This window comes from Microcoleus sp. B4-C1, from assembly GCF_036705285.1.
In the GTDB taxonomy this organism is placed as follows: domain Bacteria; phylum Cyanobacteriota; class Cyanobacteriia; order Cyanobacteriales; family Microcoleaceae; genus Microcoleus.
Window position 1 is genome coordinate 1 of the sequence record NZ_JAUBUC010000044.1, and the last position, 56,148, is coordinate 56,148.

The following is a 56,148-nucleotide window of genomic DNA, read 5'->3' on the forward strand; positions in this document are numbered from 1 at the left end:
GCCCGTCCGTTTTGGACGGGCGTCCCGCCCATCCCACAATAACAATTAAAATTGTAAGTTATTTAATTCGCGATCCTTAGCACTACCCCAACAAATTTATCTGAATCATTTAGGATTGCTATATGTGTTGTTAGTGTTTTATAAGTTTATTGACGCGGTAAATCCCCTGCTGAAGCTCGGCTTTTTAGTTACGGGGACTTTGTTAGGTTGTTGGGCGATTATTTACCTGTTGCAGAAAGTTTTGCCCAAAAATTACAGCCAGTACATTTTGGGAATTTAATCAAATTTTTTGTTTCAGCGGATGTCTTCATAAAACTGCTTGAGATACCGGGGAGAAACGCCAAAACCCCACAAAAGACCAATCGCAAGATAGATGGCAATAGCTTTAAATTCGCCCCAACTCGCAACTCGTCGATCGCTACTTTCCACTACCCGATTGACTAACTTAAGTCTCCCGCGTCGCACTAACTTCAAACACAAATCCGCTTCCTCCATAATTGGCAGCGCAGCATCGAAACCCTCGCATTCCCAAAAATCGGTACGGCGACAAAAAATAACTTGGTCGCCAAACAGCAGGCGCAATCCTTGGAAAAATAAATGAGGTCGAAATAACAGCGGCGCGTAATAAGTTTTGAGGTAATTGTGGAGGGAAAAACCCCATTTTGTTTGCTGCGAACCAGCCATCAGGGAGATAAACCCGCCACCGGAAATTTCGGCATCGGACAATGTTTTCTGGATGACTGCTACAATGTCGTCGGGAACTAAAGTATCGGCGTGCAGAAAGCACAGAATTTCACCGGTGGCGACTTGAGCACCTAAGTTCATTTGCAGGGAACGTCCGGCTATACTGCTAGAAATAACGCGGATGCCGGCGGAAAGTGCGATCGCCGTTGTGTCGTCTTGACTGCCGCCGTCTACCACCAACACTTCCCAAGCGGGAGGATTAAGGATGCTGAGTTGGCAGAGGGTGCGTTCCAGACAAGTCGCTTCGTTGAGGGCTGGGATGATAATAGAAACGCGATCCATCTGGTTGAAATTTATGCCAAAGCTATTATAATAAAAAACTGTGGCGATTCACAACCAACGATAAAATAGAACTTACGCGCGCGGATTCAGAAACCTGGTGTCGGCCTGCGAACTCGTCAATCGATTTTCGATTTTCGATTTTAGATTTTCGATTGACTTGCGCGAGATAAATGCGGGGGCTTGAGGATTTTCTATTTTCGATTGTGGATTGATTCCACGGGTAAATCACGTGGCGGGTACCACCTTTGAAATTCTTGGTCACGAAACATCCGATTTTCTACAGAAATTGGTTTTTTTGGCGTCAGTCCTATAAAATCACGCAAAAGTGCAATCGCCATCTATATTTTCCACTAATCAGGAATGAAAAAATCGTGCAGAAAACAGAAGTAAAAAATGATTTAGAATTTTACGACGAAAATGCTGATAATTGGTGGGACGAAAAATCTAAAATCTATGCTCTTTACCACCTAAATAAACCCAGATTTGAGTTTTTTGACAGACTCGCGACTAATTGGCAAGGGCTGAAAACCTTAGATGTCGGGTGCGGGGGCGGCTTTTCTTGCGAGTTTATGGCCGAGAGAGGTGCTATTGTTTCTGGAATAGATCGATCGGAGAAATGTATTGTAGCCGCTCAAAATCACGCAGTTACCAGCGGTTTTGAGATTGACTACAGGCAAGGTTTTGCCGAAAATATGCCCTACGATGACAATACCTTTGATGTGGTAATTTGCGTGGATGTTTTAGAACACGTTGCTGATTACAAACAAGTTGTGTCTGAGGTTCACAGAATTCTGAAGCCTGGAGGATTGTTCTTTTTTGATACCATCAATCGAACTTTTTCCTCGCAAGTGGTGATGATTGGCCTGATGGAAAATATTTTGCAAGAAATTAGGCGGGGGGTTCACGATTGGGAAAAGTTTATTACCCCGGAGGAACTGTCTGCGGTAATGCGAGATACGGGTTTTGGGAATATTGAAATTAAAGGTTTTGATATGTTTGGAGAAATGGGTTCTGTTTTAGCCCAGATGCACGGTTTTTGGGGGAATTTTACACGCGGAAAGCAGTTGTTTCCTTCCGGGGCAGTTTTCAAACAAGCGGCTCAACTTTTAACAGTTAATTTCGCTAACTATATTGATTACAAAAAGTCTGGGTTGTTTAAAATCCAAATCAATGAGGATACGTCGATTATGTATGTTGGCGTTGGGGCGAAGAATTAGTCAGTTAATTGTTGACTGTTGTCATTAGGGGCGGGTTTTAGACTGGTTTTTGCGATCGACAAATCCGGCTATAACCCGCCTCTATTGCATTTTTTAGGGTACGCACGCAGCGGTACACCTTATCCTGTTGAGTGCAATACACATATTCCGTGGGGACACGGCACGACGCCGTATCCTTACTGTATTGCGGGCAATTGAGAATTGCTATATTGGCGATCGCACTACAAACCTAATTTTAAGAACTAACTGCAAATAATTACCAACTATTTTTTAAGTTAAGCGCTTACGCCGTGCTGTCTGAGCGTCCCAAAATACCGCCCAGTCTTAGTTTGGGGCTGCTCGCGTTGAGCGGACACCTGGCTTTACAGCATTATGTAACAAATCTTAATGTTTTACTCTTGACAATTTCTATAAATTGCATGGTAGCTTATTGAATATTAATTGCAATAAGTGCCGGAAGTTAACAGTACCTGGAGGTCAATCACCGTGACAGCAGCAATAGTTTCCGCATCCGCCGATCGAATCAGCGACGGACAACCCGCCGACAGCCAAAAACTGATGAGTTTGGGTAAAAATTCCGAAATACCTGACCTCGATAACTCCAAAGATGTAACCCTCGCCGTCTTAGAAGGAGGGGGAACTCTCACGGTGTGCGATCGAACAGTCACTTTAAAACCCGGAGTATTTGTGTTTGTACCCGCAGGCATCCCGCGCAGTCTAAAAGTACAAACGACGCTGAATCTGTTACTAATTGACTGCGAAGCAGACCCAGATATGAGCGAGTCAGCTTGGTTGATGAATTTTCAAATTTAACCCAATGAAAAAACAGTGTCCTTGCTGTCTTGACTCCCTGATTTCTCAGGTTTGCCACAATCGCGTCTACTGTTTTTGCATGAATTGCAGGCAGGAAATGCCAAATCCTGACTCAAAAAAAAGAAATCTCAAACCCTGTCAACTTCTACCTTCGGAGTAACAATGTCGAAATCAATTGGTCTTTTCTACGGAACTACAACTGGCAAAACTGAGTCTGTGGCTGAAATGATTCGGGATGAATTTGGTGGCGATATCGTGACTTTGCACGAGATAGGCAGCATTGAAAATGATGATTTTGCTGAATACGAATGTCTGATTATCGCTTGTCCGACTTGGAATATCGGCGAACTGCAAAGCGACTGGGAAGGCTTTTTCCCAGAACTTGATGATATTGATTTTAGCGGCAAAAAGGTGGCTTATTTGGGAACTGGCGACCAAGAGGGCTACCCGGATAATTTTATGGATGCAATGGGGGTTTTGGCTGAGAAAATCACGGAACAGGGCGGCGAAACTGTTGGTTATTGGCCGGTAGACGGCTATGATTTTAATGAATCTAAAGCGGTAGTTAATGGCAAATTTTTGGGTCTTGCGATCGATGAAGACAACCAATCCGATCTGACGGAAGCACGGGTAAAATCTTGGGTATCTCAACTCAAGACAGAATTTGGGATCTAGGATTAATGGTGGGCAGGTTTTGCAATTACTCGTTACCAGGATCTGCCTCCAATTTTACTCCGCGATGCAAAGCCTTTGGAGATCGGTTCCCAAGAAGAGTCTGGGAACCAGTTAAAATTATTAATAGCTCCATTTTCTAACTTAAAAGTGATGAGATATACTTCAGATGATGTGCTATGGCTAAGTGCCAGTCCGAGTTTGCAATTATTCGATATTTCTCTCATTAACTACTTAAATCAGTCAGTACCAATACAAATATGGGAATACGAACAAACGGAAGATGAAGCTTGCTCTTTAGATGTCGCCGTTGATCTACTACATCACTATTTGAAAGCGCGGAATAGCCCAATTCATCTAATCGGTCACAGTACCAGCGGACTAATTGGTTTAATGTATGCCCGCCGCTATCCTCACAAAGTCAGCTCTTTGGGACTTTTAGCTGTCGGCTTGCCATCTGCTATTAATTGGCAAGCTCATTACTATACACATCTTTCAGCTTTTTCCTGGAGCCGCAAACAAATTTTAACTCAAATGGTTGGCGATATGTTGGGAGAACAAAATCAGTATATTAATCAAAAATTTGTATCATATTTTGAAGAAGATTTAGCACTTTCGCCTTCGCCTCACTCGTTATTTAGTACGACTAATTTATCCGATGGGGGTGTAGAAGTACCTTTGTTGTTATGCAGTAGCAAGACGGACTTTGTAGTATCTCCTATTGTCATGCGCCCCTGGCTTAAGTTTCTGAAAAAGGGCGATCGACTTTGGGAATGTAAAGATGGTAGACATTTTTTTCATCACTTCTATCCAGAACAAGTTGGGGAAGAAATACTAAACTTTTGGCTATCTCTACACAGCCGCCAACCGATTTTAGATTTGAGGTTCTAGATTCGCGCCACTATTGAGATAAATAACTAACAAGTTTTGGGGTGCTAAAAGCAGTCTCCTCGCCAGCCTGCCAAAATTTACTACAGATTCAACTCTTTATATATCAAGACTTTGCAGCAGTAGCAGCTCCCTGTAATGAAAATTTACGGTTAATGTATTATGATATATTAATGAGTCTTATTCTTAATAATTATGAAAAATATAAGGAGTGCGATCGAGGGCGACAACAGCTCAATCAAGAGCCCGCCGTACTTTCGAGTACCGCTGAGCCTCAAAATTATCGTGCCGTTTCTAAGCGTATCCGTCACTCTATTGTTATTAGTCATACACACAGTCAAAATCGGATTTGCCAACACTCTCGAAAAAGGAGTGCGCGATCAAGTTGAAAACCAAGCATTGTTAGCCGTGCGAGACTTCAAAAGTCGATCGACTCAATTGACAATGCAAGCCAAACTACTATCAGAAGAAGCCGAACTTATTCGCGCTATAGAAAAGAAAAACACAGACATCTTGCGTCAAGATATATTATCTCTAAAAACCACATTTAAACTAGATTTAGTCAAAGTAGTAAACGGGCGGGGCGAAATGGTAGCAGAGTTGCGAGAAGATTCGCTCATACATAAGAAGTTAATCAATAGCGCAGCGATAAATTCAGCACTTAAAGGCTTAGAAAAGTCAAATTTTGTCAGCATTGATGGCAAACCGCAAGCATTGCTAGTAGGATTTGCACCGATTAGAAGCAAGAATAGGATAATTGGTGCTGTACTCGTAGGTGACTTAGTGACAGACGAACAATTGCATAAAATCAACATTGACACTAAGAGTAAAAACTACTTCGCAATCTTTAAATCAGGAGAATTAATTGCTACTGATTTTCCCCAAATTCGCTCTAAATCTTGGAAAAAACCTACACCACAGACATCGACTACTAAAATAGATATTGAGCGCCTGTCTTACATAATGAAAACGGTAGAAATCTCCGAAATAGGCGATAGCATAGCTCTAGGTGTGTTTAGCCCAATGGCGACAGTGCAGCAAACGCAATTAACTTTATCTCAACGGCTAGATAGTTTCTTTTGGGCAGGGGTAATTCTAGCCACGATTGTTGGTGCTGTAGTTAGCCGAATCATCGGAAAACCAATTCTAGATTTAACTCAAAATGTGAATTGGATGGCAAGCAATGAATACTTTTCTGGTAGAGTACCCATTCCTTCCTCTGATGAGGTAGGTCAACTTGCGGAAGCTTTCAACTGTATGATAGAACAAGTAGAAAATCGCGATCGTACACTCAACCTACAATTGCACCAACTGCAACAAACGCTTCACGATTTAAAAAATGCCCAATCTCAACTAATTCAAGCCGAAAAAATGTCCAGTTTGGGGTTGATGATGGCTGGTATTGCTCACGAAATTAACAACCCAGTTAACTTTATTTATGGCAACCTTTCTCACGCTAACCAATATACTCAAGACTTGCTCAAGCTTGTAGGACTTTACCAGCAGGAATTTCCGAATGCAAGCGCGCCGATTCAAGACTGCATCGAGGAAATTGAACTCGACTTTTTATCAGAAGATTTGTCGAAGTTACTATCTTCGATGAAAATGGGTACTGAGCGAATTCAGCAAATTGTTTTGTCCCTGCGAAACTTCTCTAGGTTAGATGAAGCTGAAATGAAACCAGTCGATATCCATGAAGGAATTGACAGCACTCTATTAATTTTAAATAGCAAAATCAAAACAGCGATTAAAGTAATTAAAAATTATGGGAAATTGCCCTTGGTAGAGTGCTATCCGTCGCAGTTAAACCAGGTATTCATGAATATCATAGCCAATGCTGCTGATGCACTGTTGAGCAATCCAAATATGCGAAACAATGAGATTGAAATCCTCACAGAAATAGCAGGAGTAAATCAAGTGGTGGTGAAGATTAGAGATAACGGTAATGGGATTGACCCGGATGCAATTAATAGGCTATTTGACCCATTTTTTACCACTAAACCTGTGGGTAAAGGAACTGGTTTAGGGCTGTCAATTTCCTACCAGATAATCGAGAAGCATCAAGGGAAAATAGAAGTGAATTCGGAAATAGGGCAGGGAGCAGAGTTTGTGATTTATTTGCCGATTAAAGCCCGCACCCAAGAAGCCGCTTGTTTGTGCCAGAGTTAAGACAGTTGCTTGAATTGAATATCAGTTAGCTATTTGATTAGAGGAGACGGCATTGCCGTATCCCTACCGCAAAATAATCATGAACTCGCGAGGAGGAAACGGCAGTGCCGTTTCCCTACCCCGATTAATTGTAGGGAAACGGCAGTGCCATTTCCTGATTTCTGAAGTCCTTACTACGAAATTAATATCACTTAATGGCAAGTTGCAGAAACTGGCTCTTTTTTAACTGGTTCCCAGGCTCTGCCTGGGAATCAATATCTAGAGGCTCTGCCTCACTATCCTAGCAGGAAAATTGGAGGCAGAGCCTCCGGAGATGCGTTACTAGGCAGAGCCTAGTAACGAGTAATACCGTGATTAATTGTAGGGAGACGGCACTGCCATCTCCTGATTTGTTAATGGCAAGTTGCAGAAACTGGCTCTTTTGCTGACACCGACTCGCCAGGATTTAGCCATACATAAATCTCCGTTGCATCGTCGGCGCAACTGCCACACCCGCCGCATTTTTTGGCTTCTGCCATTTTGCTAATTCTGCCTTTGCGAATTAGGCGATTTAACATTCCGCGCAAAGCATCACCATCCATGCGAAAGTGGATTTTTAGATCCGCGATAGAGGCTCTTTTGTTGTCAGCAATAAATTTTTGGATTTCGCTTAAAATCATGGCTTTTCTCCTTTGTTTGATTCTTAAACGTAGTTAACAGTTAACAGTCAACAGTCAACAGTCAACTAACTACTGATTGCTGCGCGTCGCTTGGGGCGTATTGCACCGATCATTTTTAATCCCGCAAGTGTCAGCGCCATAGCTATTACCAGTCTCACTACCCAAATAACAGAAGATTCTAGATGCTCTGCATATGTCGCGACTTGATAATATAGGACTGCAATCCAGTAACCTAAACCAGTAGTCCATAAGCCTGCGAATACAGTCCATCCCAAGTTAGTTTCGCGGTAAAGCGCAGCCGTTGCGGAGACGCAGGGAAAGTACAGCAATACAAAAAGCAAATAAGCAAAAGCTGCTTGATTGGAACCGAACCGCTGGGACATTTGTCCGTAGGTGCTACCAGAGATACCTTGGTCTTCTTCCGCTTGTTTTTGGTCGGTAATATTAGCAGAATTTAAGCCGAGGGGATCGAAAAGTTGACCGGGAAGTTTCGTAAGATTCTCTGGTATGCTAAAAAATGCTTGGCCGATATTTCCCCAGAAACTAAATTCTTCTTCTTTCTCCGGTTCTCCACTTGCTGCTTTTTGTTCGTCTGCTAGTTGGGTGTACAAGGAATCTAAGGTTCCAACCATTACTTCTTTGGCAAATATTCCTGTTAGCAAACCGACGGTGGCGGGCCAGTTTTCTTGGGTGATTCCCATTGGTGTAAATACAGGTGTTGCCGCGTGGCCGACTGCACTAAGAATTGAGTCTTTGCTGTTGTCTTTGCCGAAGGAACCGTCGGTGCCAACTGAGCTCATGAATCCTAGTATAACCACCATGATCACGATCGCAATTCCGGCCTTTGTGATAAAAGCTTTCAGTCTGTCCCAAGTCCGCAGTAACACTCCTTTGAGCTTGGGAATGTGGTAGGGCGGCAATTCCATAACAAAAGGCGCGGCTTCTCCTTGGAGGATGGTATTCTTGAGGATTAGTCCGGTGAGAACAGCGGCTAGAATTCCGATTAGGTAAAGTCCTAGTACCATGTTTTGACCGCCGACTTGGAAGAATGCGCCGCAAAATAGGGCGTAAACTGCTAATCTGGCACTACAAGACATGAATGGATTCATCATAATCGTCATTGTGCGATCGCGCTTATTTTCCAATGTCCGCGTCGCCATAATTCCGGGGATATTGCAGCCGAAACCGACTATCATCGGCACAAAGGATTTACCGGGAAGCCCGATAAATCGCATCAATCTGTCCATCACGAAGGCAGCCCGCGCCATGTAGCCGGAGTCTTCTAAAACAGACAAACACAAGAACATCATCCCAATTTGGGGGATAAATGTAGATGTGGTTTGAATGCCACCACCAGCACCTTTTGCGAGAAGTCCAATCAACCATCCTGGTGCGCTGATACTTTCTAAAAGTTTAGCGAAACCATCTACAAAAATTGTCCCCAAGGCTATGTCAAAAAAGTCGATAAACACTGCACCAACGTTAATCGAAATGGTGAACATTAGGTACATTACCGCTAAGAATACGGGAATGCCTAAGAAACGGTTGAGAACAATTTGGTCAATTTTGTCAGAAACGTTGGTTTTGACTTCTCTAGAACATTCGGTGACGCCTTGGGTTAGGTTGCGGATGAAGGTGTAACGGCTGTCGGCGATGATAATATCGAGGTCGTCATCGAGGGTTTCATGGACTCGGCGGCGGTGCGGAACGACGATTTTTTCGAGTTCTGTACTGGCGACTTCCGGGGCGACTTCATCCTGATATTCTAACAGCTTCAGGGCTGTCCAGCGGGCATCTACGGTGCGATTTGGGCTGTGTTTTTCGATGTGCGGGATGAGTTGGACGATCGCATCTTCGATCGCAGCCGGATAAGCGACATAGGCAGATGGTACGATCGGCTGAGACAGCGCCCGATTAATCGCATCACGCAACAGAGGTACTCCGTCATTTGAAGAAGCACTCATCGGCACTACCGTACAGCCGAGGCGTTCTGCAAGTTTATTGACCTTGATTTTGAAATCCCGTTCTTTGGCAACATCCATCATGTTCAGCGCCAAAATTGTCGGTACGCGCATCTCCAAAATTTGGGTAGTGAGATACAAATTGCGCTCTAAATTAGAAGCATCAACAATATTAATAATTACGTCAGCTTCCCCAGATAGCAAATAATCTCGCGCTACCAATTCATCGAGTCCGGTGTCTCCATCTTCCGCATCAAGAGAATAAACTCCCGGTAAGTCAACAATCGTAATTGCTAAACCATCGTGAGTGTATTTTCCCTCTTTGCGTTCGACAGTTACTCCAGGCCAATTACCTACTCGCTGGCTGGCACCAGTCAGGGCATTAAATAAGGTAGTTTTGCCACAGTTAGGATTGCCTACCAATCCAATAATTTGCTTAGCCATTATTTAACCTCTTCTACAAATAGAGTTTTAGCTTCATCTTTGCGTAAACTGAGTTTGAAACCCCGCACGAGGATTTCGATGGGATCTCCCAAAGGTGCGTAGCGGGTGATAGTAAATTCAGTTCCCGGTGTCAGCCCCATTGCCAACAATTTGCCCTTATAGGCGCGGGCTGTTTTCTCATAGCCAATGACGCGGCAGATTGCGCCGACAGCCAAATCCCCTAGTTGTGTTTTCTCGTTCATCAGTTGTTTGAATGCAGTCTAAATTGGTAAAAATTCAAGGAAATTTCAGAATCTGTGAACATCTCTCTTTTCTCTGACTCTGCGCCCTCTGCGCCCTCTGCGGTTAATAAAAAAAATCTTTTTACCAATGAAATAGGATTGCTGTAGATACAATTTTTTTATGGCAATTTTGAATTCCTACAAATAATTTTCTGTGCCATCCCTGCCCCCAAACCGATGCGGTTGTCTCCAATTGCCACGATGACGGAACCGCCAGAGGTGCTGACGATTTGAACTTCAATAGTGGGGACTAATCCCATACCAATCAGACGGCGTACCGTGCCTTCTGAACCTTTGAGTTTGACAATCTGCAGTGTCTCGCCGATGCTTGCCATTGCTAGGGGGAATGATTTACCACCCGCCACCGCAGGCTGAGTTTCGGTGCTGCCAGACTCGCTTCCAGAGACTTCTGGTGTCTCGCCGTAAAAGGTGAAACCCGCGAACTGTCTGGGGTTTGACTCTTGCTTCTGTTCGCTGTATTCTTGGTTTTGTTTCATGGTTCTTCTCACAGTTGATCGGTTTTAGCAGCAAGTTTTTTGGCGTTACTTCCTGAAAATAATTGAGATTAATTCTCAATAAATTTTACACCGCAGTGCACGCATCGCCAAACTTGGGTTGTCAGGCTACTTGTTTTCTGGGAATATTGCGGATACAGTTGTTCCCCGCGATCGGAAATTTGATGGTTTTTTTGCGATCTAGAGTTGAAATCTCTCTTAGGTTAGATGCCAATTTGCGGTTAAATTGCGTGATGGTCAAACTAACTGCTCTTAAGCATCTTATCTGAAAAATTGTTTATTAGCAACAATTCTCAAATATATTAACCAGAAACAGAATCAGCCATTGGTGGGACGGCGCGATACTAAATATCGATCGAATTTTAATGACTCGCCCCAACTCCTAAAATAGCGATCGAGCAAGCATATAGCAATCCTCGCATCATTTGTAAAAATATATAGGGGTAGTGCTACCCCTACTCCCCGTGCCTACCCCAGCCTGCATCGGGGCAACCACGGGGGGTTTGCCCCTACAAGAATTACACGAATCATTTAGGATTGCTATATATACTTAAATGTTAGGGCGGACAGAGTGGCATCGCCCCTACCGATTCACAATTTATCAAGAATTATGCCAGCAAGTTTTCTGCCAAAGTCGATCGCACAACTCACAGAATCTACCTCAATTGCCTTAGCCCAAAGCATTCAACGAGAGGCAATTACAACTCCCCTATCTTCTGGGCCAATTGCCACAACTTACGTGCGCCAAGGCAGCGGCAACACACCGATTTTGCTACTTCACGGCTTCGACAGTTCCTTGTTTGAATTCCGCCGCCTGTTGCCGCTGCTAGCTGCCGAAAATGAAACTTGGGCGGTTGATTTGTTGGGTTTTGGCTTTACAGAAAGATCGGCCGGTTTGGCATTCAGCGCGAGGGCAATTGAAAGTCACCTTTACTATTTTTGGAAAACGCTAATTTCGCAGCCTGTAATCTTAGTCGGTGCTTCAATGGGAGGTGCAGCAGCAATTGATTTCACTCTCAATTATCCCGAAGCTGTAAAACAATTAGTGTTAATAGATAGCGCCGGTTTCGCCATCAGTTCTAATAAGGGAAAGTTTTTAATTCCTCCTTTAGGATATCTGGCCACTTCATTTTTACGCAATCCCAAAATTCGCCAGCGAATTAGCGTCAATGCTTATTTCGATAAAAATTTGGCTTCTGTTGACGCTCAAACTTGTGCTGCTTTACACTTGGAAATGCCCAACTGGAATCAAGCTTTAATTGCGTTTACCAAAAGCGGCGGTTACGGTGGTTTTGGGGGAAAATTATCGCAAATTCAGCAGCAGACGCTGATTTTGTGGGGAAAACAAGACCGGATTTTGGGGACGGCGGATGCGGAAAAGTTTGCAAGGGCGATCGCAAATTCTCAACTAATTTGGATACCCGACTGCGGGCACGTTCCCCACTTAGAAAAGCCACAGATTACCGCGCAGCATATTTTAGAATTCATCACCAAAAGCGGACTCACGCAAAAAAATTAAACCTAGGGTGCGCTGCGGCGCACCTTACATATATGTTTTCGCTGGCACATTTGGTATAGTTTGAGGTCAAATAGACAGGTTTCAAACTTTCGGCAAATACTTTTGTACTATCGTCCATCCTGTGAGCAACACAGTCACAAATCCCCCAAACAAGGCCAAATTAGTGCCGATATGGAGGGGGCGCGCCCAAGGATGTTTAGGGCCAATTTGCAGCCCGCTGCCAACAGAAACCAACACCAAAGCCACAACAGCTAACCCCGCCGGTAAATGAGCCGAGTGACCCAAATTGCCGTAGTATCCTAGGGTGCCGACTACACCAATTCCCAGCAGTAAAATTACCAAAGTCGCCATCCCCGCACCAGTGGCTAAATGAAAGGGACGCAGCCATTTTGGGCGCGGTTTTTTGGTACTCCTAGCGGCAAACATCCACGTTCCAGTAACGGCCAGCAACAGGTAAGCCAACAGGGAAACACCCATTGACCAAGCCGCTATTTTCCACAACCACAAGAAAGAAGGCAGATTCATCGGTTGCATCCCTAATTAGGATTTTCCACAAAAGGTTTCTTTCCGATTTTACCTGGACTTGAAAGCAAAAATGAATTATTTTGAGATCAAGTGCGATGTGCGATCGGACTATCCACAGATTGCATCAGTCTTACCTTGAAGTCAAACCCACTTTCTCCGATACTCAGCTTAATTTACGCTCGATATTGGTGGATCACCTTTTTAGGAGCCACCTTTCCATTCTAGCTGGCTGGTTTTGCTCTCCATGAAAGGCATTTTATAAAACCCTAGTTTTTGTTCTAAGATTAACCGGAAAAAAGGCAGACCTTCAATCAAATATCTTTTCCACAACCTTCTCGGTTCACTTAACAGTCTGTACGCCCATTCTATGCCGACTTCGCTCATCCATTTTGGAGCTCTGGCTTTGCAACCAGCTTCAAAATCAATGGTTGCACCTACGGCTAAGAAAATTTTGACGTGTGTTAATTTGCTCCTGTATTTAACCAGCCACTTCTCTTGCTTTGGCGCTCCCACTCCGATAGCCAGAACTGTCGCTCCTGATTTATTGATCGCATCAATTATTGTTTCACATTCTTCCTCATTTTTTTCAAATCCAAAAGAAGGAGAAAGTGCTTCAACTACTATTTCTCTACCAATTTTTTGGTTAATTTTTTCCTGGGCTTTCCTAGCAATACCTTCAGCCGCTCCTAGCAAAAATATTTTAATCTTCTCGTTATCTTTGTGATACATATAAAATGCAGGGAACAAATCCGAACCAGAAATCTTTTCTTTGAGAGGAGTACCCAAAAACTTGGAGGCATACATCAATATTTGACTGTCGCAGACTCTGTAAGTAGATGTATTGTAAGCTTCATAGAAGTCGCGGTCATACTGCAACTTAATCAAGTGGTCTACATTTGGTGTAAATACGACACCACCTTCGCCGTCGAGTTTTTCAAACAACTCTGTGATTGACAAGTTATCTATCGAGACATTCAATAAATTAACTGTTTTCATTTATTATGCCCTTCCCGGTTTATATTAAACTACAACTCAAACTATTATAGCCCACAATACAGTTGCGTGTTGTAACTAGGCGCTTCAGTGAACATAGTCTTCTCAGTATATCCTCCTATGCCCTACCTGTCTAGTCAGGATTTTTAAAGATTATGTAAAGAATCAGCTCGTTTTAGAAAAAGTGTATAAAGCCAATTTTTAAGTTTATAAGTCGCAAGACAGTTTCAAGTAAAAAGCCATCCAGTGCTAATACTTGTTGAAGCATTGCAAATGAATGTAAAAAAAAGAGTTTATGAGATTAAGAGTTTAACCTAGTGACAAATATCTGGCAACTTCCGAACGGGATTTCATCCAAAAGTGGTAGATTTTTGAGTTTTTGGTCTCTAGGGAAGGCAATATAGTCTCCAGCTTGAAGTGAAGTGGCGATCGCATTCCTGAAAATCATCCTGATTTTTGGTGAACCAGCGAATGTCTTCTTGGTGGCGAACTGGTTTTCTTGGCCTTAAGACTTTCTGGAGCTTTTAAGACGAGACCCGATATTCCTCCAGCAATCATCGCAAAAATCGGGTTAGTCATAGCATTCAAAACACAGTCAAACACGTACATAGTTAAGGCTACTCCCAGGACGGCAGCGGGCGCTACTTTGGGATTTGACCAGGTTCTGGCGGGATACTTGAACAGGGTAAAGACGATAACAGGAAGTAACAAAGAAGAAAATAAACTAGCTAAACCGACTGCACCGTTGACGCCAAATGCAATAATCCATAAGCTGTCGGTGACCGAGATATCTTTACCCGACTCGTCGTAAACGCGGTTTCCGCCGGAATCTCCCCAGCCAAAAAGAAATCTTTGCCGCGCTTTTTCCCCCAAAATCTCTTCCATGTCAAATCTAAACTTTAGAGAGGCGGAGCGTTCTTCGCCAAATATTGGAGTGATGAAGTCCATCACGTCTTTGCTCGAAAATTGACCCGATGCAGCGACGTACAGATAAAACACTATATATCCAATTATGAATAGCAGGGGCAAAGATGTGCGAAACCACTTTGCAGAGAATAATACGAGTAAACCCATTGCAAATAAACTGTAGGCGCCAGTAGAACGGCATAGGAAAAAAGCGATAGTTAATATAATTGCTAAAGTCTTGATGTTACGACCCTGAAACTTTTTGAGCGCCCCAGTTTGCCAAAGCCAAAGTGCGATTAAGGCGGCTGTCATCATCCATAGACCCACCATCAAACCGTGCTGCATAAATACTACCGGTCTCCACCCCCCCAGGCGCCTTGCTTGACCCCAGTCCTCAAAGGCATTGACGCCGTAAATCATTAGGTGCAGAATTGGGCCCCTAACCCCTTCAATTAAAGTAAAAGGAATGTAGGCCAACCCACCTGCAAAAATCCCGATCGCCAATTGTCGCAGCCCTTCTAGATTACCCACATATAAGCGTCCTAAAAAATAAGGCAAACCCCAAGTAACGATTTGGTTGATAGTCGGAGAAATTGGGCTGCCGCCATTACTAACTTGTGAAACAATTGGACACAAACAGTAAATTACTATTGGCACGTCCAGCCAACCGGGCTTAAAAGATGTCAGGCGCGCAGGATCGTAGATAAGAGTCCCCAACAAAATGCCGTAGCAAGCAGCAGAGATTTTGGTATAGGGTGGCAATGAGGGGATGGGATAAGAAGCTTGCGGCAAAAACAGCCACCCTACCACAAAACTTATAATTACTGCACGCTGAGCCGGAAACCTCACAAACAGGTAACAAACGACTGGAATAAAGCCGAACAGAGCAAGTGGGATTAATGCAACCATAGGTATTTTTTGGCAGTAAAATTTTAGAAAGACAACTCAAATGGCCCGCTCAAAATTCTTGATTAAACGATCGCCCAACCCCAATCTTTTCAATCAACCTCAATTTTACGTCTTGTTGGTTAATTGTGCCTGACGTTCCAAACCAGTGTACAGTGCCGCATCGAGGAGATTAGTTGCATCGTCCATAACAGCAAGTTCGCACTTACCAGCCTATTTTTGCCTTTTCTGCGGGGTGGGGATCTCTGCAGGAGGCGATCGTCACTTGATAGTCTAGCCGATCTTACTTTGTCATCAGGGACAAGTCCCAATTACACATGGGCAGATGTTTGATGACTAGACAAGTTTAACCTGTAACGGAGCCAGCCTTAAAACCTCCGTCGCACTCTAGTTCAGATTTTGGCAGATCAATTTATAACGACTATTCCCTCGTCGCTGCAGTCAGAATTCGTGTGGAGACTGCTGCGTAGAAAACAGGACACGGGCGATTTATTTTACTTGTGTCAGAAGCACCCCACCAAACGATATTGACTTTCTGCCCAGAAATCCGGCGCCGAAAACGCCCGTAGCGCCGAATTTCAAATTGCAGCAATTAGCAAACCGGAATTTTTTCATAGTTTGCTGCATAGGGAGAAAACGGAACTATCTTCACGGCGCGCTGTTTAGATTTGTCTACAGCAACTTTCAATGCCGCTTCAAAATGATCCGTGGCATCTTCCCACGTATAGTTGTTCACCTTGGCATAGGCGACTTCGGACATGGCTTGCCACTTGGAATTTGGCATCTGACAGATAGACTCTATGGCTTTTGCCATTTCTTCGGGATCTTCTGGTCTTACAAGTATGCCAGTACCGCCGCTCAAAATTTCAGGAGCAGCACCTGCTGGGGTACTGATGACGGGAGTGCGGCACGCCATCGCTTCGATAATAGGCAAGCCGAAGCCTTCTGAGCGGCTCGCCAGCAGCCATGCATCGCATTTGCTGTAATAGTCTTTGATTTTTTCTTGGTCGGGTTGAATTACATACTCGGCATTTGCCGGTAGGGGCAATTCCGAGGATGGGGCCCCTGTACCGAAGGCAACCAGACGCAGGTTGGGGATCTTTTCGGCCGCTAGGGAAAAAGCTTTGAGGGCGATGTCGGTTCCTTTCCAGTAGATTGTAGAGTACATTAGGCCAACTGTAGGAACCGATTGTTTGTTGCGAGGACAGGCGTAAAATTGCTTGGTGTCCACGGTAGGAGGAGCTAAGGAAACTTGGCGATCGCCATATTTAGTCCGAGCTAGGTCAACTAACCACTCAGAGATCGTAATTTTGTGCATGGGCAGCATCCAGGTTGCTTCTACTCTTCCTTGAGGTAGATAGTCAAAAATTTCGTGGTGCTGGATAAAATAAGCTTTTGCTCCTTTGCTAGGAGAGAGTTTGGCTACCCACTCGGCGGTTTCCCACCAGGTGGCCACTACTACGTCAGCGTCAGGTACATCTTTGTCTTCTACGGGGCGGTAGCGATCTGTAATTTTGTGTTCTACACCTAAGTTATCGAAAAATGAGGGTTCGTTTTCAGGTGTGGAAATCCAACCGCGTCCCCGCAACAGCGACTTGACTTGCTGGCGCATACTCGGTTGGGCGTGGGGTACAGAGATGACGAAGACGGAGTGTCCTCGCTTTCTCAAAAGTTCTGCGAAAATAGAGATTACTCGTATTCCACCAGTTAGAGACAGAGTAGGAAGAACAAAGGTGATTTTCATTTTTAAGTCCCGCTGAAGACTTTTACTCGCTTTCGGCGCTGCTAGCAGCGCTGATGTTAGAGCCCAAAAGGAAAGAGGGGCGGGTGAATATTAATTACCGCTTTCCTGGTGTTTACATAGAATCCAACCGATCGACTGTTCGCAACACCCCAATATCTATCTGCCACAACTTGAATGTCGTTGCATTGATCATAAGGATTGATGTTAGCCAGAAACAGTTCCCATCGGGATAATTTGCAGATCAGCGAAAGTTCATCCCGAAGATAGATACCTCATCAAATAGAAGCTTGTTTCGCGACAAACACCAAGCTCTATAACACCCTCTGTTCAAGATAACATCATTTTATCCAACAGATAGGAATGTACGGTAAACCGAATATCAGCAAACTTTTAATGTGAGGGATAAAGGTAGCATCTGCAACAATATTCAGTAGATTGACATCGCCTTTGGCAAAATTTTATACTGGATTCAAGAGGGGACTTCTTACCTTGAGAATGTTGATTGATCCATTAAAATAACAGATATAAATACCATCAGTGGCTGTAATTTTTTGGTAAATGTGCTGTAGGTATTGCTTGACACAATATCCTATTTGGTCAAGATTCAGAGATGGTGGTTTTCTCATAAACCTGCAGGGGCGCGATCGCGCGAATCATCGTCGTGGAGCCGCGAATGAGGGGATAAAGCCAATTTTTAAAGCGATCCCCCTCGCCCTCAGTTTTCGTGTGTTCATAAAAAAACCTAGTTGATGCGTCCACTGTTTTAAAAAATAGGTTTCCCAATCGTGCTACAGAACATAGAGTTTCACCGATATAAATTTAATTAGCGGCATGAGTTTTAAATTTGTTAATAAAAGGCTATCGCCTGAAAAAGTTCCCACAAGAGACTGCCAGTGGGGGGCAGAGTATATGTAGCGTTCCTGCCCAATTCCAGTCTAAGTAATTACCGTAACAAAAATTCAGCAGCAAATTATCAAATGACCCTATAAAGATCAAAGGAATACTCAAGGTTGATCGGTCAATATCGTGCAAACTTTGACTCCTAAGCAGTAGCAGCAGCTTCGTGGTATGTATCAAACGATTTCGCCTACAAAAAATTTGATGTTATGAAATCATAATTTTTCCTAAGTTGGCAATTCCCGATGACAATCGGTGTGATCTTGGGGGCCGGGCCGCCGATGCTGGTAGCGATAGGTTGGCCTGTTTTTATGCAGCTAAAATTATGCGATCGCCAGCAAAACCAAACCTAGAATTAAAAGCAGATGCCTGAACGGAAAGCATCTTCCGGTGGGAAGATATGAACTTCGATTATTGCACAGCATCAATCAATAGCCGAGTTCGGATATTCCGGCTGCTGAAGAATGGATTAGTTTCACAGTCAGCGATACTGGAATTGGAATCAAGCCAGAGCAAATTGAGAGAGTATTTCAAGCTTTTACGCAAGCGGACGATTATACTCCTCGCAGGTACGGCGGTACGGGTTTGGGACGGGCAATCGCCCAGAAATTCTGTGTGATGATGGGGGGAGATATTAGTCGGGAGAACGAGTTGGGAAAAGGGTCAATGTTTACTGTATAATTGCCGACGATTGTAGCTGAAAAAGCAGCTAGTTAAAAAGGATTTGCCAACCAATAATTGCCAGGGCTAAATCTGCGATCGCGTGGCTGATATAACTCGACCAAAGCGAACGGTAAGTCAGATAAGAATGCGACCAAATTATCCCGGCGGTGAAGACAGCTAAGGAACCTAAGATCACAGCCTGCCAGTCGCTGTAAGCTGCGATTACAAAAATGTGGTGGAGTGTGAAAAATAGCGAACTCAGAAATATTGCTTTTGTACCCGGTATGATAATCTGGCACTTGTTGCAGACAAACCACCGCCAAGTAAATTCTTCAATCAGCGAGTTAACTAGCACAAAATATGCTTCGACAATCAAGTAAATAGTAGGGCTGCTAATACCTAACTGGTACGATTTTTCTTTAGCAACTACAGGATCGATCCACTGCTGACCAAAAAGGCTATAGATACCCAGAATTACCGCAAACATGAATATTCCCCAAATAGATCCAGCCAGCAATTCTTGGGGCTTGGGCAGGGATAAACTGAGCTTTTTGCGATCGACAAAAACAGACCACGCGATCGGAAAAACCAGCAACCAAACTTGACAAAAGACTGACAGTGTTTGTCCCCAGCTTCCAGGGGCAATATACAAGGCTGCTATGATACCGATACTAGCGGCAGGGACAAGCAGTGTTAAAGCCAATAGTGCTGAGTTGCGATCGCCCATGTCCAACATTTTGCACGATTCCTTAAAAAATTGGATTGAGATCAAAGGAAAAAGCTTGGTGGCGGCGGACAGATTATACCACTTTCAAGAAACAATGCAACTGTAGGTCAGTGTTCCAAACCCTTATGCAGTCAGTCATTCTCACGTTTTTAATCTAAAAGGTATGAGTTGTGTGCAGTTTATAAAATTTGCGTTTATTTCTTGAAACTAAAAATTGGTAAAATGGCGATCGCACGGACGATCCTACTAACCCGGAATTACTCTAAATCTACTCAGTTGTCTGGTTTCTGAAATCCGAGCGATCGTTCTATTTCAGGCTCAGCACCATTTTGCAGCCAATCAAGGGGTTTTTCTGCTATTTGGGCCGGGTTTACCCATATAATATCTTTAAGCCGATCGACATCTACTGCTACTTTAGCAAAACATTGTCTCACTTTGTTATCAAGTGAAATTACTGTGCGATCTGTAGCGATCGCAGCTTCCACCAAACGCAAATCTTTAACCATTACTTCCCGCTCTTTATCGCTCTCGGCTATTGCTTCAACTTGACACCACAAATCATTATCTACCGCGATATCGCAGATACATAGTTTCTTCTTTGCCACCATCCGGCGCAGCCATATACGAGCAGATTTTGATTGATGTTTGTGCCACTCATCTCTAATATCTGGAGTCATCACAACTCGGTGAGAAAGATCCAAGACAGCTTCGAGAAAATCCCGACAGTAAACCGATATGGGATAGGTTGCATCTTCTCCACCAGCAGCACGCGCAACAGAAGCATCTATTACCAGGCGTTTAGAAACTTTATCTGCCATGTTAACGCTTCCACAAAACAGCTTCTGCTGCATCCAAATAGCGGTTTTCTAGATGCAAAGAAACATCGCCCAAATCTTCAGGCCAATCTCCAAAAGCTCCCGTCTCGTCTAAATCGGCACTGCTGACTTCTGTAACACCATCGTCGCGCCGTTTAAACCAGTGAAGTTTTACTAAATCCGGTAATATTTTACCCTCGGCAACTAACGATTGAACTGCTAAAAGCAGCAATTCGCTGTGAGTTTCTAGAACAACTCGCACACCTCTATTTGCAGAATCCACTAAGATTTGTGCTAAAGCAACTTGAGCGCGAGGATGCAAGTGAATTTCTGGCTGTTCTAGATAAACTAATTGTCCTGGTTCTGCTACAAGCAAAGCAACTAAAACAGGCAAGGTTTGCGATACTCCCAAGCCAACATCAGCAATACTAACAGTATCGCTTGCACTCCCGCTGCGGGATAAACGACCTACTCGCAGTTCAATTTGTACGTCATTAATCTGTCTGGCTTCAACTTTCCAGTTAAGTCCTAATAACTCTAAAGCTTGACCCAATTTTATCAGTCGATCGTCTTTTGTTTCTTGCCAGTAATTAACTATACTAGCAACATAATTTTCAAAAAAGCCTGGAAATTCACTGCCAACTCCTGCGGTATTGTAGGTGCGTTCTGGATTGCCTCTCAACCCGGGAACGTGGACGATGCGGCGAATATGCTTGGGGAAATTCATTGGCAAATAAGATGACTTCAACTGACTGTAGCAAAGTTGCAAATCTAGAAAACATCGGACATTAATCACACTCCATAGCGGTTCTACCTGGTCGAGCCTATCTAACAATACATTGTAAAATCTAGCCAGTGTTTCAGGAAGAATTTTTACCAATTCTTGATTCTGCATTCCGGGAAAAATAGTAAAAATTTTACCATCGTAAGCAGGAATACAGTAAGTCGCTTTAACAACTTTAATTCCGTGCTTTGGCTGCTTTCTAAATAAGTTGATCAAAAAATGATCGTGATCTATATTCAGCCTGACAGAAAACTCATCCCTGTAGTTTTCGGGAGACAGTTTAGACAATACCTGTTCGGCTGATGTAAACTTAACATTAGGCCCGTCAAGTTTTAAACCACCGGGGTCGTAAGGGGCTTCTAGCGTTTGCTTCATCAGCAAGAGTGGCTGCATGATGCTAGACTTACCAGAACTGTTGGCACCGGCTAGAATTGTCAGCGATCGCACTTCAATCTGGCACTCTTCGTAAATAGACTTGTAGCCGCATACTGCAATTTCAGTAATTCCCTGTACAGGCTCTTCGTTCTCGGTTTCAAAGAAAGTGGATTGAGTCATGATATTATGGTTGTATTTGCGGCTATAAATACCATAATATAATCTAATCCCTAGTAGCTGTGTATTTTGGCTGAATGACGATCGCAATTGATTTTGGAACTAGCAACACCGTCGTCGCTCGCTGGAATCAAGCCCTCCAGCAGCCCGAAACTTTAAAATTACCGGGATTGTCGGCAATCTCGGCTCAAAATCCGCCCCTAATTCCGAGTTTACTCTACGTTGAGGACGCTGCTGCAAATAAAGTAATACTCGGTCAGCAAGTCCGCGACAAAGGCCTGGATTTGAGTGGAGATTCTCGGTTTTTTCGCAATTTTAAGCGGGGAATTGGCACTTCAGTTCAGGGTTTTGTGCCGGAACTTGACGGGCAACTTATTACTTTTGAACAAGTAGGTGAGTGGTATTTGAGCCAAATTGTAAACTCAATTCGCGAACTGCCTTTGCCGATCGACTCTTTGATTTTTACAGTGCCTGTAGATAGTTTTGAAGCTTACCGTCATTGGTTGGGCAAAGTGTCTCAATCTCTGCAAGTAGAACAGGTGCGGATGTTGGACGAACCTACGGCGGCTGCTTTGGGTTACGGTTTAGCCGATCGCGAAAATCTGTTAGTCATTGATTTCGGTGGCGGAACTCTCGATCTTTCTTTGGTGCGTTTGGACGCTTCCTCCAACAAAAAGCCCCTCGGTTTTATTCTTAAGTGGGGCGAAAAGCTATTAGCTGAATCTTCAGCGCAAAAAACAAAAGTTGCCCGGGTTTTGGCTAAAGCCGGACAAAATTTAGGCGGTTCTGATATTGATAATTGGCTGGTTGACTATTTTGTTCAAACAAAAGGGCTGGCAAAATCTCCGATTACAACGAGATTGGCAGAACGGTTAAAGATTCAGTTATCTTTAGTAAATCAGGCAGTTGAGGTTTATTTTGATGATGAAAATTTTGAGAGTTACGAATTAGAATTAGATCGAACTCGTTTTGAATCTATCCTCGGTGAACATCAGTTTTTTGACAAACTCGACGAGTGCATGAATCAAGTATTGCAGCAAGCGCGGCGCCAAGGCTTAGAAATTGGCGACATCGACGCAGTTTTGCTAGTTGGCGGTACTGTACAAATTCCCGCTGTTCAGCGTTGGGTGCAGCAATATTTCGAGCCGACAAAAATTCGCTGCGACAAACCATTTGAGGCGATCGCCCAAGGTGCTCTGCAACTTAGTCAAGGCATAGAAATCAAAGATTTTCTCTATCACAGTTACGGAATTCGCTACTGGAACCGCCGCGACAATTGCCACAGTTGGCACAGTTTAATTAAATCGGGCCAGTCTTATCCGATGAGCGAACCAGTAGAATTAGTCTTGGGGGCTTCTTTAGAAAGTCAGCCAAGTATAGAATTAATTATCGGCGAATTGGGAGCGGAAACTGGCGGCACGGAGATATATTTTGATGGCGACAGACTAATTACTCGCCAACTCGCGGGCCAAACATCGGTACAGCCCCTAAATGATAAAGAAGGAGCACGCAGCATCGCGCAATTGACGCCGCCTGGGTATCCGGGGAGCGATCGCATAAAAATCTTCTTCCGCGTTGACGAACAGCGCTTTTTGCGAATTACCGTGGAAGATTTGCTGACAAATGAAACTTTGTTGGAGGATAAACCAGTGGTGCAGCTAAGTTAAGCATTCCTGAACGCATAGGAGCTCAGAAACCGGGTTTTTTACGAAAATCCTTCGTTGCAGCCCGCAGATTAAGTGAAAAACCCGGTTTCTTTGATGGAGTGTGTCCAGGACTAAAATTATTAAAAGCAGATGAACTACAAACTAGAATTTCCACTCTCTCCAGAACTAGAAAACTATCGCGACAGAATCGAAGCTACCATTAAACCTTACATCGAAATTCAAACCCAGAATAACGATGGGGTTAATTGGTGGCAGAGTAAATTTGGGGGATTGCCCTATTTACCTAAAGGCTTTGAATATCCCAAAACTTGTGACGGTAAATATTTATTTTTGCTAGCGCAACTCAACTTTGATGAAATACCGCCTTTAGATGGTTTTCCCGATCGGGGCATCTTACAGTTCTATATAGCCGACGATGACGTGTATGGTTTAGATTTCGGCAATTACGCCAATGTAGATAATTCCGCAGTCGAACAAAAATTCAAAATAATCTATTTTCCTCAGCCAGACTTCCGAGTTGAAAACATCATTACCAATTATGATTTTTTGCCGGAACCAGAATATTTTCCTGTTCAGGGCTGTTACGGCTTGCAATTTACTAAAAAATATGCGCCGATTAGTACCAGTGACTACCAATTTACAGAAATTTTAGGATCGGAAATTGAAGAGTTATTTATGAACTCTGAAATAGAGGATGAGTACCTAGAAATATCACAACCCGTTGGTCATAAAATAGGTGGTTATCCTGATTTTACACAAGAGGACGTAAGAAAATATAGTAGTAACTCCGAGCCAAAACAAAAGCTAGACATTCTTCTATTGCAAATGGATACCGATTGCAATGAGACAGTAGATATCATGTGGGGAGACACTGGTGTAGGTAACTTTTTTATTGATGAATCAGCACTCAGAGAATTAGATTTTAGTAAGGTTTTATATAATTGGGATTGTGCTTGAAGGCAGTAATGAAGTAAGCAAGCTACAAAAACCAGAACTGATGAACTCCGATCGAAGAAACGGGGTTTTTGACCGAATCTACGGCTGTAACGCAGTATTTCGCAAAAAAACCCGGTTTCTGACCACCGGTGCATAAGTTCTAATAATGTTCGACTATGCCCGATGCCCGATGCCCGATGCCCGATGCCCCATGCCCTAAACCTGAGATTTGTGCACCACCACGGGTGTTCCCACCGAGGCCCATTCAAATAGCCATTTAGCGTGATTGACAGCTACATTTGTGCAGCCATGAGTAACAGGATTGCCAAACAAATTGTGCCAGTAAGCGCCGTGAATTGCCATGCCTCCGTCGTAATACATTGTATAGGGAACATCCGGCACATCGTAGTCATCCCCAGTCATTCTAGTAACGCGGTGTTTGGTTTGAACGGCAAAGGTTCCCGTGCGGGTGGGAGTCGATGGTTTGCCACTGGAAATAATCACCGCGTAAACGGGTGTATTTCCTTCCCAAGCTATTAACCTTTGTCTGGACAAATCTATTTCAATCCAGCGTTCGCTGGATTGCTGCAACAGCATAATTTTATTGGCAATTATGTTGTGCTGTTCGCTGGCAAATGCGGTCATTGAACCGCCGCAGAATGCAGCAACTGTTAGGGCGCAGCCGGCACAGAAAGTTCCAGCGCGGCGGAAGTAAATTGAGTTGATAATGCTGTTCATTTCTCACACCTCGTACTATTTTAGATTTTAGATTTTAGATTTTAGATTGGCTTGTCCTATTTTAGATTGTAGATTTGAAATGTTGGATTTGGAAACGGGACTTAACAAGTTGTTAAGTTTTGGGTAAGATTTCGGGCAATTTGGACGATCGCCCGCCAATCGCGATTTTCCACTAAGTGTTTAGGAAATAAGTCTCCGGCTAAACCAACGGCGATCGCCCCGGCGTCAATAAATACTTTCGCATTTTCCAGCGTCACCCCGCCAGTGGGAATTAAAGGAATGTTTCCCAGGGGGCCTTGCAGGCTTTTCAGGTAAGCCGCGCCTCCCAAAGCCGATATCGGAAACACTTTAACGCAGGTAGCGCCTGCTTGCCACGCGGTTAGAATTTCCGTGGGAGAAAAAGCACCCGGGACGATCGGCACTCCGGCATCAACTGCTGTTTTAATCATAGTTAAATCGGTGTGCGGCGTAAATAGAAATTGAGCGCCGCAGTCGATTGCTTGTTGCAACTGTTCTAAGTTTAATAAAGTGCCGGTGCCAATACTAAAAGTAGGGAATTCCGAGCGGAGTTCGGCAATTAATTCAGCGGCTTTGTGGGTGTTCCAAGTAATTTCAATAAACTGGATTCCTCCGGCTGCTACCGATGATGCCATCTGCCGAGCGAGTTCTTTTTCGGAGGAACGGATGACTGCGATCGCGCGGTGTTTTTTTAGTAGTGTCAACCAAGATTGATGATTCATACAATTTTAGATTTTAGATTTTAGATTTTAGATTTTGGCGTGCTCAGTCGAAGGATTTTAAATTGGGACGATCCCAAATTGGAAACTCATATCATTCTGACTTGCCTCTAATTTTAATACAGGTTGCTAACTTCGATATATGGCAATTTACAATATGTGCGGCGTTCAATTTTTAACTTACAATCTAGGCAACAAAACCGCTGCAATTGTTGACCTCAAAAATCACAGAGATTTTTGAGCTGACGTGCTGGCTGAATGCGGCGAACCGACAGATTTTCAGTTTTTATATCAATTCCTGTTGTATCGGAATGATGAAACCACAGAGGACACAGAGGATACAGAGAAAGGGAAGAGAGAGATGAATAATACGGATTTGATATTAGTTGAGTCTCAAGGCTAAAAAGTCGTGGTGCTGCTTGACTTCCAGTACCCAGACGATATCTGGGAGGATGTTGAGGACTGTCGGATTATTGAATCTAGAAAAGATGAAAGAAGATTTCCCTGGGAATAATTTAAGCGCTAGCTGCTGGAAAAAGGTATGCTGAATGTCTGATATCATGTCCGATCGATTGACCATAATATCCCGGCCGGGCGGGTTTTTGAGATTGTCAATTATTGGCCGATATTATTGGTGAACCCGCCCCTACCTGATTTCGGGCGAAGCGACCGGACATAATATCATTCTTTAGATTTAATCTAAAATCCAAAATTTAAAATCTAAAATCGATCGATCGCACTCATAAAAAAATCGGGGCGATTCCAGACAATCCCAGAATCACCCCAATTATTGATTTCAAACTTTAGATTAAATCTAAAATCTAAAATCTAAAATCTAAAATCTATTAGGCGATCGTCGCCATTTTCACATCGCTATTAGCTAACAAATTTTGCAATTCATCAGCATCCACAGTTTCCTTTTCAACTAGCATATCTGCCAAAGCATTAAGGACATGGCGGTTGCCGACGAGTACATCTTTAGCGCGACGGTAAGCTTGTTCTACCAACAAACGCACTTCATCGTCGATCGTCGCTGCGGTTTCTTCAGAGAAATCCCGTTCAGCCATGATATCGCGACCCATGAACATATTGCCTTGTTGGCGACCGAGAGCTACAGGGCCTAGCCGATCGCTCATTCCGAAGCGAGTCACCATTTGCCGCGCTACTCTTGCCACTTGCTGCAAGTCGTTCGACGCGCCAGTCGTTACTTCTTCCTCGCCGAAGACAATTTCTTCAGCAATGCGGCCGCCCAAAGCTACCGCCATTTGATTTTGCAAGTAAGACCGAGAATACAAGCCAGAATCCATCCGATCTTCGCTGGGTGTGAACCAAGTCAAACCGCCAGCGCGGCCGCGGGGAATAATGCTAATTTTCTGCACGGGGTCATAGTCGGGCATCAGCGCGCCGACTAAAGCGTGACCGGCTTCGTGGTAAGCTACCAAAGTTTTGCGCTTTTCGCTCATCACGCGGTCTTTCTTTTCCGGGCCTGCGAGCACGCGGTCGATCGCATCGTTGACTTCATCCATCGAGACTTCGGTCAAGTTGCGGCGGGCGGCTAAAATTGCTGCTTCGTTGAGTAGGTTGGACAAATCCGCACCGGTGAAACCGGGTGTCCGGCGGGCGATTTTTTCCAAGTCCACGTCTTTGGACAAAGTTTTGCCACGGGCGTGAACGTTGAGAATTTCTAGGCGGCCTCCGAAGTCGGGGCGATCGACTACAACTTGGCGATCGAAGCGACCCGGACGCAGCAGCGCCGCATCGAGTACATCGGGGCGGTTTGTGGCAGCAATCAAAATGATGCCAGTATTGCCCTCAAAGCCGTCCATTTCGGTCAGCAACTGGTTCAGGGTTTGTTCCCGTTCGTCGTTACCACCGCCCAAACCAGCGCCCCGCTGGCGACCTACGGCGTCAATTTCATCGATGAATACGATACAAGGAGCGTTCGATTTAGCTTGTTCAAACAAGTCGCGGACGCGGGAAGCACCGACACCCACGAACATTTCCACAAATTCTGAACCGGAAATCGAGAAGAAGGGAACGCCTGCTTCTCCAGCCACTGCTTTTGCGAGCAGGGTTTTGCCTGTTCCGGGAGGGCCCACTAGCAGCACGCCTTTAGGAATTTTTGCTCCGACTGCGGTGAAGCGGTCTGCATTTTTCAGGAAGTCCACGACTTCTGCGAGCTCTAGCTTGGCTTGTTCGATGCCAGCCACGTCGCCGAAAGTCACCTGAGTTTGTGGCTCCATTTGGACTCTAGCTTTGGATTTGCCGAAGTTCATGGCTTGGTTGCCGGGCCCGTTTTGCGCGCGCCGTACCAGGAAAAACAGTCCGACCAAAAGCAGAATCGGGAAGAAGAGGCTGCTGAGGGCTTTTACCCAGAAGCCTTCGTCGCTTTGGGGCAGAACAGAAATATCTACGTTATTTTTGGTCAGGATGTTGATCAGTTCTGGGTCGTTCGGCAGGTTAACGAGTACCTTGTTGCCGTCCTGGGCTGTGACCAGGGCTTTGCTGCGATCGGAACTGATATTTATTTTGTCTACTCTCTTGCCTTCGACTTCCTGAATGAATTGACTGTACTTCCAAACTTCCCTACTTGGGGGCTGTTTGTCAAAAAATGCCGTTGCTAAGGCAATGACTACAATAGCCAGCAGTGCGTACAGGCCAGCGTTTCTCCAGCGTTTATTCACCGAGGTCGATCCTCCTAATTTTTAGTCCCTGTGATTTGGGATTTTTTATTTATGTTCATCAATCTTAACGTAATTGTAACTTGTTTTTGTGTGGTGAGGATTCCCGGCCATGCTGCGGCGGTCTCAGGTGAGGTCGTGGGAACGGAACAGCCCTGCAGGGCGTCAGGAGATGCGGCTGCTGTCCTCACGAGTTACCTATAGCATGAATTAAACTTTGTCAAGCCTTTAGTAGAAGTAATTTTTAGGGAGCTGACTCCTGATAAGATATCTGAGTCGGGGCTGCATTGGTGTAGGATGTTCCTGTTGATTCACAAGTTGTATGTATACATAACGGTAAACCCTTGAGGAACCGTCCGAAGAGTTCAATCGTCAGCATAAAAACAGTCTAGCCGATCGCACTGCAATCACTTAGGACTATTATAAACTTAGTTAAGTCTCATAAATATTCGGCATTCCAACACAGGCAGTTACTTGAATAAATTTGTAAGTTTAAATAATTAAAATGAAATGCAATATTTGTGATTTTCCAACCAACACCTTTGCTGCTGCTAGGGTACTAAAAAAATATAACGTCGAGTATTTTCAATGCTCAAATTGCGGCTTTGTTCAAACGGAAGAACCCTACTGGCTTGAGGAGGCTTATTCAGAAGCCATAGCTAGCAGCGACGTGGGAATGTTATCGAGAAGCACGATGTTCTCAAACGCCGCCAATAATATTATTTTTAATTTATTTAATCACCAGGCTAAATTTTTAGATTATGGAGGTGGCTACGGTGTATTTGTTCGGATGATGAGAGATTTTGGATTTGATTTTTATTGGTACGATAAATATTGTAAAAATATATTATCTCAAGGATTTGAGGCAGACGAAAACAGCAGCTACAGCTACGAATTAGTGACAGCTTTTGAAGTATTTGAGCATTTTGTTAAGCCGCTGGAGGAGATCCAAAAAATCTTCAAATTTTCCCGCAATATTTTATTCAGTACCAAACTGCTGCCAGCCAACAATCCCAAGCCCAGCGAATGGTGGTACTATGCGCTAGATGAAGGTCAGCACATTTCTATTTATACCAGCAAGGCACTCTCGATAATTGCCGAAAAATTTAATTTAAACTTTTACTCTAACGGCGATTCTTTGCATATTTTTTCAGACAAGGAAATTCAGCCTCAACTTTTTCATAGCTTATCATCTTACAAAGAGCCGGAATTGAAAAAACCCTCATTACTCCAACAGGATTACGAGGAAGCCCTGAGAAAAATCGCAGACAGAGAGAACCGCAAATCAATGATAACTCCCGCAGCCATGCCTCCTACTAAAACAAGTAGAAAAATTGTTATAGACGGCGTATTTTTTCAGCTCAACAGCACTGGCATTGGTCGAGTCTGGAAATCGCTGCTAGAAAACTGGGCAGAAAATGGTTTTGCCAAACAAATTATAGTTCTTGACAGAGCGGGAACCGCCCCCAAAATTCCCGGCATTCAGTACCGGAATGTAGCTCGCTACGACTACAGCAAAACCGATGCTGACCGCCAAATGCTACAGGAAATCTGCGATGAAGAAAAAGCCGATTTATTTATTTCTACTTATTATACAACGCCTTTGTCAACGCGATCGGTATTCATGACCTACGATATGATTCCAGAGTTGATGGGGCAAAATATTGGTCATTCCGAGTGGAGAGAAAAGCATTGCGGTATCCGCCACGCCTCTGCCTACATCACCATTTCCGAAAACACAGCCCGCGATTTAGTAAAGGTTTTTCCGCAGATTTCTTCAAATTCGGTCGCTGTAGCGCACTGCGGAATAGATGCCAATTTTTGGCCAGCCGATAGAGAAGAAATTTCAGGCTTTAAGTCAAAATACAGCATTACCAAGCCCTATTTTCTTTTGGTAGGCGAAAGGGTAGGCTGGCATGGTTACAAGAACGGGATATTATTCTTCAAAGCCTTTTCTCAACTTGCCAACAAGTTTGACTTTGATATAGTCTGTGCAGGTGGCAAACCTGTATTAGAACCAGAGTTGAAATTGTACTGTTCTGGGAATACTGTCCACACGCTGCAACTAAGCGACAGCGAACTGAGAGCTGCTTATTCTGGTGCTTCAGTGTTAGTTTATCCGTCGAAGTATGAAGGCTTTGGGTTGCCAGTCCTTGAGGCAATGGCTTGCGGTTGTCCAGTCATCACCTGTCCAAACGGTTCGATTCCTGAAGTAGCAGGACAAGCAGCGGTTTATGTAAACGGGGATGATGTTATTGGGCTTGTCAATGCTTTGCGGGAAATACAGAAGCCCGGTGTCCGCAACTCATTAATTGCGGCGGGTTTAGAACAAGCTAAGAAGTTTTCTTGGTCGAAAATGGCTGCAATTGTTAGCTCAGCTTTGGTTCAAGTAGCCGATCGCGCACATTCGGAGAATGCTTCCGTTCAACAGCAAACTGATGCAGCTTTGCAGAGGGAATTCGGGAATGGTGAGAACTCCCAGCCTGTTCCGTCGGCTTTTAAAGTATCTGCGATCGTTTCTACTTACAATTCCGAAAAATTTATCCGCGGCTGCTTGCAGGACTTGGTAGAGCAAACGCTATACAAACAAGGCCAACTCGAAATCATAGTAATTGACAGCGGTTCCCAAGAAAATGAACAGTCTGTTGTGCGGGAATTTCAAGCGAAATATCCGAATATTGTGTACGATCGCACTTCTGACCGCGAAACATTATATGCAGCCTGGAATCGAGGCATTAAGATGTCGCGCGGAGCTTACATAACTAATGCTAACACCGATGACAGACACCGCCCCGATGCCCTAGAATTCATGGCGAAATACTTGGATGAAAATTCCCCAGTAAGTCTGGTTTATGCTGACCAATTAATCACCAGCACAGCTAACGATACTTTTGCAAAAACCCAAGCAGAAAAGCGTTGGAATTGGCCAGCCTTTGACTACAGCGAACTCGAACGGCGCTGCATTATTGGTTCCCAACCGATGTGGAGAAAATCGCTGCACGAAAAATACGGCTATTTCCGAACCGAATTTACGGCGGCTGGCGATTACGAATTTTGGCTGCGGATTGGCAAAAGCGAAAATATTGTGCACTTGCCCGAAATTCTCGGTTTGTACTATAAAAATCAACAAGGTTTGGAACATGGATCGCAATTATCCCAGCAAGAAGCTTACCAAATATGGGATGAATACGGCATCCGCCAACGAGGGATCCTACATATTTCTTCGGTTCCTGTCTCGGTTTTTGCCTCGGAACTGAATGCGTTACCTTATCGCACACCCCCACAGCCACTTATCAGCGTAATTATCCCGTGCTACAATCACGCGAAATATGTCAGAGAAGCTGTTGAAAGTGTTGTCAGTCAGACTTATCAAAACTGGGAGTGCATAATTGTCAATGACGGCAGCACGGATGATACCAGCAACTTCGCAAATTATTTAATTCAACTGTATCCTCAAACATCGATTCGCCTCATAGATAAACCCAACACGGGGCCCGCTGATTCGAGAAATGTTGGCGTTCAGCAGTCGTCAGGAAAGTTTATTTTATTCCTAGATGCTGACGATCGAATTCATCCGAATTTTCTAGAGGAGTGCTTGGAAATTTTATTAGCAAAACCGCAGGTGGGTTTTGTCTATACAGATATGCAGCACTTCGGAGCCAACTGTGATTTAGTTATCCACGGTGATTTCGATCCCAATCGGTTTTTGAGAGACAATCAAGCTCCCGTTAGTTCTTTATTTAGAAAGGGAATTTTCGAGGAAGTAGGCGGGTTAAAAAAAGTGATGAAGCTGGGATGTGAAGACTGGGAATTTTGGGTGTCGGCCTATGAAAAAGGCTGGTTAGGGTATCGATTACCTAAGCCTTATCTCTATTATAGGCAGCACGGTGACGGCTCTAGCCGAACCCAAAAAATGGCTAGCGTTCGCGCAAAATTATACTTAATGAGAGCCCTCATTATTCACCTGCACTCTCAACTTTACCAACCCGAAGAAGTCCGTTGGTCAGAGGAAATTTTGCAGCAACATAGCTACTTAATAGCTGATGAATTAGTTCCCGAAAACAAAATAGCGCAACTTTTAAATTCGCTATCTCAATACTTGGGAGAGTATCAAAAAGACCAGTCTAACCCAGTAAGCCTCGCTAACATCAGCCAATGTCGTACGCAACTTACCAATTATTGGCTGAATCTGCCCCCCGCTCAACTGGTAAATGCCTATGCTGGCGATGCAGGTAAGGCACATCAGATACTCCTGAAGAGCGACATTAAAGATGAACCGCTAACCCACGCAGAACAGAGTTTTGTTAATGAAGTAGCTGCAAATATTGCCAAAGGATTTAATGAGCCAAAAGCCATCAATTACCTGCTAGCAGCGATGCTTTACCGACGTGCAGATCAATTGCAGATTAAGTACGATCGCGCTCAAATTCCCAACTGGTTTGCAAATGACTATCTCAAATTTATGTTTGGCAGTCCCAACCTGTTTCAAACAGTTGGAGAAGCAGACAACTACTATGAATTTATCCAGAGATGGGTGAATTACATTCATAGCAATATATTCACCAATCCCGATTCGCAACTTTGGCAAAATATTGCCTTATTTTTCTCGCAAGTTGCGAACTTTATCCCGGTGTATTTTGCCACTGCAAACCTGCGCGATATTTACACCAAACGGGCGGAAATTATTGAGTTTTCGCTAAAAAATCGCGGCAGTTCAATTGATTGTATCTTCCCGGCGCGATCGCCAAATCGGACAAAAATCCGCCTCGGCATCATCAATGACCATTTCACGCCCCAAACCGAAACCTTCGCTACCATCCCGGTTTTCGAGCATTTAAACCGCAACCAGTTCGAGATATACCTGTACGCGCTCAACACCAGCGGCCACCAATTAGAACAATACTGTCAAAGTCGCGCCGACAAACTGGTTGCACTCCCGAAAGACTTTGCATCGCAAGTCAAAACAATCCGCGCCGACGACTTAGATATCCTGTTTTTCGGTACGAATTTAACAGCTATTAACAAACCGCTGACTTCACTAGCAATCCACCGTTTAGCGCGGGTACAAACTACATCTTTCTGTTCCCCGACAACCACCGGAATCCGGCACATGGATTACTACATCGCAGGCCAATTTACCGCGCCGGATGCTAGTTATCAAGAACAATATCGCGAACAGTTGGCTGTTCTCGAAGGCAGCGGTTTTTGTTTCAAATACGCAACAGAATCCGAAGTTGCTACAGTTAAACCTACGCGCCAAAGTCTGGGAATTTCAGACAATACAACCGTTTTTATCTCCGGCGCCAACTTCTACAAAATTCTGCCGGAGTTGAGAGAGAGTTGGGTAAAAATTCTAGCTGCTGTACCCGATTCAATCTTGATTTTATATCCCTTCGGGCCGGCTTGGACTCGCACCTATCCGGCGACACCTTTTGTCAACAATCTGAACGCTGTCTGCGCTAAATACGGCGTCAATAACAACCGCTTGCGGTTCGTAAAACAACTGCCTAGTCGCGCGGATGTGAAACAATTTTTGCAGATAGCAGATGTTTATCTAGATTCCTATCCTTATGCTGGGGCCACATCGTTAATTGATCCTTTGCAAGTAGGATTGCCGGCTGTGGTTGTGGAAGGAAATGCTTTGCGGTTCCGCCAAGGTTCGGCGATGCTGCGCGAACTGCAAATGCCGGATTTAATTGCCAATAGCGAAGCATCTTACATTCAGCTAGCCGTTACCCTCGGCACTAACCCGCAATTGCGGCAGCAAAAACGGCAGGAAATTCAGCAAAAAATGCAGGCTAATCCGGCTTGTTTTGATAGTGTTGCATATTCTGGGGCGATCGGCAAATTATTCCAAGAACTCTTTGGCAACTGGCAAAGCAGCCACCTGGAAGCATCGCGCAACTTACAGGATAGCATTCCCAAGCAGCCAGCTTTGGACGAGATTCTCTCGAACACCGTCAACCTTTATCAGAGAAACTCCTCAAACATCTCAGCAATATCCGAACTGCGTCAAATCCGTAAACAAATCGCTGATTTTTGGCTGAACCTTCCCACCGAAAACCTCGAAACCGCCTACAAAAGCGCGCCCGGTAACAGCTATAAAATGCTGCTCAAGAGCGATTTTCAACGTCAAGCGATGATCGAAAGCGAACAAATATTTTTGCAGCAATTAACCCAGATTAGCAAAGGATTAGTGCATCCCAAAGCTGTCAACGCCTTGCTTGCCGCGATGCTGTATTTCCCGCCGGAAACCATGCGAATTCCCGACGCTCGCAACCGTTTGCCGCACTGGTTAATTGGGGATTACGAACAAGTTTTTGAGACTGAAGCCGCCGTCAAGTCTGATTCAACTTCTGACTTGCTAGCTCAATACATTCAATCGCCACAATTTGCGAATCAACTGTTAGGATGCGTCAATCTTTACCGCATCGATCCGTCTGACGAATCGGTAGTTTTGGAACTCCGCCAAATCAGAAAACAAATGGCTGATTTTTGGCTGACTCTTCCTTCAGAGAAACTCGAAAGTTTTTACCGAGGAGAGGTTCGCAAGGGATATCAAGCAATACTTAGCTGCGGCTTGCAAGCAGAATCGATGACGGAAGCCGAACAGCAGTTTTTGCAGAAACTGACCGACATTAGCAAAGGGTTGGTGCAGCCTCAAGCTATCAATGCTCTGCTGGGGGCGATGCTGTATTTTGTACCCGGAAAAATGCGGGTTCCAGATGCTGGCACCCGCTTGCCGCAGTGGTTGCTTGAAGATTACGAAAAGGTGTTTGAAAGCGCATTTGCGACAACAGAACAAACAGTGGTCAAACAAGATTATATGCCGCAGTTTCTCAATCAATTAACTGCTGCGGTCAATTTTTATGAAATCGATCCGACTGCTGAATTGGCAATAGCAGATTTGCGGGAGATTCGCAAGCAAATTGCAGATTTGTGGCTGAGCGTTTCCGGGGAACAACTGGAACTTTTGTACCGGAGCGATTTTGGTAAGGGTTACAAAGCAATGTTGGGCAGCGGGTTTATTAACGAGCCGCTGCATGAGAGCGATCGCGAGTTTTTTAAATCGTTGGTTGTTGAGTTGAGTAAAGGGTTTGGAACGCCTAAAGCTGTGAATAATTTGTTGGCAGCGATGCTGTATTGTCGCCCTGGACAGTTGCGGGTTCAGGATGCGAATACTTGTTTGCCTCCGTGGTTGTTGGCGGATTACGAGCAGTTGGTTGGGGGTGCGGTTAAGGTGGCTGTGGGGTAAACGAAGGCGGAGTAGGCGATATCTGTAGGGAAACGGCACTGCCCATTAGTGTCAACTTAAGCTTTTAGTCCGCCAGTTCTCCCGCTCACCCGGCAGTCCGCCAGGGAATGAATTCCCTGTCTAATAGCGAAAGTCCTCTGAAAGAGGACTGAGAAGAAGAATTCTTAACTCATTAGTCCTCTTTGAGAGGACTTTCGCTTTGAGGCAGGGGTTTCAACCCTTGCCGGACTATGGGTTTTACCTTAAGTTGACACCCCTTGGGCACGGCGCCGTGTCCCTAAGAGGAGACGGCAGTGCCGTTTCCCTACTGGAATACGCTTGATTGTTAAGGGCAAAAGAAATGCTTCAATTATATAGAAACGGTGAAAATGGAGAAATAATTCGGGGTAAAGGGTTGTCGGCCTTTATACACAACGGCGACTACTACCAAACCATCATCCGAGTTTTTGAAGACGGTATGATCGATTGTTGGGAATGGGTTAACTTTGAGGAATTCAAAACCAAAGTTGCCGAGGGATGGGTTGTTACCCAAGTTCCCAAGGGTGCGAGGATAAGCTGTCACCATCTCTACTACGGAAATTCGACTTTAGAGTTTTATTATATAGAGATTGATGAGTTTGTAAAAGAAGTAGAAGATACCATCGCTCAGCTTCAGGGAAAGCAAACAGTTGCAGATACTTGTGTTCAAGCCTTTGCTAAATTCCTAACATTCCCAACAAAAGAAAATAAAAGTAGCTTGCGAGAAGCTTACAATGCTATTCCAAAACATCTGAGAATTTATGTTCTTGGCGATATGGATTGTAAAGATTCCGCTATCATAACCTGTGTCAAAGATACAGAAGTTTCCCAGGAAATACTAAAAAGCGTCTATAGGCGCTATGAATATATCTGGAAAAGGTTAAATTAAGCCAATATCTGAATCCTCAGTATTATCCCAAACTGTATCTAGTGATGTTTGACTGGCTTGAAGCCAAAACTCAGCTTCTTCATCAGGTAAGAGTGTTACTAATACTTTTGCCCCTTCGGGTAACTCTGATAACTCCAGCAGTTCAATTTTCCCTTGTCGAACAGTAGCCCAAAGTGTTTTCAGCATATCCACCTCATAAACTGTGCTTTATACAATTTGCAGATTTTTGGTACATTGTCGCACTGAGCGACTAATTACAACCTCACATACATAGATCGAGGAAGTATTTAAGCCTGATTTAGGATCAATTTAACACAAGTTCTGGCTGCTGAGTCTCAAACAAAGGGCGAGTTACCTGACGCAGCAGCACTGTTTCTAAACTGCCTTCTACTACATTTTCTGCTTCTATTTCCAACTCGCCCCACAATAGCCGATCGCCTTGATTGGGCATTTTACCTAAATTGTGGATCACGAATCCGGCGATTGTTTGGTACGCTTGGTTAGTTGGCAAGTTTAATCCCAGTTTTTCGTTAACTGCTGTCACTTCCCATAGGCCAGAAATGAGTGCCGAATGAGCATCTTTTTGAACGAAAGTTGCCTGGGAAGATGACACCAGCGGTTGAGACTCTTTACTGGTAATCCAACCAGTCAGCAGCCACACGGTACCGTTGAGAATTACTAGCAGCGGCCACAGTAATTTTGAGCAGATTTCGAGGGCGGGCATTAGCAGCAAAGCGGTACGTTCTGGGGCGTGGGTTGCTAATACTTTGGGGATTAGTTCTCCTAAGACTATTTCTACGTAAGTTACTAAGATAAAAGCTACGGGAACTGCGATCGAATGAGCAGTCAGCACGGCCGACAAATGACCGATCGGCAATTTGTCTATCCACGGCTCAATCCAGTGTACAGTCGCTCCCTCGCCCAACCAACCCAGCAGCAAACTCCCTGCTGTTGTGCCAGTTTGAGTCACAGACAGGTAATGCGGTATGTTGTTCTGAGCTTGGTGGACGAGTTCGGCGGTTTTAGCGGTTGGGCGATCGTGCAAGTGGGCGAGTTGGCGGATTTGATGGCGATCGGCTGATACTAATGCTAGTTCTGACGCCACAAAAAAGGCGATTAAAAGTGTTAAGCCCACCAACATTGCTAAACTCAGCATTGTTTGGGCTACTTCTATTTCCAGGCAAGTAAGGTTGTTCAAGATAGATATCTAATATGATAGATGTTTTATGTTCATGCTTTTATTTTAGCTTGGGACTCAGATAGGTTTATCCCCCGACATTTCGGATATCCCCACTACCCATATTCCTAGGTGTGCATTGCACACCTTACCCGTAGAACTTGTGAACTCTTTCTCTTCTCTTCCTTCGCGCCCTTGGCGTCTTCGGGGTTCGTTTTAACTGAGATATTGCACCATTCTCAATTACTTTTTTAGGAACAGGCATCTTGCCTGTTCCACAAGAAAATTCATCTCTTGTGGAACAGGCATCTTGCCTGTTCTTGACAATGGTGCAAGATGCGAGTAAAAAAAGACTCTAATTCACCAAACCCGAACTCATTGCTGTATCAACTCTCCCTTACTCCCCGGAGCGAGTTAATTTCCGTAAAAGTCTGCACCGGATCGGACTTCAACCCGCCTTGAATGTAATTCAACTTCACTTCTTCTAACAAATCCGACAGCAGCGACTGCAATTCCGCGAGAGTTTTCTCATCTTGCAATTCCCGCCGTAAACTTTGATTAAATTCTTGGCTGAAATTATCGAGAATTTTTCTACCTTTATCGTCTTCATAAGTCGTAGCTACCACATTCACAGCAGTTTGAGCTAAATAATTTGCTAGCTGTTCCGTCATCTCAGTCGGCAAAATGTTAATCGGAGAGAAATTTTGCAGGATTTGATAGAAATCCGACTGTTTGATTGTTGTTTCCAAATTGTGGTGCAGCAAATCTTCCAAATCCGGTTGCACCTGTGGCAAAACTTTGTAAATTGTCAGATCCAAAATCCGTTTGGTAATTTGTTCGATCGTATTTTCTTGATTGACGTGAAGGTACGGCTGCTGCGCCAGCAGCATCTGCGCCGCGTCGCCCTGTTTGATCGAACTTTTAGCTTGATTGATAAACCGCACCATCATGTATTCCGACATCGTATTGGCTAAATAAGCCACCGGTTCATAGGTAACTTGAGCAACTACGCGATCGAGATTCACCAAACCCGACTTGTGCAGCCGCACCAATACCGGCAGAATCCGCCACCCCTGCCAAATCGGCATCACCAGAAACACCTCGTACCAGCGCCTCAGCACAAAATCAAACCAAGTTACCCCCGGTTTACGGCGGGTGTGGAACAAACTTTTAATCAAAAATTCCGCCCCAAAAAAACCAATAAAAAACGTATCTATTCGCCAAAACTGGTCAGCACTTTTCAAATATTCGGGATTTAGCAAACTCGAATCAATGCCTTTAATCGGGTCATAAATTTTAACTAAACCCGGAAAATAGCTCTGATAAACAGGGCGCAACTGAAGGTAACTGAAATGAAAAAGCACCAGCAAAAAATTGACCACCCCTACTAATGCGCTAATTTTTGCCCAATAAATTGCTTTTTTGGACAGTTTTACCTCGGTGTTGTTAACAGTTGTGTGGGAATCTGACATAAAAATAATCTTCCGAATTTGCTAATCGATAAATCTATCTTGTGGCTGAGGCTAAAAAACTCTTAACCTAGTATAATTCTTTATACTCTAAGTATAAGGAAACCAAATGCCGTGAAATTAAAAACAGTCATATCCCTGCTCAAAGAAACTTTTACTCAATGGCAAGAAGATAGAGCGCCAACCCTAGCAGCCGCCCTAGCCTATCACACAGTCTTCTCCCTGGCCCCGCTGCTAATTATCGTAATTGCGATCGCCGGTTTAGTCTTTGGTGCAGACGCAGCCCAAGGTCAAATCGTCGGTCAACTCCAAAGTTTAATCGGCAAAGATGGCGCCGAAACCATCCAAGAACTCATCCTCAAAGCCTCCGAACCAAAGTCGGGAATGATTGCTACTTTACTCGGTATCGCTACACTTTTGTGGGGGGCTTCCAATGTGTTTACTAATCTCAAAGAAGCCCTCAATACTATTTGGAATGTTTCACCGCCTCCCGGACGCGGGATCTGGGGATTTCTGCAAGACCGCGTATTGTCTTTTGCAATGATTTTAGGCATAGGCTTTCTACTGCTAGTATCTTTAGTCCTGAGCGCCGTTTTAGCGGCCGTCAGCTTTTGGTTGAACGGCTTGCTGCACTTACCAGTGGGTATTTGGCAGATTGTGGACTTTGCTCTCTCCTTTGGCGTAGTTACGCTGCTTTTTGCTTTAATTTACAAAGTTTTGCCCGATGTTCATCTTGCCTGGAATGATGTTTGGATCGGCGCCGCCATCACCTCAATGCTGTTTACGATCGGCAAATCCTTAATTGGAGTTTACCTAGGAGGTAGCGGTATTGCCTCTACCTACGGTGCTGCTGGCTCGTTCGTGATTATCTTACTTTGGATCAATTATTCAGCTCAGATTCTCTTCTTAGGTGCTGAGTTTACTCAAGTTTGGGCTAACCGCTACGGTTCCCTGATGCTGGCAAAACGCAAAAATTTGCTCAGCATTCAAGCTGAGGAATCCTCCGGGTCCAAACACCGACAGAATTCTTAATATTAGATACAAAAAATGCGATCGCTCACTTTTGAGTCAGCCGAATGCCAGCACCTTGAAACCTATGTCAGTTGGGAGGGCGAGGCCTGTGGAATCACTAAATTTTAGACTCAACCCATCGCCAAATCTGCCCATGAACTTGACCGGGCGAACACTTAGTAGTATCACTGGATATGGTTGAAACCAGTTTATCTTGATCCCTGTCGCTCCCCTTCGGTGATGACCGAAAAATTTGAAGTTTGCGATCGCCCCGAAAAAGATTTGTTTCCTTGCCAGTCCCCAATTTCAACGGTGAAACCAATCTCAAGTCCACAAACTGGGATATTTCAACCTGAACTGATATCAGGAGGTACTTTTGTACGCATCAAAACATCTGGGAAGCCACCTGCTCCCTATGTCAGACATGGAGCTAATTCGCCTGTGGGTAAACCGCAAATCCCCCCGCAACCGGCGCTTTAGCTGGCAGGCGGCCAACCATTTTCGAGTGTTTGTCGCAAAACCGCTGGCACAAGTTACTCTGACTGATGTCGAGACTTTCGCAGCAGCGATGAGAGCTCGGAAACTTGCACCGCGTTTTTACAAGCAAACCTTGCTAGCGCTGAAATCGCTGTTCGCCTTCGGCCAGCAAACGAAAATTTTGCCCGCAACACTCCCCCTTCACCGGTGGCCGGTTCTGCGCCGGAATCGGTCTAAACGCCTTCGTTTTCAACTCTCTTGGGGTTTCTTAATCTGTTTGTGCTTTTTCTTAGGTAGAATGACGCCGAGACTGTGGGGACAATCGGTCTCGGCAGGAAGCTCGCCCGCCCCGAAACGGCTGCCGGAAGTTGCGACGATCGACTCACCAGACAAACGAGAGGATAACATCGATCGCGATCGATCGCCCGAAACTCCAACCCTGAATTCACCAGAGCCCAGACTCGATAGCAGACTCGATAACATCAGCCCCGAACGTCGAGTCAAAGCCTTTCTCGACACCATCGCAGCCGCCGAAGGAACCGCTAGCCCCGACGGCTACCGCACCCAGTACACCGGCACGAAATTTGTCAGCTTTCAAGATCATCCCAGAGAAATGAGGTGCGGCCGTCGCTACGGCAAAAAACTCTGTTCCGACGCAGCGGGGCGATATCAGTTTCTCAGCACCACTTGGGACAGATTTGCCAAAAAATTTGGCGTCCGCGATTTCAGCCCAGAAAATCAAGATTGGATGGCTATAGAGTTAATCCGAGAAAAAGGTGCATTAGAAGATATAGAAGCGGGTCGATTGGAGCCAGCAGTCAGAAAACTCGCTTACATCTGGCCTTCTTTTCGCCGTTATGGTGGTTCTGTAGAATCGTCGATGCCCAAACTCGAAGCAATGTACCTGCAAAATTTGGGAATTTACCGGCAAGGATTGGTGGTTAGCAATTAGTCAAAAGTTCAAGGACGAGTTTAGATTCGAGTTTGGGAATTTTGGATTAAATTTTGACATCCAAAATTGAAAATGGGGTAGTTATGGGTGATGTCTATTCCGGTTGTATCGAAATGATTAAACCACAGAGGGCACAGAGGACACAGAGAAAGAGAAGAGAGAGATAATAATTCCGATGTCAACGGATTAGATAGGATGTCTATTCTTCGGAAATTTAAAAATTAGGCTAATTTTCCATCTTCCATGTGAAGGATGCGATCGGCAATATCCAAAATTCGGTTATCGTGGGTTACTAACAAAATAGTACAGCCCTGTTCTTTGGCTAGTTGCTGCATCAAATTCACCACTTCGCGACCGGATTTGCTGTCCAGGGCGGCTGTTGGTTCGTCAGCTAAAACAATTTGCGGTTGACTGACCAAAGCGCGGGCGATCGCAACTCTTTGTTTCTGTCCTCCAGACAAATCATCTGGATAATAGTTAATCCGCTGTTCCAGTCCTACTAACTCTAGCATTTTTGCAGAGCGATCGCGCATTTGAGAACGCGATAAATTGCCGTGAACTTCCAAACCCATTTGCACGTTTTGCAGCGCCGTCAAACTGCGGTGTAAGTTGTGCGCCTGAAAAATGTAGCCTATTTTGCGCCGCGCCTTCACCAATTGGTCTGCGCTCGCTTTGCACATTTCTTGACCGATAATTTTGAGACTTCCCGATTGACCGGATCTCAGCCCGCCAATCAAAGTTAAAAGCGTAGTTTTTCCCGAACCAGAAGGCCCCGTCATCAGCACAATTTCACCTGCATTAATGTCGAGATTAATGTCAAAAAGTACCTGTTTTCGCAGTTGACCTTGACCGAAGTAGTGGTCTAGTTGGTGCGCGGAAATTATAGGTGCAGGAATCTGTAAGGCGTTGGTTGTCGGGTCGAGAGTAGTAGAATTCATAACTTCTTGGTTTGAGGTTTGAGATTGAATGATTCATCGCTTACATCGCCTAAATAGCCGAGTAAAAAGAAGAAAATAAGTTGACAAAAAATATGTTGGTACTCAGGAATTTCTACCAAATTTAGCTTTAATACCCCTTTATTTTTTAGTCGGCGGAGGCGGACTTCATTTGTGTAGGAAAGGTTTCAATCACCGAGTATGATAAAGTGTTTTATAACCCGGATTTAGTGTCCTTCAGACTCACTTATATCATGTCCGGTCGAGCGACCTCGATTTTTGTAGGGGCGGGTTCACCAACAATACCGGCCAATAATTGACCATCTCAAAAACCCGCCCCGACCGGAATATTATGGTTAATCGTGAGGACATGATATTCTTCATTTTCCCTCAAAACATATCTGCCGGATCTGCTGCTTGCAGCTTGCGAGTAGCAATTGCTCCCGAAATAGTACACATTATCACGTTCAAAAGTAATACTATAACTGCTCTAAGCAGCGTCATATAAAGGGGTAAGTTTGTAGCTTTGCGAGTTAAAGAATAAAGTCCGAAAGAAACTCCTACTCCTGGCAAAAAACCGAGGACAGAAAGAATTAGAGCTTGTTCAAAAACGATGCCCAGTAAATAAACATTGCGGTAGCCCATCGCTTTGAAAGTAGCGTATTCTCCCATGTGGTCGCTGACATCGGTTGAGAGAACTTGATAAACAATAATTACTCCTACTACAAAACCCATCGCGACGCCTAAATTAAACACAAAGCCGATCGCAGTATTCTTAGCCCAGTAATTTTTCTCAAAATCGATAAATTCTTGCTTTGTTAATACCTTGACATCCGGCGGTAAGTATGCTTTCAAAACTTGTTGAACTTCCACGGGGTCAGCACCCGGTTCCAGTTGAATTAATCCGGCATTAACACTCGCGGCGTTTTGTCTCGCAAACAGGCGCAGGTAATTTTGATCGCTAGTCATCAAAATACCGTCGGCGGCAAAAGATGCTCCAACTGTGAATAAACCGCTGACGTTAATCGTGCGCCGCTCGACCTCAGCTTTAACAGACTTTCCTTGATCGAGTTGCGCGATCGTTCCTTGGTAATCTCCCCTAGAAGCTCGATCGAACAACACGGTATCCGGCAATTTAATCGCGTTCAAATTTTGGTTAACTTCGGGAAGCGCAAAGGCGGGGCGATTCGGATTGAAACCCACCACCATCAGCGACGTTTCGCGCCGAGTTTCGGGATTTTTCCAGTTAGCAATTTTCACGTAAAGCGGTTCGGCTGATTTGACACCCGGTACGTTCATTGCTTGATACAATCGGCGCCTGGGGAAGGAAGACAAATTAATCAAATTTCGCGCTTGGGGGTGAATCAAAACTAAGTCTGTTTCCAAGCTTTGATGCAGCCGCGTATTGCTGGTGTAAAGCGCATTTTGAAAGCCTAACTGCATGAACATCAAAACGTCAGCAAAGGCAATTCCTGCTACTGCAACGAGCATTCGCCCTTTGTCGTGACTCAGTTGCAGCCATCCGAGGGAAGTTCTGCGTCTTAATTGTTCTAAGGGTTTGATTAGTCCAATCATAGGATTTTAGATTTTAGATTTTGGATTTTGGATTAAAGACAGCAACCTGATGTTGGAACAATTCTTAATCTTTAATAATTAAGTCAGAATGATTCATCTCTCTATTCTCTTCCTCTGTGTCCTCAGCGCTCTCTGTGGTTAAAAAATTCTTAATCCTTAATTTCCCCGATCGCCACTTTGACTTGCAAATTGGTTAATCCCGCTACTTTCTGGCTGGAAGCTTCATCTAAACGCACTTTTACTTCCACAATTCGACTATCAATATTCGCCGAAGGATCGGTGTTAACAATGTTTTGTCGCTGCACTTGCAAACCAATATGTTCGACTGTTCCCCGCAATTCGCCTGTCAAAGCATCGCTAGTAATTTTGGCGGTTTGTCCGAGGCGTACTTTGTCCACATCGCTTTCGTAGATTTCCGCAACAGCCAGCATCTCGCGAGTTTGTCCGAGTTCGACAATGCCGTCGTTTCCCACTTTTTCCCCCGGATGCGTATGAATTTTCAGGACTTGGGCGTCTCTGGGAGCACGGATGTAAGCTAGATCCAGATTGGCTTTGGCTTGTTTGGCGGCTGAAGCGGCGGCACTGACTTCGGCGGCGGCGGCTGCTATGTCAACGGGACGCACTTCGGCGATGCGATCGAGATTTGCCACGGCTTCATTAATCTGCTGTTGTCGAGATTGCTCAACTTGGCTGAGTTTGGCTTGCGCTTCGTTAATTTGCTGTTGGCGAGATTGTTGAATTTGATTTAATTTGGCTTGGGCTTCGTTAATTTGCTGTTGGCGGGATTCCTGAATTTGATTTAGTTTTGCCTTTCCTTCGTTGAGTTGCTGTTGAGTTGTTTCGGCGGCGAGGCTTTTGCTGTCGCTAGTTGAGGCGGAAATTGCTCCCTGTTTATACAGTTGGGAGTAGCGCTGATCCTCGCTTTGGGCGTTGCGGAGTTCGGCTTGTAGACGGGCAATTGCGGCTTTTTGGGTTTGAATTTCCCCTTGCTGTTCGGCCCTGATGCGGGCAATTGTGGCTTGTTGCGCTGCGATTTCGGTGCTGCGATCGACTTCTAGGCGGCTGACGATCGCCTGTTGCGCTGCGATCTCGTTGCTGCGATCGGCGGATAAACGGCTAATAGTCGCTTTCTGGGCTTGAATTTCGCCGTTTTTGGCTCCAGCTTTGACTTTTGCTAGGTTTGCTTCGGCGACGCGCACTTGTTCTTGAGCTTGGTCGAGGGCGGCTTGCAGGCGATCGCGACTATCCAAAATTGCGATCGCTTGGCCTGTTTTCACCCTGTCTCCCTCTTTGACCAAAAGTCGATCGATCCGGTTTCCTTCCGCCGTACCGGAGGCGGAGACTTTAATTACTTCTCCTCTGGGTTCGAGTCGTCCCAAGGCTGTAACTGTTGTTAATTGGGATGCTGTGACGGCTGCTGCTGCGGCTACTGCGTTCGGATCGGGTATGCGCGATCGCCAGATCGTGTAGCCTGTGGTTCCCGCTGCCCCCAGGGTTGCTACTGCGGCCACAACTAGGAGTTGTTTAACTAGGGATGGATTTGAGGATAAGCCGTCCGCTGTTGGTTGGTGTACCATGACATACCTCTTTGTGAGAAAATAAGACTAAACGGTTTAGTTCCGATGTCTTCTCATACTAAACCGTTTAGTATAATAATGTCAAGCTCCCAAATAAAAATTACAGAAGCAAGGTATGGCAAGGACAAAACCGATCGAACCAGACGCAGCAGGAGGTGACAAAACCGAGCAAATCCTGCAAGGTGCGATGCAAGAATTTTTAGCCCACGGCTACGCGGGCACGAGTATGGACAAGGTAGCGAAGACGGGGGGAGTGTCCAAAGCCACGGTTTACAGCTATTTTCAAGATAAAGAGGGATTGTTTGCGGCTTTGGTACAGCGACTGGCGCGAAAAAAAGTCCATTTTACAGTGCTGGATGAAGAACCTGCCGTAGCGCTGCGATTCGCTGCCACAACTATATTGGATCAGGCGACCCAGGAACCAGAATATCTCAATTTTGTGAGGTTAGTGATTGCGGAGTCAGGGCGTTTTCCCCAGCTCGCGCAGACTTTTGTGAGAAACTTAGCTAAACCGGGTATCGAGCGGCTAGCGGAATATTTGGCATCGCATCCCGAGTTAAAATTATCCGATGCGGAGGCAACGGCGCGGATTTTTATCGGATCTTTGGTATATTTTCAGTTAATGCAGGAAATGATGCACGGTAAAGAGATTATCCCAATGGAGCGCGATCGACTGATCGACGGTCTGCTGCACTTGATTTTAGGCCCGGAGTCCAATTCCTAAGTGCGATCGACAAAATCTAGGAATTTTATTTGACGATTATTTAAATGCCATAAAGAGCGAGATCCCTTTATGGCTGCGATCGCAGGTTTTAGTCAGGTGTTTTTCCTAACCTGTCCCTCAATTCCTCCGCCGATAACTGTGGCAGTTGTTCTACAAACAATGTCAATTCTGCTACAGGCAATGTCAATAAATTAGTAACGGCTGCAGGCAGAATATCGCCCAATTCAGGCGATCGCATTTGCAACGCACTTTCAGCTAACAATTTAACCGCTGCTTCCCGCCCCGATTCATCAACGGTCAGCATCGATATTGCCAGCAACAAAACTGTAAATTCCGCCGCCGCCAACTTGGATATTGGAGATAGAAAAACTGTCATTTTTGGACTTAATTCTCCAAATCTAACTCGCAGAAAATTTTCTAATATTAAGCGCTGTTGTTCTTGTCTGCCTCGTTCTAGTCCTCGTTCTAGCCCTTGTTCTAGTCCTCGTTCTAGCCCTTGTTCCAGTCCTTGTTCCAGTCCTTGTTCTAGCCCCTGTTCTAGCCCTTCTTCTCTAGCTTGTTGCTGTGCTGCTTGTATTTGTTGTTGAAAAAGTGGTGCAATGGCCATAATTAACTCCCGCTCTTCTGGCTCTAATTCTTGTGGCGCATCGGTTACTAAATTGGACTGTAACCGATACAGCAATTCTAGCGCGATAATCCGCAACGGATCGTCCGCAGCTAAAGCGCTTAATTGGGAAATAGCCCTTTGCTGCACTCCCCCTTTGCCCAAAATCCTCAACCACAGCGTGTCTGGAGTTTCTGGCAACTGGTGAATCGCCACAATTGCAGTCCGCAAAGATTCCCCCAAAAAATAGATTCCCTGCATCCAATTCTCTGTGTCTGGTATCGCATTAAAGCTATCTACCAATGCTTTCGATGCTGTGGGCATCAAAATCCACAGTTTGGGTAACTGAGTATCATCATAGCGAGTATTTTCTCTCCTAAATTTTCGCTCCAACTCACCTCGCACGTCCAATAACTTGCCCAGACAGCTACAAATTTCGCTGACGTTTGCCGGATTGCGAAACGGTTCAAAAATTGCAGTGGTGTTTGCCATTTTTCCCAACAATCCCAGGGTTTCTGAGTATTCGGGAAGGGCGGTGCTGGGAGTGAAATAAACATCGATTTCTCGGACTTCTGAAGTCACATCGCGGCCGATATTAACCGTTCCGATCGGCGACAGCAATTCCTCCAGGTATTCTTTGGCAAAGAGATCATGAATAAATCGCGTCATAAGAAATTATTTCAAACAGTAAATAGATCTTTTAGCCGTTTTCTCACCCATTCTACAGGATTTTCATCCTCTTCTGCTGCATCTACCAATTCCATTTCTCGCAATAATTGCTGTCTCTCGCTGAGTTCTTCTTTGTGTTTGACTATTTCTTTAATAATCTGTTCAGATAAATCCGGTCGTTCAGTTAAAACTTTCTGGAAACCTTCTTTATTGATGGCAAACAAAATTGTTTCTTCCAAAGCTCTTACCGAAGCAGTTCTGGGGATTCCCAACATTAAAGAAAGTTCACCGAGAAACTGACCACTACCGAGGTTATTCAGATGTTTGTCAATAGCTGCTACAAAAACTTCGACTGAACCTGAAAGAATCATGTAAAAAGCATCTCCGGGGTCGTTTTCGTGAAACAAATATTCTTGCGATCGCAGCCGTTTCCGGTATCCAACTTCAATCAATTGCCGCAATTCAAGGTCAGTCAGGTTTTCAAAGTATTCCACCTCTCGTAGCAAACAGCTAAGCGACGATGGCTTTTTCAGTTTCTCTGCAAAAATAGGCGGTTTTTCCTCATTTTCTGAGTAACTGTTCGGGAGGTCAATTGCAGTTTCTTTTTTGTTAAACATGGACAACAGAACTTCGGGATTTTGCAAATAAATTTCACGGTCATTGAACGGAAATTCGATTTTATGCTGGCGGAAATTGTATTCAATTGCAAAATTCAAAGAACTTTTAATTATTTCTCTTTCAGTCGGCTTGTCCGTCCAAACTAAAAGTTCAAATTTAAAACTATCATCACCAAACTCGACAAACAATACTTTCGGATTCGGTTCGTACAATACTCCAGCTTCTGCGTAAGCAATATTTAACAGAGTTTCTGTCACTAACAGGGGGTTACTATTCTCGGCTACTTCTACGGGAACTCGCAGACAGAGTAGGGAATTTTCGTAACTCCAGTTAACAATTTTGTTGCTAATCATTTTGCTGTTGGGAACAATGACGCTAGAGTCTTCAGTAGTTTGGATGATGGTCGATCGAATCGAGATTTTTTGGACTATTCCCATTAATCCTTCTAATTCCACAAAGTCTCCGACTTTCACCGGCCTGTCTAAAAGCAGCGTTAAGCCGCTGACAAAATTAGTTGTTAAATCTTGGATTCCGAAGCCAATTCCGACTCCCAATCCCCCCGCAACTACTGCAAAAGAAGCGAGGTTGAAGCCGATGCTTTGGATGGCGACTATTACTCCCAAAGCTACTATTAAATACCCAATAATTACTGCGATCGCTTCCCTGTTTCCCTCGTCAATTCCCAGTCTGACGAGCAAGCGTTCCTTCAGGAAATTCGTAAAAGAGCGTGCTATGACAAGGATAGCCATAAACAAGACTATTAGTTCTACCAGTGACTGCAGGGATACTGGATTGTCACCTATTTTAAATAGGGTAGCTGTAAATATTTGCGATATCTGTGTCAACACTTCTTCTGGTATTGTATTCAATTTAAATTCCGGGAATAATGTTTTTTGTGTGGTCATTTTTAAGGAGAGGAGTAAAAAATAAAGTCCTCAGTACCCAATGTAAAAATCAAATACTGAACTCGTTATCATAAATTTTAACCTATTTTTATGGTAAAAAAACTTAAGTCGTTACATAGAGATGTTGTTCCTCATACTACGCAGTTATCCCTATTGCCAATTTTTCGGATACCTGGTCTTCGCAGGCCTGCGGTTAGTGTGCCACTTTTTCGCGTTCCGAGAGCCGACTCATCTATTATTAAAGCGCTCTAGTAACTTTAGTGAACCTTAACTCGATTCGAGTTTATCATACTCTCCACTATTTTTTTTTTTTAAGTCCCGTTATCAAGTTAAGCAGGGATTATTCAATGACTCTTTAAGTGGACAAGTCAAATATCCAAGTATTACAATGACTTTAACTGGTGGGAGAGATATTGCTATTACTCTGCCAGTTGCGTCCGTTTTATGTATTATCTAAGTGAAAATTTAACGGATCTAGCTAAAATTGATAACGTTTCAAGAATACTTGGCATTATACCAATATGGGGGACGAAATATAACTTAATCGCATTTGTCAATCCGTAATTTTACTTAAAATACTGCTTGTTTAGGAGTGGAAAATTGGCGATTTGAGGGTAGGTGGACATAAATATGGCGCGAGACATGATTGCTCGATCGCCCAAATCTAAGTTCTCCACGCAAAACCTGAGTAAAGGCTGAGCATAATTACTGATTGACAAATGCTTCCCTAGGTTAAGTTGTCATCAATGTTCTACCGATAGGATTGATTAACAATAGAATTGATGAGAAATAGAAATGCTTGGCGATACATCCGAATAATTAAAAAACATAGTGTCGCAAGGGATACATATCTCGCAGATTGAAAGCCTAATAGTCGCGCTACTGAACGTTTTATTCAGTACCCAAATTGGAGGCAACGAAAACCTTGCGATCGCACAATTGGACAGAAGTTCTAGAATAAAAGCTGAAATGCACGAGCCAACATGAGCAAATTCCCACCAGAGAAAACCCAACCGCCACAGCAAGAGAGCACAACAGCAGAGGTATTGCGACAGGCTCACTTCGAGGCTTTTTTTGCTGCAGCGAATGCCGGACTGATGATTTTAGACCGCCAACTCCGGTACGTCCAAATTAACGAAGCTATGGCAGAGCTCAATGGCATTTGTGTGGCAGACCATATTGGTAGGTCGCTGTGTGAAGTGCTGCCAGAATTGGCTGCGAATCTGGGACCAATTTTGCAAGAAATTCTGGATACGGGCCAGCCAATTCTCGACTATGAAGTAGTGGGTGAAACTCCGAGACAACCGGGCATCCTGCGCTACTGGCAAGCATCTTACTATCCTTTGCGGGATGAAAATGACCTGGTTTTTGGTGTTGGTGCCCTTGTGATTGAAATTACCGATCGCAAGCGGGCAGAACAAAAGCAGGCACGACTGACGGCCATTTTGGAAGCAACTTCCGACTTAGTAGGAGTTTCTGATACGACAGGGCATAGCGTCTATCTCAACAAAGCCGGACAGGAAATGCTGGGGATGTCCCCAGAGGAAGCACGAGCTTCGTTTAGTATAGATTCTGTGTTAGCTCCCTCAGCAACGGCAAAATTCCACAACGAAGTAATTCCCACCGCCTTACGAGAGGGCCGGTGGACTGGTGAAACTCTGTTTTTGTCATGCGATGGGGAAGAAATTCCAGTCTCCCAGGTTTTGATCGTTCACAAAACCGCAGCGGGTGAAGTCGAGTTTATCTCCACTATTGTGCGGGATATTCGCGATCGCAAAAAAGCAGAGGAAGAACGGCAATTGCTTGCTACAACGATCGAGAACAGCCGTGACTTTATTGGCGTTGCCTCAATGGATGGTCGCCCGATGCTAGTGAATCAGGCTGGTCTGGATTTGGTGGGACTCAGTAGTTTGGAGGAAGCCAAAACCAAACACATTAACGACTTCTTTATGGCAGAAGATTTGGACTTTGTACAGCAGTCTATTATGCCTGTAATAATGCAAGAGGGAAGTTGGCGGAGTGATTTCCGCTTCAGAAATTTCCAGACAGGTCAACCCATCCTGGTAGATTACACCCTATTTTTGATTAGACATCCAGAGACTAATGAACCGGTAGGGATTGCCACTATTACGCGGGATATTCGCGATCGCAAAATCGCAGAAGATGTCCTGAAACAAAGTGAAGAAAGATTTCGTTCTTTGATCGAAGCTACCGCTCAAAGTATTTGGATCGGTAATGCTGAGGGCGAATTAGCCAGCGAGCAACCTACTTTAGGTGCATTTACAGGACTGACATTTGATGAGTACAAGGGATGGGGCTGGCTAGACACGATCCACCCAGACGATCGCCCTCATGTTGCTAGTATATGGTCGGCTGCCGTGGCCAATCGCTCGCTCTATGAAGATGAATTACGTATGCGCCGCTATGACGGCGAATATCGGTACATGAGTTGTCGTGGTATACCACTACTGAACGCGGATGGTTCAATTCGGGAATGGATTGGAGCTAATACAGATATTACCGATCGCAAACAAGCTGAAGAAGCTTTGCGCGATCGCAACGTCTTGCTGAGCTCTATTTTGGAAAGTACGCCAGACATAATTGTTGTTAAAGACTGGGAAGGCCGATATGTTGCCCTTAATTCCGAGGTCGCAAAATCCTTTTACGGTAGATCCATTGAGGAAATTATCGGTAAAGATGATTCGGAACTCCTTCCTCCGGCTGCAGCCGTTGCAATAATGGCAAAAGACCGCCAGATCATGGAAGCAGGCCTTACTGAAACCTACGAAGAAGAGGTTTTCAATGGTAAAGAGAATACTTCTTTTTTAACCACAAAAGCCCCTTGGCGGGACGCTCAGGGCAATATTCTCGGCCTGATCGCCATAGCACGAAACATTAACGATCGCAAACAAATGGAAGCAGAGTTGCGCGATCGTAATGCACTGCTCAAGTCAATTTTGGAAAGTACACCAGACTTCATTGTCGTTAAAGATCGGGAAGGTCGTCATGTTGCCCTTAACTCCAATTTGGCAAACTTCATAGGCAAGCCAATTGAGGAAATCATCGGCAAAGATGATTTGGAATTACTGTCGCCTGACACGGCCCGTGCAATTATGGCAAAAGATCGCCAACTCATGGCAGCAGGAATCACTGAGAGTTACGAGGAAGATGTCTTTCATGGTGAGACCACCGGGACTTTTTTTACTACAAAAGCTCCTTGGCGGGATGCTAAGGGTAATATCCTGGGCATCATCGCCACAACACGAGATATTAGCGATCGCAAAAAAGTCGAGCAAACACTCCGTCAAACCCTAGAAATACTAGACTTAGCCAGCGATGGTATCATTATTCGGGATATGGATGACCGCATCATATACTGGAACCAAGGTGCAGAAAAGCTCTATGGTTGGACAAAAGCCCAAGTAGTCGGGGAGTACATTCACACCTGCTTGGAAACAGCCTTTCCTAAACCGTTAGAAATCGTAAGGGCAGAGTTTTTCCAGCAGGGAAGTTGGGAAGGAGAAGTGCAGCACACCACCAGCGATCGTCGGCAGATTATTGTAGCAAGTCGCTGGACATTACAGCGCGATGGGGAAGGAAAGCCTTGTGCCCAACTCGAAATTAATAATGACATTAGCGATCGCAAACAAGCAGAAGATGCTATCAAACAAAGCGAAGAACGCTATCGATCGCTAACCCTTGCCATCTCCCAAATTGTCTGGACAACCGATCCTGAAGGAAGATGCCAGGATTCACCGAGTATGAGAGCTTACACCGGACAAACGGAAGCTGAGGTGGTTGGTTTTGGCTGGTTAGATACAATCCACCCGGACGATCGGGAACGAACAGTTCAGGTGTGGATGGAAGCAGTGCAAACGAGAAGCCTGTTTGAGATGGAATATCGAATGCGCGGAACGGATGGAAACTATCGTTATTTCCAAGTTAGAGGGGTGCCAATTCTGAATGAAGATGGCAGCATCCGGGAGTGGGTTGGCACTTGCATCGATATCCAGGATCGCAAACAAACAGAAATCGTACAGGCAAAAGCCAGGGAAGCTGCAGAAGCCGCAAGTCGGGCCAAAAGTGAATTCCTTGCTAACATGAGCCATGAATTGCGGACTCCGCTTAATGGCATCATGGGCTACGCGCAGATTCTTCAGCGTTCCAAAGTCTTGAATGAAGAAGAGCGATCGCGCATTGATGTTATTTATCAGTGCGGTTCCCATTTACTGACCTTAATCAATGATATTCTCGACTTGTCGAAGATTGAAGCACAGAAAGTGGAACTAATGCCCACAGATTTTCATTTCCCGGCGTTCCTGCAAGGTGTCGCAGAAATGTGTCGCATCCGAGCTGAACTAAAGGGAATTCACTTTCATTTTCCATCAAGCCCCGAACTGCCGATCGGGATTCGTGCGGATGAAAAACGCTTGCGACAAGTGTTAATTAATCTTTTAAGCAACGCTATTAAATTTACAGATGAGGGCACTGTTACTTTTATAGTCAGTTTTGCCACCGAAGAAAAAATTCGCTTTGAAATACGCGATACAGGTACCGGCATTGCACAAGATCAACTCCAAGCTATCTTTCAGCCCTTCGAGCAGGTAGGAGATCGCAGGCGGCAGACGGAAGGTACGGGATTGGGACTGGCAATTAGCAAAAGGATTGTAGAACTAATGGGCAGTACCATTCAGGTTCAAAGTGAGATGAATGTTGGAAGTATTTTCTGGTTTGATGTCAATCTATCTCAAGCCGATGAATGGGTGAAAACATCTCAAATCGACCATCGCGGGCAGATTATCGGCATCAAAGACCGCCAACCTAAGATTGTAGTTATTGATGACAAATGGGCTAACCGTTCGGTAGTTAGCAATTTGCTCAGTCCGATCGGCTTTGAGGTGTTTGAAGCGAACGATGGGCTTGAAGGCTGGGAAAAAATTATAGAGGTGCAGCCAGATTTAATTGTTACCGACCTATTAATGCCAGAACTAGATGGCTTCGAGGTGATTAAGCGGGTTCGAGAATCGGAAAATTTCAAAGACACCGTTATTATTGTCTCTTCTGCCAGCGTATTTGAAACCGATCAATACAGAAGTTTAGAAGCAGGAGGTAATGCCTTTATTCCCAAACCTATTCAGGCAACAGAGCTCCTGCAAAAATTACAACAGTATCTGGATTTGGAATGGGTTTATGAAGCTAATGAAGAGCCACAGGCGATCGCATCAGACACCGATGAGCTAATTGCCCCGCCTGCTACAGAAATGGAAATGCTATACGAGCTGGCTATGAAAGGAAATTTCCTAGAAATAGTTAAGCAGGCGGTATTACTGGAACAAATAGATCCCCTATACATTCCCTTTGCTAAAAGATTGCATCAAATGGCAAAGGACTTTCAAGACGAAGAGATTTTAACGTTTATTCAGTCCTACAAGTAAGGTTTATGAATTCAGAAATTCAAGCACATGGTACGATTCTTATAGTTGATGACAATTCAGCTAACTTGGGTGTCTTATCTGATGCCTTAAGCCAAGAAGGATTTGAAGTTCGGGTTGCGAAATCTGGAAAGATGGCACTAGAGCGAGTCAAATATGCTCTACCGGATCTAATCTTGCTAGATGTAATGATGCCAGAGATTGATGGATTTGAAACCTGTCGTCGATTACAGGCTAATCCAGAAACTAAACAGATTCCCATTATATTTATGACTGCGCTCTCGGATACGGCTAATAAAGTTGAGGGGTTTAAGCTTGGGGCTGTAGATTATATTACCAAACCTTTCCAACAGGAGGAAGTATTAGCTCGCGTCAAGCTGCATTTAAAGCTTCATGTTTTAACTGAGAAATTAGAAGAAAAAAATACATTATTGGAGCAAAAAATTTTAGAAGTTAGCCAAGCCTATGAAGATTTAAAACAACTGCAACTTAAGTTAATTCAAAGCGAGAAGATGTCCGGGTTAGGGCAAATGGCGGCTGGGATTGCTCATGAAATAAACAACCCTATAAATTTCATCTCTGGCAATCTGGGTTATGCCCAAGAGTACGCTCACAACTTACTAAAAATAATACATCTCTATCAAGAAGATTATGTAAATCCCACCCCTCGGATTCAAGCAGCAATGGATGAAATAGAACTGGAATTTGTGGAGGAAGATTTTATCAAAGTTCTTAACTCAATCAACTTAGGAACGCAGCGCATCCAGGAGATTGTTAAGTCTATGCGAATCTTTTCTCGCCTAGATGAGGCAGAGGTGAAATCTGTAAATATTCATGAAGGAATTGATAGTACACTCACCATCCTGCATCATCGTTTAAAAGCCAAACCAGAGCATCCTGAGATTGAATTAATAAAAAAGTACGGTCAGCTTCCACCAGTAGAATGCCATGCCGGACAATTAAATCAAGTGTTCATGAATATTATTTCCAATGCCATTGATGCTTTAGAAGAATCGAATCAGCAGCGTTCTTTTGCAGAATTTAAACAACACAAGAACCGCATTCAAATTGCTACAAAAGTAATTGATGAGAATTGGGTGGCTATTCATATTAGTGACAACGGTCGGGGAGTTTGCGAAAGTTTAAAGCCGAAACTATTTGACCCTTTTTTTACCACGAAACCTATCGGTAAAGGAACTGGGTTGGGGCTATCTATCAGTTACCAAATTATCGTTGAAAAGCATGGGGGCAGATTATACTGCCAGCCTGGATTAGGAAAGGGAATAGAATTCGTCATTGAAATTCCTATTCGGCAGCAAGCTTGTAAAGCTGCTTAGTTTCCTGGTACAATGTCTCTTAGGAATGAGAATTAAATAACTTCCACTCTTGAAAGTGGGATGGGCGTCCCGCCCGTCCTTTTTGGACG

The 56,148-nt window shown here is 44.5% G+C and carries 40 protein-coding genes and 1 pseudogene; 17 read left to right on the forward strand and 24 right to left on the reverse strand.

Going from position 1 to position 56,148, the window contains the following annotated elements:
• Nucleotides 1–124: 124 nt before the first annotated feature.
• Nucleotides 125–280, forward strand: a complete 156-nt coding sequence (locus QUB26_RS18105) for a hypothetical protein (RefSeq protein WP_333055438.1) — start codon at nucleotides 125–127, stop codon at nucleotides 278–280.
• Between the two features lie 14 nt (nucleotides 281–294).
• Here QUB26_RS18105 and QUB26_RS18110 read toward each other — a convergent pair whose 3' ends face one another.
• Nucleotides 295–1,026: a TIGR04283 family arsenosugar biosynthesis glycosyltransferase gene (locus QUB26_RS18110; protein WP_333319107.1), complete on the reverse strand. Its 732-nt coding sequence runs from the start codon at nucleotides 1,024–1,026 to the stop codon at nucleotides 295–297.
• A 371-nt stretch (nucleotides 1,027–1,397) separates the two neighbouring features.
• Between QUB26_RS18110 and ubiG the strand changes: the two genes are divergently transcribed.
• From ubiG to QUB26_RS18135, 5 genes are all read left to right on the forward strand, one after another.
• The gene (ubiG, locus tag QUB26_RS18115) at nucleotides 1,398–2,243 is read left to right on the forward strand and encodes a bifunctional 2-polyprenyl-6-hydroxyphenol methylase/3-demethylubiquinol 3-O-methyltransferase UbiG (RefSeq protein WP_333319109.1); all 846 of its coding nucleotides are present in this window, start codon (nucleotides 1,398–1,400) and stop codon (nucleotides 2,241–2,243) included.
• A gap of 486 nt (nucleotides 2,244–2,729) precedes the next feature.
• Entirely contained in the window at nucleotides 2,730–3,056 is a 327-nt protein-coding gene (locus QUB26_RS18120) for a cupin domain-containing protein (RefSeq protein ID WP_333140865.1), read from the forward strand.
• 162 nt (nucleotides 3,057–3,218) lie between these two features.
• The gene (fldA, locus tag QUB26_RS18125; RefSeq protein WP_333238285.1) at nucleotides 3,219–3,731 is read left to right on the forward strand and encodes a flavodoxin FldA; all 513 of its coding nucleotides are present in this window, start codon (nucleotides 3,219–3,221) and stop codon (nucleotides 3,729–3,731) included.
• Between the two features lie 150 nt (nucleotides 3,732–3,881).
• Entirely contained in the window at nucleotides 3,882–4,619 is a 738-nt protein-coding gene (locus tag QUB26_RS18130) for an alpha/beta hydrolase (protein WP_333238283.1), read from the forward strand.
• A gap of 192 nt (nucleotides 4,620–4,811) precedes the next feature.
• A complete protein-coding gene (locus QUB26_RS18135) occupies nucleotides 4,812–6,785 on the forward strand; it encodes an ATP-binding protein (RefSeq protein WP_333319111.1) in 1,974 nt (657 codons plus the stop codon).
• Between the two features lie 392 nt (nucleotides 6,786–7,177).
• Here the strand turns inward: QUB26_RS18135 and QUB26_RS18140 are convergent, their stop codons facing one another.
• The 4 genes from QUB26_RS18140 to QUB26_RS18155 form a co-directional block, all read right to left on the reverse strand.
• Nucleotides 7,178–7,444, reverse strand: coding sequence for a FeoC-like transcriptional regulator (locus QUB26_RS18140; protein WP_333319113.1), 267 nt, complete (start codon nucleotides 7,442–7,444; stop codon nucleotides 7,178–7,180).
• Between the two features lie 65 nt (nucleotides 7,445–7,509).
• Nucleotides 7,510–9,849 carry a Fe(2+) transporter permease subunit FeoB gene (gene feoB, locus QUB26_RS18145; protein WP_333319115.1) on the reverse strand — a complete coding sequence of 780 codons (2,340 nt, stop codon included), beginning with the start codon at nucleotides 9,847–9,849 and terminating at the stop codon, nucleotides 7,510–7,512.
• Nucleotides 9,849–10,091 carry a FeoA family protein gene (locus QUB26_RS18150; RefSeq protein ID WP_333319117.1) on the reverse strand — a complete coding sequence of 81 codons (243 nt, stop codon included), beginning with the start codon at nucleotides 10,089–10,091 and terminating at the stop codon, nucleotides 9,849–9,851. The genes feoB and QUB26_RS18150 overlap by 1 nt, the downstream gene beginning before the upstream one ends.
• Nucleotides 10,092–10,249: 158 nt before the next feature.
• Nucleotides 10,250–10,627 carry a FeoA family protein gene (locus QUB26_RS18155; RefSeq protein WP_333319120.1) on the reverse strand — a complete coding sequence of 126 codons (378 nt, stop codon included), beginning with the start codon at nucleotides 10,625–10,627 and terminating at the stop codon, nucleotides 10,250–10,252.
• Between the two features lie 628 nt (nucleotides 10,628–11,255).
• Here QUB26_RS18155 and QUB26_RS18160 point away from each other — a divergent pair.
• Nucleotides 11,256–12,164: an alpha/beta hydrolase gene (locus tag QUB26_RS18160; protein WP_333238272.1), complete on the forward strand. Its 909-nt coding sequence runs from the start codon at nucleotides 11,256–11,258 to the stop codon at nucleotides 12,162–12,164.
• A gap of 81 nt (nucleotides 12,165–12,245) precedes the next feature.
• Here the strand turns inward: QUB26_RS18160 and QUB26_RS18165 are convergent, their stop codons facing one another.
• The 4 genes from QUB26_RS18165 to QUB26_RS18180 form a co-directional block, all read right to left on the reverse strand.
• Entirely contained in the window at nucleotides 12,246–12,689 is a 444-nt protein-coding gene (locus QUB26_RS18165; protein WP_333055424.1) for a DUF4079 domain-containing protein, read from the reverse strand.
• A gap of 201 nt (nucleotides 12,690–12,890) precedes the next feature.
• A complete protein-coding gene (locus QUB26_RS18170) occupies nucleotides 12,891–13,685 on the reverse strand; it encodes a WecB/TagA/CpsF family glycosyltransferase (protein ID WP_333168610.1) in 795 nt (264 codons plus the stop codon).
• A 441-nt stretch (nucleotides 13,686–14,126) separates the two neighbouring features.
• Entirely contained in the window at nucleotides 14,127–15,497 is a 1,371-nt protein-coding gene (locus tag QUB26_RS18175) for an O-antigen ligase domain-containing protein (protein WP_333319122.1), read from the reverse strand.
• Between the two features lie 589 nt (nucleotides 15,498–16,086).
• On the reverse strand, nucleotides 16,087–17,238 hold the full coding sequence (locus QUB26_RS18180) for a glycosyltransferase family 4 protein (RefSeq protein ID WP_333319124.1): 1,152 nt from the start codon (nucleotides 17,236–17,238) through the stop codon (nucleotides 16,087–16,089).
• 1,350 nt (nucleotides 17,239–18,588) lie between these two features.
• Here QUB26_RS18180 and QUB26_RS18185 point away from each other — a divergent pair.
• A pseudogene (locus tag QUB26_RS18185) lies at nucleotides 18,589–18,816 on the forward strand (ATP-binding protein); the annotation flags it as partial.
• A 28-nt stretch (nucleotides 18,817–18,844) separates the two neighbouring features.
• Here QUB26_RS18185 and QUB26_RS18190 read toward each other — a convergent pair.
• The 3 genes from QUB26_RS18190 to QUB26_RS18200 all read right to left on the reverse strand — a co-directional run bounded on the left by QUB26_RS18190 (nucleotide 18,845) and on the right by QUB26_RS18200 (nucleotide 21,679).
• The gene (locus QUB26_RS18190) at nucleotides 18,845–19,534 is read right to left on the reverse strand and encodes a type II CAAX endopeptidase family protein (RefSeq protein ID WP_333319126.1); all 690 of its coding nucleotides are present in this window, start codon (nucleotides 19,532–19,534) and stop codon (nucleotides 18,845–18,847) included.
• Nucleotides 19,535–19,797: 263 nt separating this feature from the next.
• The gene (locus QUB26_RS18195; RefSeq protein ID WP_333319128.1) at nucleotides 19,798–20,343 is read right to left on the reverse strand and encodes a hypothetical protein; all 546 of its coding nucleotides are present in this window, start codon (nucleotides 20,341–20,343) and stop codon (nucleotides 19,798–19,800) included.
• Nucleotide 20,344: 1 nt separating this feature from the next.
• Nucleotides 20,345–21,679 (reverse strand): AAA family ATPase, encoded by a 1,335-nt coding sequence (locus QUB26_RS18200; RefSeq protein WP_333319131.1) that lies wholly within the window; start codon nucleotides 21,677–21,679, stop codon nucleotides 20,345–20,347.
• Nucleotides 21,680–21,753: 74 nt separating this feature from the next.
• On the opposite strand from QUB26_RS18200, the gene QUB26_RS18205 reads away from it, so the two are divergent.
• Nucleotides 21,754–23,343, forward strand: a complete 1,590-nt coding sequence (locus QUB26_RS18205; RefSeq protein ID WP_333319133.1) for an Hsp70 family protein — start codon at nucleotides 21,754–21,756, stop codon at nucleotides 23,341–23,343.
• Between the two features lie 129 nt (nucleotides 23,344–23,472).
• Complete coding sequence (locus tag QUB26_RS18210; RefSeq protein ID WP_333238258.1) at nucleotides 23,473–24,300, forward strand: DUF1963 domain-containing protein; 828 nt, start codon at nucleotides 23,473–23,475, stop codon at nucleotides 24,298–24,300.
• A 195-nt stretch (nucleotides 24,301–24,495) separates the two neighbouring features.
• On the opposite strand, the gene QUB26_RS18215 is transcribed toward QUB26_RS18210, so the two are convergent.
• The 4 genes from QUB26_RS18215 to ftsH3 all read right to left on the reverse strand — a co-directional run bounded on the left by QUB26_RS18215 (nucleotide 24,496) and on the right by ftsH3 (nucleotide 28,438).
• Nucleotides 24,496–25,017 carry a L,D-transpeptidase gene (locus tag QUB26_RS18215; protein WP_333238256.1) on the reverse strand — a complete coding sequence of 174 codons (522 nt, stop codon included), beginning with the start codon at nucleotides 25,015–25,017 and terminating at the stop codon, nucleotides 24,496–24,498.
• A 101-nt stretch (nucleotides 25,018–25,118) separates the two neighbouring features.
• Nucleotides 25,119–25,757 carry a bifunctional 4-hydroxy-2-oxoglutarate aldolase/2-dehydro-3-deoxy-phosphogluconate aldolase gene (locus QUB26_RS18220; RefSeq protein WP_333238254.1) on the reverse strand — a complete coding sequence of 213 codons (639 nt, stop codon included), beginning with the start codon at nucleotides 25,755–25,757 and terminating at the stop codon, nucleotides 25,119–25,121.
• A 379-nt stretch (nucleotides 25,758–26,136) separates the two neighbouring features.
• Complete coding sequence (locus tag QUB26_RS18225) at nucleotides 26,137–26,334, reverse strand: hypothetical protein (protein ID WP_333319135.1); 198 nt, start codon at nucleotides 26,332–26,334, stop codon at nucleotides 26,137–26,139.
• 265 nt (nucleotides 26,335–26,599) lie between these two features.
• Nucleotides 26,600–28,438 (reverse strand): ATP-dependent zinc metalloprotease FtsH3, encoded by a 1,839-nt coding sequence (gene ftsH3, locus QUB26_RS18230; RefSeq protein WP_006633639.1) that lies wholly within the window; start codon nucleotides 28,436–28,438, stop codon nucleotides 26,600–26,602.
• A 502-nt stretch (nucleotides 28,439–28,940) separates the two neighbouring features.
• On the opposite strand from ftsH3, the gene QUB26_RS18235 reads away from it, so the two are divergent.
• Together QUB26_RS18235 and QUB26_RS18240 are read left to right on the forward strand one after the other, a co-directional pair.
• On the forward strand, nucleotides 28,941–35,690 hold the full coding sequence (locus QUB26_RS18235) for a glycosyltransferase (RefSeq protein WP_333238251.1): 6,750 nt from the start codon (nucleotides 28,941–28,943) through the stop codon (nucleotides 35,688–35,690).
• A gap of 340 nt (nucleotides 35,691–36,030) precedes the next feature.
• Nucleotides 36,031–36,597: a DUF7638 domain-containing protein gene (locus QUB26_RS18240; RefSeq protein WP_333055411.1), complete on the forward strand. Its 567-nt coding sequence runs from the start codon at nucleotides 36,031–36,033 to the stop codon at nucleotides 36,595–36,597.
• Here QUB26_RS18240 and QUB26_RS18245 read toward each other — a convergent pair.
• The 3 genes from QUB26_RS18245 to QUB26_RS18255 form a co-directional block, all read right to left on the reverse strand.
• Nucleotides 36,589–36,783, reverse strand: a complete 195-nt coding sequence (locus QUB26_RS18245) for a hypothetical protein (RefSeq protein WP_333238249.1) — start codon at nucleotides 36,781–36,783, stop codon at nucleotides 36,589–36,591. The two genes, QUB26_RS18240 and QUB26_RS18245, sit on opposite strands and share 9 nt — an antisense overlap.
• 118 nt (nucleotides 36,784–36,901) lie before the next feature.
• Nucleotides 36,902–37,795: a CNNM domain-containing protein gene (locus QUB26_RS18250; RefSeq protein WP_333238248.1), complete on the reverse strand. Its 894-nt coding sequence runs from the start codon at nucleotides 37,793–37,795 to the stop codon at nucleotides 36,902–36,904.
• A 365-nt stretch (nucleotides 37,796–38,160) separates the two neighbouring features.
• Nucleotides 38,161–39,246 (reverse strand): hypothetical protein, encoded by a 1,086-nt coding sequence (locus tag QUB26_RS18255; protein ID WP_333238246.1) that lies wholly within the window; start codon nucleotides 39,244–39,246, stop codon nucleotides 38,161–38,163.
• Between the two features lie 111 nt (nucleotides 39,247–39,357).
• Here QUB26_RS18255 and QUB26_RS18260 point away from each other — a divergent pair, with 111 nt between their 5' ends.
• Together QUB26_RS18260 and QUB26_RS18265 are read left to right on the forward strand one after the other, a co-directional pair.
• Nucleotides 39,358–40,275: a YihY/virulence factor BrkB family protein gene (locus QUB26_RS18260; protein ID WP_333055407.1), complete on the forward strand. Its 918-nt coding sequence runs from the start codon at nucleotides 39,358–39,360 to the stop codon at nucleotides 40,273–40,275.
• 394 nt (nucleotides 40,276–40,669) lie between these two features.
• Nucleotides 40,670–41,683 carry a glycoside hydrolase family 104 protein gene (locus QUB26_RS18265; protein WP_333238244.1) on the forward strand — a complete coding sequence of 338 codons (1,014 nt, stop codon included), beginning with the start codon at nucleotides 40,670–40,672 and terminating at the stop codon, nucleotides 41,681–41,683.
• Between the two features lie 221 nt (nucleotides 41,684–41,904).
• On the opposite strand, the gene QUB26_RS18270 is transcribed toward QUB26_RS18265, so the two are convergent.
• The 3 genes from QUB26_RS18270 to QUB26_RS18280 form a co-directional block, all read right to left on the reverse strand.
• Nucleotides 41,905–42,621, reverse strand: a complete 717-nt coding sequence (locus QUB26_RS18270; protein ID WP_333238242.1) for a DevA family ABC transporter ATP-binding protein — start codon at nucleotides 42,619–42,621, stop codon at nucleotides 41,905–41,907.
• A 387-nt stretch (nucleotides 42,622–43,008) separates the two neighbouring features.
• Nucleotides 43,009–44,193: an ABC transporter permease DevC gene (gene devC / locus QUB26_RS18275; protein ID WP_333238240.1), complete on the reverse strand. Its 1,185-nt coding sequence runs from the start codon at nucleotides 44,191–44,193 to the stop codon at nucleotides 43,009–43,011.
• A gap of 149 nt (nucleotides 44,194–44,342) precedes the next feature.
• On the reverse strand, nucleotides 44,343–45,770 hold the full coding sequence (locus QUB26_RS18280; RefSeq protein ID WP_333238238.1) for an HlyD family efflux transporter periplasmic adaptor subunit: 1,428 nt from the start codon (nucleotides 45,768–45,770) through the stop codon (nucleotides 44,343–44,345).
• Nucleotides 45,771–45,885: 115 nt separating this feature from the next.
• Between QUB26_RS18280 and QUB26_RS18285 the strand changes: the two genes are divergently transcribed.
• On the forward strand, nucleotides 45,886–46,494 hold the full coding sequence (locus QUB26_RS18285) for a TetR/AcrR family transcriptional regulator (protein ID WP_333319138.1): 609 nt from the start codon (nucleotides 45,886–45,888) through the stop codon (nucleotides 46,492–46,494).
• Nucleotides 46,495–46,582: 88 nt separating this feature from the next.
• On the opposite strand, the gene QUB26_RS18290 is transcribed toward QUB26_RS18285, so the two are convergent.
• Both QUB26_RS18290 and QUB26_RS18295 read right to left on the reverse strand, forming a co-directional pair.
• Entirely contained in the window at nucleotides 46,583–47,767 is a 1,185-nt protein-coding gene (locus QUB26_RS18290) for a flagellar assembly protein H (RefSeq protein ID WP_333238234.1), read from the reverse strand.
• An 11-nt stretch (nucleotides 47,768–47,778) separates the two neighbouring features.
• Nucleotides 47,779–49,290, reverse strand: coding sequence for a mechanosensitive ion channel domain-containing protein (locus QUB26_RS18295; protein WP_333238231.1), 1,512 nt, complete (start codon nucleotides 49,288–49,290; stop codon nucleotides 47,779–47,781).
• Nucleotides 49,291–50,273: 983 nt separating this feature from the next.
• Here QUB26_RS18295 and QUB26_RS18300 point away from each other — a divergent pair.
• Together QUB26_RS18300 and QUB26_RS18305 are read left to right on the forward strand one after the other, a co-directional pair.
• Nucleotides 50,274–54,725: a PAS domain S-box protein gene (locus QUB26_RS18300; RefSeq protein ID WP_333319140.1), complete on the forward strand. Its 4,452-nt coding sequence runs from the start codon at nucleotides 50,274–50,276 to the stop codon at nucleotides 54,723–54,725.
• A gap of 5 nt (nucleotides 54,726–54,730) precedes the next feature.
• The gene (locus QUB26_RS18305; protein WP_333319142.1) at nucleotides 54,731–56,059 is read left to right on the forward strand and encodes a response regulator; all 1,329 of its coding nucleotides are present in this window, start codon (nucleotides 54,731–54,733) and stop codon (nucleotides 56,057–56,059) included.
• Nucleotides 56,060–56,148: the final 89 nt, after the last annotated feature.

Coding starts and splice junctions, on each gene's coding strand:
- QUB26_RS18135 (WP_333319111.1), top strand. CDS start 4,812: ATGAAAAATATAAGGAGTGCGATCGAGGGCGACAACAGCTCAATCAAG.
- QUB26_RS18235 (WP_333238251.1), top strand. CDS start 28,941: ATGAAATGCAATATTTGTGATTTTCCAACCAACACCTTTGCTGCTGCT.
- QUB26_RS18280 (WP_333238238.1), bottom strand. CDS start 45,770: ATGGTACACCAACCAACAGCGGACGGCTTATCCTCAAATCCATCCCTA.
- QUB26_RS18300 (WP_333319140.1), top strand. CDS start 50,274: ATGAGCAAATTCCCACCAGAGAAAACCCAACCGCCACAGCAAGAGAGC.
- QUB26_RS18285 (WP_333319138.1), top strand. CDS start 45,886: ATGGCAAGGACAAAACCGATCGAACCAGACGCAGCAGGAGGTGACAAA.
- feoB (WP_333319115.1), bottom strand. CDS start 9,849: ATGGCTAAGCAAATTATTGGATTGGTAGGCAATCCTAACTGTGGCAAA.
- QUB26_RS18180 (WP_333319124.1), bottom strand. CDS start 17,238: ATGAAAATCACCTTTGTTCTTCCTACTCTGTCTCTAACTGGTGGAATA.
- QUB26_RS18195 (WP_333319128.1), bottom strand. CDS start 20,343: ATGGCAGATAAAGTTTCTAAACGCCTGGTAATAGATGCTTCTGTTGCG.
- QUB26_RS18265 (WP_333238244.1), top strand. CDS start 40,670: ATGTCAGACATGGAGCTAATTCGCCTGTGGGTAAACCGCAAATCCCCC.
- QUB26_RS18205 (WP_333319133.1), top strand. CDS start 21,754: ATGACGATCGCAATTGATTTTGGAACTAGCAACACCGTCGTCGCTCGC.
- QUB26_RS18130 (WP_333238283.1), top strand. CDS start 3,882: ATGAGATATACTTCAGATGATGTGCTATGGCTAAGTGCCAGTCCGAGT.
- QUB26_RS18160 (WP_333238272.1), top strand. CDS start 11,256: ATGCCAGCAAGTTTTCTGCCAAAGTCGATCGCACAACTCACAGAATCT.
- QUB26_RS18170 (WP_333168610.1), bottom strand. CDS start 13,685: ATGAAAACAGTTAATTTATTGAATGTCTCGATAGATAACTTGTCAATC.
- QUB26_RS18110 (WP_333319107.1), bottom strand. CDS start 1,026: ATGGATCGCGTTTCTATTATCATCCCAGCCCTCAACGAAGCGACTTGT.
- QUB26_RS18295 (WP_333238231.1), bottom strand. CDS start 49,290: ATGACCACACAAAAAACATTATTCCCGGAATTTAAATTGAATACAATA.
- QUB26_RS18305 (WP_333319142.1), top strand. CDS start 54,731: ATGAATTCAGAAATTCAAGCACATGGTACGATTCTTATAGTTGATGAC.
- QUB26_RS18190 (WP_333319126.1), bottom strand. CDS start 19,534: ATGTTGGACATGGGCGATCGCAACTCAGCACTATTGGCTTTAACACTG.
- QUB26_RS18175 (WP_333319122.1), bottom strand. CDS start 15,497: ATGGTTGCATTAATCCCACTTGCTCTGTTCGGCTTTATTCCAGTCGTT.
- QUB26_RS18240 (WP_333055411.1), top strand. CDS start 36,031: ATGCTTCAATTATATAGAAACGGTGAAAATGGAGAAATAATTCGGGGT.
- devC (WP_333238240.1), bottom strand. CDS start 44,193: ATGATTGGACTAATCAAACCCTTAGAACAATTAAGACGCAGAACTTCC.
- QUB26_RS18200 (WP_333319131.1), bottom strand. CDS start 21,679: ATGACTCAATCCACTTTCTTTGAAACCGAGAACGAAGAGCCTGTACAG.
- QUB26_RS18245 (WP_333238249.1), bottom strand. CDS start 36,783: ATGCTGAAAACACTTTGGGCTACTGTTCGACAAGGGAAAATTGAACTG.
- QUB26_RS18225 (WP_333319135.1), bottom strand. CDS start 26,334: ATGGTCAATCGATCGGACATGATATCAGACATTCAGCATACCTTTTTC.
- QUB26_RS18215 (WP_333238256.1), bottom strand. CDS start 25,017: ATGAACAGCATTATCAACTCAATTTACTTCCGCCGCGCTGGAACTTTC.
- fldA (WP_333238285.1), top strand. CDS start 3,219: ATGTCGAAATCAATTGGTCTTTTCTACGGAACTACAACTGGCAAAACT.
- QUB26_RS18220 (WP_333238254.1), bottom strand. CDS start 25,757: ATGAATCATCAATCTTGGTTGACACTACTAAAAAAACACCGCGCGATC.
- QUB26_RS18155 (WP_333319120.1), bottom strand. CDS start 10,627: ATGAAACAAAACCAAGAATACAGCGAACAGAAGCAAGAGTCAAACCCC.
- QUB26_RS18255 (WP_333238246.1), bottom strand. CDS start 39,246: ATGTCAGATTCCCACACAACTGTTAACAACACCGAGGTAAAACTGTCC.
- QUB26_RS18150 (WP_333319117.1), bottom strand. CDS start 10,091: ATGAACGAGAAAACACAACTAGGGGATTTGGCTGTCGGCGCAATCTGC.
- QUB26_RS18140 (WP_333319113.1), bottom strand. CDS start 7,444: ATGATTTTAAGCGAAATCCAAAAATTTATTGCTGACAACAAAAGAGCC.
- QUB26_RS18210 (WP_333238258.1), top strand. CDS start 23,473: ATGAACTACAAACTAGAATTTCCACTCTCTCCAGAACTAGAAAACTAT.
- QUB26_RS18270 (WP_333238242.1), bottom strand. CDS start 42,621: ATGAATTCTACTACTCTCGACCCGACAACCAACGCCTTACAGATTCCT.
- QUB26_RS18290 (WP_333238234.1), bottom strand. CDS start 47,767: ATGACGCGATTTATTCATGATCTCTTTGCCAAAGAATACCTGGAGGAA.
- QUB26_RS18165 (WP_333055424.1), bottom strand. CDS start 12,689: ATGAATCTGCCTTCTTTCTTGTGGTTGTGGAAAATAGCGGCTTGGTCA.